At 56.1% G+C, this 53,753-nt stretch carries 50 protein-coding genes, 9 tRNA genes and 1 rRNA gene (1 of these 60 cut by a window edge); 39 read left to right on the top strand and 21 right to left on the bottom strand.

Going from position 1 to position 53,753, the window contains the following annotated elements; translation table 11 throughout:
* The 7 genes from ACFSO0_RS19350 to ACFSO0_RS19320 all read left to right on the top strand — a co-directional run.
* Positions 1-109 (top strand): 23S ribosomal RNA (locus tag ACFSO0_RS19350); the annotation flags it as partial.
* Positions 110-158: 49 nt separating this feature from the next.
* A tRNA-Ser gene (locus ACFSO0_RS19345) sits at positions 159-249 on the top strand.
* A 10-nt stretch (positions 250-259) separates the two neighbouring features.
* Positions 260-336: transfer RNA gene (locus tag ACFSO0_RS19340), tRNA-Met, on the top strand.
* Position 337: 1 nt separating this feature from the next.
* Positions 338-411 (top strand) — tRNA-Trp (locus tag ACFSO0_RS19335).
* A gap of 24 nt (positions 412-435) precedes the next feature.
* Positions 436-511 (top strand) — tRNA-His (locus ACFSO0_RS19330).
* A gap of 6 nt (positions 512-517) precedes the next feature.
* A tRNA-Cys gene (locus tag ACFSO0_RS19325) sits at positions 518-591 on the top strand.
* Between the two features lie 5 nt (positions 592-596).
* A tRNA-Arg gene (locus ACFSO0_RS19320) sits at positions 597-670 on the top strand.
* A gap of 551 nt (positions 671-1,221) precedes the next feature.
* Here the strand turns inward: ACFSO0_RS19320 and ACFSO0_RS19315 are convergent.
* The gene (locus ACFSO0_RS19315; protein ID WP_376883184.1) at positions 1,222-1,479 is read right to left on the bottom strand and encodes a hypothetical protein; all 258 of its coding nucleotides are present in this window, start codon (positions 1,477-1,479) and stop codon (positions 1,222-1,224) included.
* A gap of 356 nt (positions 1,480-1,835) precedes the next feature.
* Between ACFSO0_RS19315 and ACFSO0_RS19310 the strand changes: the two genes are divergently transcribed.
* From ACFSO0_RS19310 to mnmL, 4 genes are all read left to right on the top strand, one after another.
* A tRNA-Leu gene (locus tag ACFSO0_RS19310) sits at positions 1,836-1,920 on the top strand.
* A 13-nt stretch (positions 1,921-1,933) separates the two neighbouring features.
* Positions 1,934-2,010 (top strand) — tRNA-Glu (locus tag ACFSO0_RS19305).
* A gap of 263 nt (positions 2,011-2,273) precedes the next feature.
* Positions 2,274-3,512 (top strand): glycosyltransferase family 2 protein, encoded by a 1,239-nt coding sequence (locus tag ACFSO0_RS19300; protein WP_376883182.1) that lies wholly within the window; start codon positions 2,274-2,276, stop codon positions 3,510-3,512.
* Positions 3,513-3,824: 312 nt separating this feature from the next.
* On the top strand, positions 3,825-4,796 hold the full coding sequence (mnmL, locus tag ACFSO0_RS19295) for a tRNA modification radical SAM protein MnmL/YtqA (RefSeq protein WP_376883180.1): 972 nt from the start codon (positions 3,825-3,827) through the stop codon (positions 4,794-4,796).
* A gap of 73 nt (positions 4,797-4,869) precedes the next feature.
* Here mnmL and ACFSO0_RS19290 read toward each other — a convergent pair whose 3' ends face one another.
* The gene (locus ACFSO0_RS19290; protein ID WP_376883178.1) at positions 4,870-5,601 is read right to left on the bottom strand and encodes a glycerophosphodiester phosphodiesterase; all 732 of its coding nucleotides are present in this window, start codon (positions 5,599-5,601) and stop codon (positions 4,870-4,872) included.
* A gap of 94 nt (positions 5,602-5,695) precedes the next feature.
* Entirely contained in the window at positions 5,696-5,818 is a 123-nt protein-coding gene (locus ACFSO0_RS19285) for a YjcZ family sporulation protein (protein ID WP_376883176.1), read from the bottom strand.
* Between the two features lie 171 nt (positions 5,819-5,989).
* Here ACFSO0_RS19285 and ablB point away from each other — a divergent pair, with 171 nt between their 5' ends.
* Positions 5,990-6,835: a putative beta-lysine N-acetyltransferase gene (ablB, locus tag ACFSO0_RS19280; protein ID WP_376883174.1), complete on the top strand. Its 846-nt coding sequence runs from the start codon at positions 5,990-5,992 to the stop codon at positions 6,833-6,835.
* 3 nt (positions 6,836-6,838) lie between these two features.
* Here ablB and ACFSO0_RS19275 read toward each other — a convergent pair whose 3' ends face one another.
* Positions 6,839-8,380: a PucR family transcriptional regulator gene (locus tag ACFSO0_RS19275; RefSeq protein WP_376883172.1), complete on the bottom strand. Its 1,542-nt coding sequence runs from the start codon at positions 8,378-8,380 to the stop codon at positions 6,839-6,841.
* Positions 8,381-8,521: 141 nt separating this feature from the next.
* Between ACFSO0_RS19275 and ACFSO0_RS19270 the strand changes: the two genes are divergently transcribed.
* The 8 genes from ACFSO0_RS19270 (at position 8,522) to ACFSO0_RS19235 (ending at position 17,754) form a co-directional block, all read left to right on the top strand.
* Positions 8,522-9,871 carry an aspartate aminotransferase family protein gene (locus ACFSO0_RS19270; RefSeq protein ID WP_376883170.1) on the top strand — a complete coding sequence of 450 codons (1,350 nt, stop codon included), beginning with the start codon at positions 8,522-8,524 and terminating at the stop codon, positions 9,869-9,871.
* Between the two features lie 15 nt (positions 9,872-9,886).
* Complete coding sequence (locus ACFSO0_RS19265; RefSeq protein ID WP_376883168.1) at positions 9,887-10,579, top strand: 3-oxoacid CoA-transferase subunit A; 693 nt, start codon at positions 9,887-9,889, stop codon at positions 10,577-10,579.
* Complete coding sequence (locus tag ACFSO0_RS19260) at positions 10,561-11,238, top strand: 3-oxoacid CoA-transferase subunit B (protein ID WP_376883166.1); 678 nt, start codon at positions 10,561-10,563, stop codon at positions 11,236-11,238. The genes ACFSO0_RS19265 and ACFSO0_RS19260 overlap by 19 nt, the downstream gene beginning before the upstream one ends.
* A 42-nt stretch (positions 11,239-11,280) precedes the next feature.
* Positions 11,281-12,567 (top strand): peptidase, encoded by a 1,287-nt coding sequence (locus tag ACFSO0_RS19255; protein ID WP_376883164.1) that lies wholly within the window; start codon positions 11,281-11,283, stop codon positions 12,565-12,567.
* 13 nt (positions 12,568-12,580) lie between these two features.
* On the top strand, positions 12,581-13,942 hold the full coding sequence (gene gabT, locus ACFSO0_RS19250) for a 4-aminobutyrate--2-oxoglutarate transaminase (protein ID WP_376883162.1): 1,362 nt from the start codon (positions 12,581-12,583) through the stop codon (positions 13,940-13,942).
* A 15-nt stretch (positions 13,943-13,957) separates the two neighbouring features.
* The gene (locus ACFSO0_RS19245) at positions 13,958-15,376 is read left to right on the top strand and encodes an aldehyde dehydrogenase family protein (RefSeq protein WP_376883160.1); all 1,419 of its coding nucleotides are present in this window, start codon (positions 13,958-13,960) and stop codon (positions 15,374-15,376) included.
* A gap of 184 nt (positions 15,377-15,560) precedes the next feature.
* Positions 15,561-15,649 (top strand) — tRNA-Ser (locus tag ACFSO0_RS19240).
* 533 nt (positions 15,650-16,182) lie between these two features.
* On the top strand, positions 16,183-17,754 hold the full coding sequence (locus tag ACFSO0_RS19235) for an acyl-CoA synthetase (RefSeq protein ID WP_376883158.1): 1,572 nt from the start codon (positions 16,183-16,185) through the stop codon (positions 17,752-17,754).
* A 92-nt stretch (positions 17,755-17,846) separates the two neighbouring features.
* On the opposite strand, the gene ACFSO0_RS19230 is transcribed toward ACFSO0_RS19235, so the two are convergent.
* A complete protein-coding gene (locus ACFSO0_RS19230) occupies positions 17,847-19,961 on the bottom strand; it encodes an exo-beta-N-acetylmuramidase NamZ domain-containing protein (RefSeq protein WP_376883156.1) in 2,115 nt (704 codons plus the stop codon).
* Between the two features lie 277 nt (positions 19,962-20,238).
* On the opposite strand from ACFSO0_RS19230, the gene ACFSO0_RS19225 reads away from it, so the two are divergent.
* The 7 genes from ACFSO0_RS19225 (at position 20,239) to ACFSO0_RS19195 (ending at position 28,759) form a co-directional block, all read left to right on the top strand.
* Positions 20,239-21,018: a copper amine oxidase N-terminal domain-containing protein gene (locus tag ACFSO0_RS19225; RefSeq protein WP_376883154.1), complete on the top strand. Its 780-nt coding sequence runs from the start codon at positions 20,239-20,241 to the stop codon at positions 21,016-21,018.
* A gap of 64 nt (positions 21,019-21,082) precedes the next feature.
* Complete coding sequence (locus ACFSO0_RS19220; RefSeq protein WP_376883152.1) at positions 21,083-21,706, top strand: sporulation protein; 624 nt, start codon at positions 21,083-21,085, stop codon at positions 21,704-21,706.
* A 120-nt stretch (positions 21,707-21,826) separates the two neighbouring features.
* Complete coding sequence (locus tag ACFSO0_RS19215) at positions 21,827-25,027, top strand: AfsR/SARP family transcriptional regulator (RefSeq protein WP_376883150.1); 3,201 nt, start codon at positions 21,827-21,829, stop codon at positions 25,025-25,027.
* 131 nt (positions 25,028-25,158) lie between these two features.
* The gene (locus ACFSO0_RS19210; RefSeq protein ID WP_376883148.1) at positions 25,159-25,737 is read left to right on the top strand and encodes a TetR/AcrR family transcriptional regulator; all 579 of its coding nucleotides are present in this window, start codon (positions 25,159-25,161) and stop codon (positions 25,735-25,737) included.
* Positions 25,738-25,792: 55 nt separating this feature from the next.
* Entirely contained in the window at positions 25,793-26,983 is a 1,191-nt protein-coding gene (locus ACFSO0_RS19205) for an HlyD family secretion protein (protein ID WP_376883146.1), read from the top strand.
* A complete protein-coding gene (locus ACFSO0_RS19200; protein ID WP_376883144.1) occupies positions 26,976-28,151 on the top strand; it encodes an ABC transporter permease in 1,176 nt (391 codons plus the stop codon). The genes ACFSO0_RS19205 and ACFSO0_RS19200 overlap by 8 nt, the downstream gene beginning before the upstream one ends.
* Before the next feature lie 95 nt (positions 28,152-28,246).
* On the top strand, positions 28,247-28,759 hold the full coding sequence (locus tag ACFSO0_RS19195; RefSeq protein ID WP_376883142.1) for a DUF3907 family protein: 513 nt from the start codon (positions 28,247-28,249) through the stop codon (positions 28,757-28,759).
* A gap of 30 nt (positions 28,760-28,789) precedes the next feature.
* On the opposite strand, the gene ACFSO0_RS19190 is transcribed toward ACFSO0_RS19195, so the two are convergent.
* The 6 genes from ACFSO0_RS19190 to ACFSO0_RS19165 all read right to left on the bottom strand — a co-directional run bounded on the left by ACFSO0_RS19190 (position 28,790) and on the right by ACFSO0_RS19165 (position 34,998).
* Positions 28,790-30,187, bottom strand: a complete 1,398-nt coding sequence (locus ACFSO0_RS19190; protein ID WP_376883140.1) for a S8 family peptidase — start codon at positions 30,185-30,187, stop codon at positions 28,790-28,792.
* Positions 30,188-30,256: 69 nt separating this feature from the next.
* Positions 30,257-30,895, bottom strand: a complete 639-nt coding sequence (locus tag ACFSO0_RS19185; protein WP_376883138.1) for a trimeric intracellular cation channel family protein — start codon at positions 30,893-30,895, stop codon at positions 30,257-30,259.
* Between the two features lie 23 nt (positions 30,896-30,918).
* Positions 30,919-31,692 (bottom strand): Cof-type HAD-IIB family hydrolase, encoded by a 774-nt coding sequence (locus ACFSO0_RS19180; RefSeq protein ID WP_376883136.1) that lies wholly within the window; start codon positions 31,690-31,692, stop codon positions 30,919-30,921.
* Positions 31,693-31,805: 113 nt separating this feature from the next.
* The gene (locus tag ACFSO0_RS19175; protein ID WP_376883134.1) at positions 31,806-32,921 is read right to left on the bottom strand and encodes an ABC transporter ATP-binding protein; all 1,116 of its coding nucleotides are present in this window, start codon (positions 32,919-32,921) and stop codon (positions 31,806-31,808) included.
* A 111-nt stretch (positions 32,922-33,032) separates the two neighbouring features.
* Complete coding sequence (locus tag ACFSO0_RS19170) at positions 33,033-34,055, bottom strand: PucR family transcriptional regulator (protein ID WP_376883132.1); 1,023 nt, start codon at positions 34,053-34,055, stop codon at positions 33,033-33,035.
* A gap of 49 nt (positions 34,056-34,104) precedes the next feature.
* Positions 34,105-34,998, bottom strand: a complete 894-nt coding sequence (locus tag ACFSO0_RS19165; protein ID WP_376883130.1) for a metallophosphoesterase — start codon at positions 34,996-34,998, stop codon at positions 34,105-34,107.
* A 167-nt stretch (positions 34,999-35,165) separates the two neighbouring features.
* On the opposite strand from ACFSO0_RS19165, the gene acsA reads away from it, so the two are divergent.
* Complete coding sequence (gene acsA / locus ACFSO0_RS19160; protein WP_376883129.1) at positions 35,166-36,881, top strand: acetate--CoA ligase; 1,716 nt, start codon at positions 35,166-35,168, stop codon at positions 36,879-36,881.
* A 136-nt stretch (positions 36,882-37,017) separates the two neighbouring features.
* On the opposite strand, the gene ACFSO0_RS19155 is transcribed toward acsA, so the two are convergent.
* The 7 genes from ACFSO0_RS19155 to ACFSO0_RS19125 form a co-directional block, all read right to left on the bottom strand.
* A complete protein-coding gene (locus ACFSO0_RS19155; RefSeq protein ID WP_376883127.1) occupies positions 37,018-38,046 on the bottom strand; it encodes a cation diffusion facilitator family transporter in 1,029 nt (342 codons plus the stop codon).
* 26 nt (positions 38,047-38,072) lie between these two features.
* The gene (locus ACFSO0_RS19150) at positions 38,073-38,720 is read right to left on the bottom strand and encodes an NAD(P)/FAD-dependent oxidoreductase (RefSeq protein ID WP_376883125.1); all 648 of its coding nucleotides are present in this window, start codon (positions 38,718-38,720) and stop codon (positions 38,073-38,075) included.
* Positions 38,693-39,133: an FAD-dependent oxidoreductase gene (locus tag ACFSO0_RS19145; protein WP_376883123.1), complete on the bottom strand. Its 441-nt coding sequence runs from the start codon at positions 39,131-39,133 to the stop codon at positions 38,693-38,695. The genes ACFSO0_RS19150 and ACFSO0_RS19145 overlap by 28 nt, the downstream gene beginning before the upstream one ends.
* 261 nt (positions 39,134-39,394) lie before the next feature.
* Positions 39,395-40,756, bottom strand: a complete 1,362-nt coding sequence (locus ACFSO0_RS19140) for a hypothetical protein (protein WP_376883121.1) — start codon at positions 40,754-40,756, stop codon at positions 39,395-39,397.
* A 309-nt stretch (positions 40,757-41,065) separates the two neighbouring features.
* On the bottom strand, positions 41,066-41,839 hold the full coding sequence (locus ACFSO0_RS19135; RefSeq protein ID WP_376883119.1) for an NUDIX domain-containing protein: 774 nt from the start codon (positions 41,837-41,839) through the stop codon (positions 41,066-41,068).
* Positions 41,840-42,106: 267 nt separating this feature from the next.
* Positions 42,107-42,757: a response regulator gene (locus tag ACFSO0_RS19130; RefSeq protein WP_376883117.1), complete on the bottom strand. Its 651-nt coding sequence runs from the start codon at positions 42,755-42,757 to the stop codon at positions 42,107-42,109.
* Entirely contained in the window at positions 42,754-43,560 is an 807-nt protein-coding gene (locus tag ACFSO0_RS19125; protein ID WP_376883115.1) for a sensor histidine kinase, read from the bottom strand. Before ACFSO0_RS19125 ends, ACFSO0_RS19130 begins: the two co-directional genes overlap by 4 nt.
* Positions 43,561-43,664: 104 nt before the next feature.
* Between ACFSO0_RS19125 and thiD the strand changes: the two genes are divergently transcribed.
* The 5 genes from thiD (at position 43,665) to ACFSO0_RS19100 (ending at position 47,669) form a co-directional block, all read left to right on the top strand.
* Positions 43,665-44,459: a bifunctional hydroxymethylpyrimidine kinase/phosphomethylpyrimidine kinase gene (thiD, locus tag ACFSO0_RS19120; protein ID WP_376883113.1), complete on the top strand. Its 795-nt coding sequence runs from the start codon at positions 43,665-43,667 to the stop codon at positions 44,457-44,459.
* 276 nt (positions 44,460-44,735) lie between these two features.
* Positions 44,736-44,948 (top strand): hypothetical protein, encoded by a 213-nt coding sequence (locus ACFSO0_RS19115; protein WP_376883111.1) that lies wholly within the window; start codon positions 44,736-44,738, stop codon positions 44,946-44,948.
* Between the two features lie 81 nt (positions 44,949-45,029).
* Complete coding sequence (gene splB, locus ACFSO0_RS19110; RefSeq protein ID WP_376883109.1) at positions 45,030-46,103, top strand: spore photoproduct lyase; 1,074 nt, start codon at positions 45,030-45,032, stop codon at positions 46,101-46,103.
* Positions 46,104-46,290: 187 nt separating this feature from the next.
* Positions 46,291-46,935, top strand: coding sequence for a deoxynucleoside kinase (locus tag ACFSO0_RS19105; protein ID WP_376883107.1), 645 nt, complete (start codon positions 46,291-46,293; stop codon positions 46,933-46,935).
* Positions 46,936-46,982: 47 nt separating this feature from the next.
* Positions 46,983-47,669, top strand: a complete 687-nt coding sequence (locus tag ACFSO0_RS19100) for a deoxynucleoside kinase (RefSeq protein WP_376883105.1) — start codon at positions 46,983-46,985, stop codon at positions 47,667-47,669.
* Between the two features lie 41 nt (positions 47,670-47,710).
* Here the strand turns inward: ACFSO0_RS19100 and ACFSO0_RS19095 are convergent, their stop codons facing one another.
* Positions 47,711-48,577, bottom strand: a complete 867-nt coding sequence (locus ACFSO0_RS19095; RefSeq protein ID WP_376883103.1) for an alpha/beta fold hydrolase — start codon at positions 48,575-48,577, stop codon at positions 47,711-47,713.
* Positions 48,578-48,764: 187 nt separating this feature from the next.
* Between ACFSO0_RS19095 and ACFSO0_RS19090 the strand changes: the two genes are divergently transcribed.
* From ACFSO0_RS19090 to ACFSO0_RS19065, 6 genes are all read left to right on the top strand, one after another.
* A complete protein-coding gene (locus tag ACFSO0_RS19090) occupies positions 48,765-49,502 on the top strand; it encodes a class I SAM-dependent methyltransferase (protein ID WP_376883101.1) in 738 nt (245 codons plus the stop codon).
* Between the two features lie 87 nt (positions 49,503-49,589).
* Positions 49,590-49,874: a 4a-hydroxytetrahydrobiopterin dehydratase gene (locus ACFSO0_RS19085; RefSeq protein ID WP_376883099.1), complete on the top strand. Its 285-nt coding sequence runs from the start codon at positions 49,590-49,592 to the stop codon at positions 49,872-49,874.
* Between the two features lie 106 nt (positions 49,875-49,980).
* Positions 49,981-50,304, top strand: coding sequence for a hypothetical protein (locus tag ACFSO0_RS19080; protein ID WP_376883097.1), 324 nt, complete (start codon positions 49,981-49,983; stop codon positions 50,302-50,304).
* Positions 50,301-51,068, top strand: a complete 768-nt coding sequence (locus ACFSO0_RS19075; RefSeq protein WP_376883095.1) for a DUF3109 family protein — start codon at positions 50,301-50,303, stop codon at positions 51,066-51,068. The genes ACFSO0_RS19080 and ACFSO0_RS19075 overlap by 4 nt, the downstream gene beginning before the upstream one ends.
* A gap of 68 nt (positions 51,069-51,136) precedes the next feature.
* Positions 51,137-51,646, top strand: a complete 510-nt coding sequence (locus tag ACFSO0_RS19070; RefSeq protein ID WP_376883093.1) for an acyl-CoA thioesterase — start codon at positions 51,137-51,139, stop codon at positions 51,644-51,646.
* Positions 51,647-51,726: 80 nt separating this feature from the next.
* The gene (locus tag ACFSO0_RS19065; protein WP_376883091.1) at positions 51,727-52,647 is read left to right on the top strand and encodes an aldo/keto reductase; all 921 of its coding nucleotides are present in this window, start codon (positions 51,727-51,729) and stop codon (positions 52,645-52,647) included.
* Positions 52,648-52,738: 91 nt separating this feature from the next.
* Here ACFSO0_RS19065 and ACFSO0_RS19060 read toward each other — a convergent pair whose 3' ends face one another.
* Positions 52,739-53,161 (bottom strand): thiol-disulfide oxidoreductase DCC family protein, encoded by a 423-nt coding sequence (locus tag ACFSO0_RS19060; RefSeq protein ID WP_376883089.1) that lies wholly within the window; start codon positions 53,159-53,161, stop codon positions 52,739-52,741.
* 171 nt (positions 53,162-53,332) lie between these two features.
* Positions 53,333-53,753 carry the 3' end of a histidine ammonia-lyase gene (gene hutH, locus ACFSO0_RS19055; RefSeq protein WP_376883087.1) on the bottom strand. Its footprint extends 1,088 nt past the window's final position, so the window shows 421 of its 1,509 coding nt (coding positions 1,089-1,509); its start codon lies off the right edge, out of view — the gene reads right to left on this strand; it ends in the stop codon at positions 53,333-53,335.

Below are 53,753 nucleotides of genomic sequence, written 5' to 3'. Positions count from 1 at the left end.
AGCGTCAAGCTGGTAAGACCCCTCATAGACGATGAGGTTGATAGGTTCGGTGTGGAAGCGCGGCAACGCGTGGAGCTGACGAATACTAATCGGTCGAGGACTTATCCACACACCCTTGGTAAGCATGCAGATCCAGTTTTGAAGGTGCATATTATCGCGGAGAGTTACCCAAGAGGCCGAAGGGGACGGTTTGCTAAACCGTTAGTATGCGCAAGCGTAGCGAGGGTTCGAATCCCTCACTCTCCGCCATTTCTATTTTGGCGGCGTAGCTCAGCTGGTTAGAGCGTTCGGTTCATACCCGAAAGGTCGGGGGTTCGATTCCCTCCACCGCTACCAAAGGGGCATAGTTTAAAGGTAGAACGAAGGTCTCCAAAACCTTTGGTGTGGGTTCGATTCCTACTGCCCCTGCCAGAAAGCGATCCGATTCATACAATGGCGGTCGTGGCGAAGGGGTTAACGCACCGGATTGTGGCTCCGGCATTCGTGGGTTCGAGTCCCATCGATCGCCCCATAATATGGGAGTATAGCCAAGTGGTAAGGCACGGGTCTGCAAAACCCTCATCCCCGGTTCAAATCCGGGTACTCCCTCCATTTTTGTCCCAGTAGCTCAGCTGGATAGAGCAACGGCCTTCTAAGCCGTCGGTCGGGAGTTCGAATCTCTCCTGGGACGCTTTCTGTTAGACTAAAGAACCTCCTATGAACTCAAGTTTGCGTATTTGAGTTCATAAGAGGTTTTTTCGTTTCTCCTGGTTCTCTTGCAATCTTTGAAAAAATCAAGTGAAAAAGGATACATATAATAAGGAAGAGATATGTTAGTCCAGCCTATCCATGGGCAGCAAACGGTGAACGGCGTAGACGGCCCAGGCCAGAATATGAACAGGGGGGAAGGAATATCCGCCCTACAGGCAACTGGCAGAACAACGGAATAAACAACAAACATTGCTGCAAGACCATCAAGCATTGAAACCGGACAGGAGGCAGGAGGGAGGGCGCAGGATGCCCGCAGGCTGCGTGAGGGGACGAAAAGCTCTCGGACGAATCCTGAGACCGTCCCTCCGAAAAGCGAGCCTGAACAAGAGAAGCGCCCTGCTCTATAGAAATAGAAGGGATGGGATAAGGAAGGCGTGGGGGAAAAATTCTCATTTGGAATACCCGCAAAAGATTTGAAAAAGGTCAAAAAATGGTTCCTTTTTCCTGGTGAGCCAAGCGAAAGCTGTCCGGTCAAATAAACGGATTGGAATAGTAAAGACCATGGAGGTACCGCTTCTCGGCTTTTTCCAAAGCGATCTCCTTTTGCGCCGCCAGAGAAGCGTGCAGCTTGTCCCAAAACTCAGGTGTGGCATCGCTGTAGTCGACAGCCAGCTCGTCGCCCACCAAACTGCGAATCAGCTGCCAATCGTCTGGGTTTTCGTACTCCTGCATCCCGCCGCCAATCAGCCGGATGTCGTGAAGAAGAAGTTTAATGTTTTCGGGTATCATGGCATACTCCTGTCCTCTCGTATTTTCACGATTTTTCTGCTTGCATTCAGTTCCCCTGTCTGCTTCTAATGTTCCTCAATCCGCATAAAATATGTGAACGGCAGCTGAAAGACGTTTCAACAAAAACTGCACGTTGTGACGAAACCACAATTTTTTTCGACGACTTGCTTCCAGCAATGACGGAAATGATGGGGACAAGGCTAGACTGGATTCGGCGCGCATATAAAAAAGGAAGAAATAGGGGACGTGGCTCGTTTAGAGGGAGAAAACAGGCAGAGAACGGTCGGAAAATCGTATTGACTTAGGAAAATGGATTGTGTATACTCGAGAGCGTGGTTGAGGAGTAAAGGCTTTTTGCGGTCGTGGTGGAATTGGCAGACACACCATCTTGAGGGGGTGGCGGGGCGACCCGTGCGAGTTCGAGTCTCGCCGACCGCACCAAGAATGTCAGGATGGCCCGTTGGTGAAGCGGTTTAACACAGCAGCCTTTCACGCTGTCATACAGGGGTTCGAATCCCCTACGGGTCACCATTGATTTTTTAGCAGGATTGAAAAAACAAAGCCTTTTGTAGCGAAGGCTTTTTTTTCTGCCTACTGTCGTGAGATGTCGAATAGAAAGAGAAAAAGGTGGGAAAGGTGATAGCAGCGTCTTCTTTTTCCCACTTTTGGGTCATTGCGCACAAAAGGCATTTGATGTACACTCCCAAGTGAGAGAAAAACAATAGAGAAATTTTGGAAAAACACTACCTGAGTCAAACCTGACCCAAGTTGATTCAGGTCGAGGAGAAGAACCCATGAGTGTATTGAGAGAGATCATTGAGGGATTATTCATCGGATTCAGTTCAACGGTAGGTGTAGTCAGCACGTACCAAACTATGGTCTCCTGTGCAGGGTTGTTCCGTAAAAACGAACAAGTCACACATGAGCCAGAAAAAACATTTGCGGTTCTCATTGCCGCTCACAATGAGAGTGCAGTCATTGCACCCTTGATTGAAAACTTGAAGCAGCTGGACTATCCTCGTGAGAAGTACGACATCTTTGTCATTTGCGACAACTGTACGGACAACACGGCGGAGATCAGTCGTGCGCACGGCGCTTACGCCTGCGAACGCTTTGATTCGTCCAAGCGAGGAAAAGGCTTCGGGATCGAATGGATGCTGGAAAACTTGTGGGCAAGACCACAGCAGTATGACGCCGTCGTCATGTTCGACGCGGACAATCTGGTAGAAAAGAACTTCTTGCGTGTCATGAATGACCGACTCTGCAAAGGAGCGCGTGTGATCCAGGGCTACCTCGATTCCAAAAACCCGTTTGACTCCTGGATCACCTTGTCGTACGCCGTGACCTACTGGTTTACCAACCGGATGTGGCAGCTGGCGCGGCACAATCTGGGCCTGCCGAACACATTGGGCGGAACGGGGCTGTGCATTGAGAGCAACCTGCTCAAAGAAATGGGCTGGGGCGCAACCAGCTTGACGGAGGATCTGGAGTTCGCCACCCGCTGTATCGAACGAGGAATTTACCCGACTTGGGCGCATGATACCAAGGTGTGGGATGAAAAGCCGATCGATCTGAAAGCTTCGATGCGCCAACGTCTGCGTTGGATGCAAGGTCACTACGACGTCGCCGGCCGCTACATCGGTTCCGTTCTGAAAAACGGAATTACGAAAGGCCGCCTGGGAATGCTGGATGCTGCGTTTTATTTGTTCCAGCCGATGTACGTTTTGATCGTCACGTTTATGTCTTTGTTGTTCCTGGGGCGCTTTTTTGAAATTGACGCATTGATGCCTGCTGCAACCATTTTGCCAAGCTGGTTAGTATATACCTCGACTGCCATTTTCTACATGTTGCCGTTTTTGGCGCTGTATCTGGAAAAAGTGCCTCTCAAAGGGTATTTGGGAATATTGCTGCTCCCGATCTTTTTCCTGACCTGGCTCCCGATCATGTTCTACGCCTTCTTCACCAAGAAGAACCAGGTGTGGAGTCACACGGCGCACAGCCGTGCGATCCGCATCGAGGAGATCCAGCAATAAGCCAGTCGATGAAGCAAATGAAAACCACAGGGGGTCTCCTGTGGTTTTTTGTGCCGTCGCGCAGACAAAAAGAGAAAATGGAGTGGCTGGTGCAGATTTCCCCAAGTGGCACACATAGAAACATGCCAAATGTGGACTGCGTACAGTCAGCCGGTTTTTCTAATGATTCGCAGGTGGCAAACCGAGTAGTGCATTTGGTATAATAACTGGATGGATACGCAATCGCCAGGGCAGCCTGGCACACCGCGATGCGGACTGTTCGCATGAGAGTGGCGGATCATACCCATTTTCGCCACGAGGAGGGATACAGCAATGACGCTTTCACCAAACGCTTGCCAGAACGAAGCTCCGCTGATGTGGGGAGACAAGCGTTACCATACATGGAATTACCATTTGCGCAACACATTTCACGAAAAAATCTTTAAAGTGCCACTCGATGGTGGCTTCAGCTGCCCGAACCGGGATGGCAAGGTCGCGACAGGAGGGTGCACCTTTTGCAGCGCGAGGGGGTCGGGGGACTTTGCCGGCGACCGGCGAATGGATCTGGAGCGCCAGTTTCACGACGTCAAGAACCGGATGCACGAGAAATGGCCAAGCGCCAAGTACCTTGGCTTCTTTCAGGCCTACACCAACACGTATGCACCCGTAGAGGAGCTGCGCGAGATGTACGAGGTCATCCTCAAGCAGGAAGGCGTCGTGGGACTGTCCATTGCGACTCGTCCGGATTGCCTGCCGGATGATGTCGTCGAGTATTTGGCGGAGCTGAATGAGCGCACCTATCTGTGGGTGGAGCTGGGGCTGCAAACGATTCACGAGCATACGGCCCAGCTGATCAACCGCGCCCACGACTACGAGTGCTACCTGCAAGCGGTAGAAAAGCTGCGCAAGCACAACATCCGCATTTGTTCCCACATCATTTACGGACTGCCAGGGGAGTCGCATGAAGAAATGATGCAGACAGCGAACGCCGTGGCCCATCTGGACGTGCAAGGAATCAAGATTCACCTGCTCCATTTGCTGCGCAAGACGCCGATGGTCAAGCAGTACGAAGCAGGGCTCCTGGATTTCCTGTCGCAGGAGGAGTATACCAAGCTGGTCGTCGACACGCTGGAAATTTTGCCGCCGGAGATGATCGTGCATCGCGTTACGGGTGACGGTCCACCGGATTTGCTGATCGGTCCAATGTGGAGCCGCAAAAAATGGGAAGTGCTCAACGGCATCGATGCCGAGCTGAAGCGCCGCAATACGTGGCAAGGCAAGTTTTACGTGCCGCAGACGAAATAAGTCAACTGACAGGAGAACGGTCAAAAGGGAGCCTCTTGCAATGGAGAGGCTCCCTTTCATTTTGGCCGCATGGTCAGGCACGGGCACGCAAAATCTTTCGCGCCCGCCCGGGATAATTGGTGATCAATCCGTCGACGCCCATGTCGAGGGCGTTCTCGATGTCTTTGGGGCTGTTTACGGTCCATCCCAGTACGGTCAGATCGTGCGCGTGGGATTCAGCCACCAGTTTGGCGCTCAACTGATCCATGGGCACGTGCAGCTGATCGGCCCGATAGCGATGGGCGACCTCCCAGGGGCGAGGAATGGGTCCCACGTACAGGAGGCCGGTCGTTTGTGCAGGGTCCAGCTTTTTGATGCGCAGCAAGCTATCGAAGTTAAACGACGAGATGATCGTCCGCTCTGTCAAATGGTAGCGCCGGATTTGCTCGATGACGAGCTCCTCCAGATGGGGCTGGTCGGACAAAAAGTTTTTCAGCTCAATTATAAAATGCAGGGGCGTGACAGAAAAAGCGTGGAACACTTCACGCAGGGTAGGGATTCTCGCCCGGGGATTGCGGATAGACGAGCCACGGTCTGCACGCAGCTGGCGAAGCTCCTGCAAGGTGTAGCGGCGAACCGGACCGGAGCCGGTGGTCGTCCGGTCGACAGTATGGTCGTGAATGACGACGAGCTTGTTGTCACGGCTTAGCTGGACGTCCAGCTCGATGCCGTCCGCCCGCCGCCGGAGAGCTGCGTAGAAGGCTTCCATCGTATTTTCCGGAAAAAGGCCGGAAGCACCGCGATGAGCGTAGATGAGGGGAGCCACGTGAGCTTCCTCCTTTCACAGACAGACGTAATCCTTATTACATGCATATGTAAAAAGCCCCTCGATACTACTTCGATGAGGGGCGTACGTATGCTTAGTTGACCGCAACGAGCACGATCACGAGCAGGATAAATAAAACCAATATCAACGCGAAATTGTTTTTGCCACAACTCACGTCTACCCCCTCCTTCCCCCATGGAGCATGATCTTCTGTCATCCTATGAGGGTACCGTACAAATGGCTCTCATCGAACACCTAACGCCAGCGGCTTTCACACACCTATTTTGCTGGGACAAAAACAGGAGCGGATCTTATACAGATTGGCAGATGACGGGAAAGTCTGTTTTGCTACAATGAAAGCAAGGAGTAGAAAAGGAGGATGTGCCGCATGGTGAATGTGGATGAATTGCTTGCAGCAGGCGATGTAGTCGTAGACAGGCAAAACCGCAGGGTGAAGCTGCACGTATACGACCCGCGCCGGATCGAAGAAATGGATCGCCTGCTCAGAAGACTTGCCGATGAATCCGCTGCGACCAAGCTGATCGTATACGGGAAAAAAGCCGATGTAGGGCGCTGGACGGAGTTGGGCTATGCGTTGGAAGGGGTGATCGAAGGATTTTTCCGCGGCGAGAATGCGCAGATGCTCTCCTGCTTTTTGACGAAGGAACGGGCCACGTCCGTCGCGCCTGAACTGGCGGAGGAGATCCTGGCGCTCGCTTTGAGCAAGCGGGGAAATGGGGAGACAAAAACTCTGCCGGAAGGTTATGTCATGAGGGAGGCGGATGAGCGGGATGCGGAAGAGCTTGCCCGTCTGTACGGAAAAGTGTTTGCCACCTATCCGACCCCGATGGACGACCCGGATTACGTGCGCAAAACGATGAGAGAAGGCACACGCTATATGGTGGTCGAATACGCCGGGAAGATCGCCTGCGCCGCATCGGCGGAAGTGAGCGAGCGTATGGGGTCGGCCGAGATGACGGACTGCGCCACCGACCCGGATCACGCCGGGAAAGGACTCCTGCAGCCTCTGTTTGCCGCCCTGGAGCAAAAGATGGAGGAGTCCGGCATCTACTACCTGTATTCGTTGACGCGCGCCCAGTCGCCAGGGATGAACGTGACGGCGGCGAAGATGGGCTACGCCTATCGAGGACGGCTGATCAACAACTGCACGATCTTTTCAGGGTACGAGGACATGAATATTTGGGTGAAACCGTTGCGCCCCGTGTGGGAGTAAGGGCTACGCCTGGGAAGGGTATAACTGCTGCTGGAGGCTGCGGGCCATCAAGGCCAGTTGCAACTGCCAGCGCTGATTCGCATCTTCCAGGCGGAAGCCCGTTTTTTCTTCAATTTGCCGCAGACGGTATTTCAGGGTGTGCCGATGAATATATAACGCTTGGGACGTCTGCAGGCCGTTTCCGTTATGCTGCAGGTACACGTGTAGCGTCTCCAGCAGCTGCTGGTTGTGCTTTTGATCGTAATGGATCAGCGGTGCAAGCAACGGCTGCCACAGCGCCTGCAGCGACTCCTCATGGCGATGATAGGGAAAAAGGAACTGGTAGCCTTTCATATCCTGATACCGCAAAATCCGGGGCGGCGTCGCGAGCAAAGGATACGCCTGCAGCGCGAAGATCGCCTCCTCTGCGGCGATGGCGACATCCGGCAGCTGCTGGCGGGGATTGCTCAAGGAAATGTGCAGGGAATAATCCGCATGCAGCCGGCCCCAGCGCTGGATGAACAGCTCCAGCAGTTGCAGGCTCGCCCGGTTGTCTGGAAAGACGAACAGCAGGTAGTGCGGACGCTCGCGCAGCAAATAGGAGTGCTGCTGGAGATCACAGAGCCTGCGCATGAGCATGATCGCGCTTTGGTGCAGCTCGTTCTGGACAGAGTCGTTGGCGGCATCGACCTTCAGGGCAGCGACCAGATGCCCCCCGGCGAGCGGGTAGCCAAACATCCGGCAGCGGCTTTCCAGCTCGGAGACACTCATCGGCTTGCCGTTCAAAAGCTCCTCCACGAAATCCCCTTTCAGCCGCCATTCCGTAGCGGATACCGCCCGTTCTTTTACATATTCCAGCGCGCAGAGCGTCGAAGCGTGCTGCAGCGCGATGTCATCCAGCTCCTTCCACGCAGGGAGAGGCTTGGTCAGCGTCAAAGTGCCGAAATGCTCCCGGTTGGCACGGATGGGGATGGCGTGCGCGCTTGTCTCCGTACTCGCGTGCTCTGAATCAGATGCCCCGTGCTGGATCACTTCAAAGCCGAGCGCGTCGACGAGTGTGACGGCACCGCCGGTCAGGGTAGCCAGTTCTGCCGCAATGGCAGCAAGCCCCCCTTTGGAGAGGGCGGCGTCAATCATCCGATTGTGGATGGCCTGCGAGTAAGCAAGGGTCTCAAACTGCCTGTTGACGATCGGCTGCAAAATCGCTTTGGTGATCGTTGAGAAATTGATCTCCGCCGGTATTTCAATGAGCGGCAGCTGCAGGCGGTCTGCCATCTCGATGAAAGACGCGGGAATCTCGCGCAAGTAAAAGCCGGTATGAAGGGCGACACCGCTCAGCTTTTGGCTTGCCAGGGACGGAATAAACGACGAGAGCCGCTCCGCGTTATCCGCCAGACCAAATCCAGTCGTGATGAGAAATTCGCCTTCCTGCAGCCGTGTAGCGTCCTCCAGCACCTCCACAATCGTGACCCAGCGGATGGGATTGTCCAGGCCGCCGGCTCCCGCGATCAAACGGGTCTGGACCATGTCCGGCAGCTGCAGCGCCTCCCGAATCGTGATGGTCATCAGCATTCCCTCCCCAAAAAGCTCATTATACAAAATGTACAAAAGATTTCGTCCCTTTTCCATGTTTTTTTGCCAGCTCGTCGGATGGCTCCCGTGCGTCGGTCGGATAGGATGAAGGTAGAAAAAAGCGAGGTGGCGACCATGCAAAGAAGCTATGTAATCAGGCCTGAACTGGGCAAGAAATATCCGGTCATTTCCCACGGAAAAGGAATTTACCTCTATGACAAAGAGGGCAAGCGTTACATCGACGGATGCGGCGGCGCTGTGACCGCCTTGATTGGCCACGGTGTAGAAGATGTGGTGGAAGCGATGCACGAGCAGGCCAAAAAGGTCTCTTTTGCCTACCGCTCCCATTTCAGCAGCGAAGCGGTGGAGGAGCTGGCTGCCAAGCTGGCCGAGTGGGCGCCTGGTTCGCTGAACTGGACCTTTTTCGTCAGCAGCGGCTCGGAAGCGACCGAAACCGCGCAAAAGATCGCGATTCAATATTGGCAGGAAAAGGGCAGGCCCACGAAAAACCGGATCATCTCCCGCTGGATGAGCTATCACGGCATCACGATGGGGGCGCTGTCGATGTCCGGCCACGTCCTGCGGCGCAAGCGCTTCGTCCCGCTGCTGGAGGACTATCCGGCGATTACGGGCCCTTATCCGTACCGCAAGCCGGAAAATCTAAGCATGGAAGAGTACGGCCTGCAATGCGCGAACGAACTGGAGACAGCCATTCTCCGCGTAGGGCCGGAGCAGGTGGCGGCCTTTATTGCCGAGCCGGTCATCGGGGCGACAGCGGGCGCAGTCGTTCCTCCTGACGGCTACTTCCAGCGTATCCGTGAGATTTGCGACAAGTACGAGGTGCTGTTCATCGCCGACGAAGTCATGACGGGGATGGGGCGCACCGGCAAAGCCTTCGGGGTCGATCACTGGGGCGTAGAGCCGGACATGATCACGATCGGCAAAGGAATGAGCGCCGGGTATACCCCGATGGCAGCCACGATCGTCTCGGAGGCCATCATCGACACCATCGCCAAGGGCAGCGGCTCGATCATGGCGGGACACACCTACAGCGCCAATCCGCAGTCGGCAGCCGTGTCGCTCGCTGTCGTGAAGTACATCGAGAAACACAATCTGATCGAGAAGTCTGCGGAAAACGGGGCGTATTTGCTGCAAGGCTTGCAGCAATTGGCAGGCGAACTGCCGTTGATCGGTGACGCGCGCGGTCTGGGCATGCTGTGCGGGCTTGAATTTGTCAAAAACAAGCAGACCAAAGAGCCGTTCGCTCTGTCCGAGAACGTGAGCGGCAAGGTGATTGCCAAAGCGTTTGAAAAAGGCCTGTTGATCTACCCGGCAACAGGCGGCATTGACGGTGTGGCAGGCGACAGCGTCATCATCGCACCGCCGCTGACCATCACCAAAGAAGAGATCGACGAAGTGCTCCGCATCTTGAAGGAAGCAGTAGAAAGCGTCCAGCAGGAGCTGCAGGAAGCACTGATCGGATAGAAGGGAGAGAGGCCGGTGACCAGCCGTTTTGAAAAAGTGATTTCCTTGGAAGAAGCGTTGACGCATTTCTACGACGGGATGACCCTCATGGCAGGCGGATTCGGCGGGGTAGGCAATCCTCCCTCGCTGATCCAGGGCATTTTGAACAAAGGCGTGCGCGATATTACGCTCATCAGCAACGACACGGCATTCCCCAACATCGGGATCGGCAAGCTGGTGACGGAGAAACGGGTGAAAAAAGTGATTGCGTCCCACATCGGCTCGAATCCGAACGCAGGGGCGCAGATGACGGCGGGAGAGCTGGAGGTCGAGTTCTGCCCGCAGGGGATTTTGGCAGAGCGCGTACGCGCAGGCGGTGCCGGGCTCGGCGGCATTTTGTCGGACATCGGCATCGGCACGATTGCGGAAAAGGGCAAGCAAAAGGTCGTGGTGGACGGCAAAGAGTATTTGCTGGAGACGCCGCTCACCGCGGACGTGTCCATCATCCACGCCAAGAAGGCGGACCGCTTCGGCAATCTCGTATACGATACGAGCGCGCGCAATTTTAACCCGCTGGTCGCCATGGCAGGGGATATCACCATCGTGGAAGCGGATGAAATCGTCGAGATCGGAGAGTTGTCACCAGAAGAGATTGTCACACCAGGCGTCTTCGTCCACTTTATCGTGAGAAGTGAAGGGGTGAACTGGAAATGGGCGTGGGAGAAGTAAAAGAGACGGAAAGCTATCGGGAACGGATTGCCCGGCGCGCGGCACTGGAGATCGAGGACGGAATGATCATCAACCTTGGCATCGGCATTCCGACGCTGGTCGCTGATTTTATCCCGTCAAACGTGCGCGTCATGTTCCACGCGGAGAACGGAATTCTGGGGACAGGACCAAGCCCGAAAAAAGGAGAAGAAAACCCGATGCTGTGCAATGCGGGCGGTTTTCCCGTAACGCTCGCGGCAGGCGCTTCTTTTTTTGACAGCGCAACGGCCTTTGCCATCATCCGCCGCGGCCTGCTCGATATGACAATCCTTGGCGTGCTGGAGGTCAGCCAGAGCGGCGACATCGCCAACTGGATCGTGCCGGGCAAACGTGTGCCGGGAATGGGCGGCGCGATGGAACTGGCGCAGAAGGCGAAAAAGGTCATGGTGCTCACGACTCATCTGGACAAGAACGGCCGCTCCAAAATCGTCCGGGAGTGCTCGCTGCCGCTGACGGCGCGGCAGGCTGCGGACTGGATTATCACCGACATGGCCGTCATGCAGGTCCTGCCAGATGGGCTGTATTTGCGCGAGGTCATGTACCCGTACAGCGTCGCGGATGTGATCGGCGCGACGGAAGCGGAGCTGAAGATCGAGGGCGAGGTCGGCGTCTTTCGGTAAGCGTGGAATCTATCCAAATTTCCGCATGTCAGGAGGAGCGAAATGGCAAACTGGCAGTCTCTCATAAAGGAACAGCTGGAAAAGGACAGGGATGAAGCGATCGCGCTGCTGCAGGAATGGGTCCAACATTCGAGCGTACAGGGCGAGGAAGCGTCCATCCAGGAGAGCATCGCGAAGACATTGGCCGACATGGGCCTGGATGTCGACCTGTGGGTCATGGAAGGCGACGAGCTGCTGCAGCATCCGTACTTTGTCTCACCGCGTACAGTATTCGACGGCAGCCCGAATGTAGTGGGTGTCTGGAAAGGTGCCGGGGGAGGACGCTCGATTATTTTGAACGGCCACGTGGATGTCGTGCCTGCCGGCGACCGCGCGCAGTGGAGCGACGATCCGTTCAGCGGCAAAGTGGAGGACGGCAAGCTGTACGGACGCGGCGCGACGGACATGAAGGGCGGCAATCTGTCTTCCCTGCTGGCGATTTCGGTCCTGAAAAAACTGGGTGTGAAGCTGAAGGGCGACGTCATTTTCCAGAGCGTCGTGGAGGAAGAGAGCGGCGGCGCCGGGACGCTGGCGACGATTTTGCGCGGCTACAAGGCGGATGCGGCGCTCGTCCCGGAACCGACGAACATGAAGATTTTCCCGAAGCAACAAGGCTCCATGTGGTTCCGCCTGTCCGTCAAGGGGAGATCTGCCCACGGAGGAACGCGGTACGAGGGCGTAAGTGCCATCGACAAGAGCATAGCTGTCGTGCAAGCGATCGGGCAGCTGGAAAAGGAACGCAACGACCGGCTGGACGATCCGCTGTATGAGAAGCTGCCGATCCCGATTCCGATCAATATCGGCGTCATCGGGGGCGGTAAGTGGCCGTCCTCTGTGGCTGACCTCGTTACGCTGGAGGGGCGCATGGGCGTAGCGCCGGGAGAGCAGATGGAAGACGCCAAGGCGGAAATGGCGGCGGCCCTGAAAAAATTGGCGCAGGTCGATCCATGGTTCGCCGAGCATCCGGTGGAGCTGGAATGGTACGGCGCGAGATGGGTGCCGGGAGCGGTAGCAGAGGATCATCCGCTGATGGACATTTTGCAGCGCCAGTTCGCAGCGGTGACGGGCGAGCGCGCCATTGTGGAAGCGTCTCCATGGGGGACGGACGGCGGCCTGCTGACTGCCTTGGCAGACACGCCAGCCATCGTCGTAGGTCCTGGTGTCACGCAGGTCGCACATTATCCGAACGAGTACATCGTGCTGGACGACGTATTCCGCTGTGCCGAAATTTTTGCGCTCGCCCTGATCGAATGGTGCGGCATCGCCGATACGAACAGTCAGAACGAATAGGAGGGGGTTATCCATGAGTCCGATTACGACGAAATTCATCCAGCTGAAAACGGCTGTGCCGGGTCCCAGATCGCAGGAATTGCTCGCGAAAAAGGAAGCGAACGTGCCGCGCGGTCCAGCCAATACGACTCCAGTCTTTGCCGCCAAAGCGGAAGGCGCGCTGCTGACGGATGTCGACGGCAATACGTTTATCGACTTCGCAGGGGCCATCGGTTCGCTCAATGCAGGTCACTGTCCGCCGGCTGTCGTGGAGGCGCTCAAGGCGCAACTGGACCAGTACATACACACGTGCTTCCATGTGATGATGTATGAGCCGTATGTACAGCTCGCGGAAAAACTGAACCAGATCACGCCGGGCGACCATGCGAAAAAGACATTTTTCCTGAACAGCGGCGCCGAAGCCGTGGAAAACGCGGTGAAAATCGCCCGCAAATACACCGGGCGCAAGGCGATCATTTCCTTTGAGCGCGGCTTCCACGGCCGGACGCTGCTGGCGATGTCGCTGACGAGCAAAGTGCGTCCGTACAAATACGAGTTCGGGCCGTTTGCTCCCGACACGTACAAGATGACCTATCCGTACTATTACCGCGCGCCGTTCGGGGCTGCCCCGGAGGAGACGGATGCAGAAGTGCTGCGCCGCTTTGAAGACTTTTTCCTCTCCGAAGTGGCAGCGGACAACGTCGCAGCGATTATCATGGAGCCGGTTCAGGGCGAAGGCGGATTCGTCGTCCCATCCAAGGCGTTCGTCCAGGGTGTCAAAGCCATTTGCGAAAAATACGGCATTCTCCTGATCGCAGATGAAGTGCAAACCGGCTTTGGCCGTACCGGCAAGATGTTTGCCATGGAGCATTACGGCGTCGTTCCCGATCTTGTTACGATGTCCAAATCGCTCGGAGCAGGTGTGCCGATCAGTGCGGTAACCGGTCGCGCGGAAATCATGGAGTCGCCGAACCCGGGAGAAATCGGGGGCACCTATGGCGGAAGCCCGCTCGGCTGTGTGGCGGCGCTCAAGGTCATCGAAATGATGGAGCAGGAAGGCTTCCTCGACAGGGCCAAGACAATCGGCGACACGATTCTCAAACGTTTTGAACAGTTCAAACAGCAGTTCGTCGAGGTGGGCGATGCCCGGGGTCTTGGCGCGATGTGCGCGATCGAGCTGGTGAAGGACAAAGCGAGCAAGGAGCCGAATAAAGAGCTGACGGCAAAAATCGTGCAGGCTTGCTATCAAAACGGCCTGGTCGTCATGTCTGCCGGTTTGTACAGCAATGTGATCCGCATTCTTTCTCCGCTGGTCATCACGGATGAGCAGCTGGAGGAAGGCTTGAGCGTGCTGGAAAATGTCCTGTCCGGGCTGTGCACGCCGAATCGCCAATAGAAGGGGGAGTTGGCCATGAAGAAACAATGCTTTATCGGCGGTAGGTGGGTGCCGACAGCCGAGTACGCCGCGTTGTATGCTCCTTATAGCGGCGAGGAAATCGCCCAAATCCCGCTGGCGGACGCCGAGACGGTGAAAAAGGCGATAGACGCTGCCGAAGAAGCTGCGGCAGTCATGCGCCGGATGCCTGCCTATCAGCGGGCGGCGATTCTGGAAAAAATCTCTCGCCTGATGGATGAAAGACTGGAGGAGGCCGCCAGAATCATCGCGCTGGAAGCCGGCAAGCCGATCAAGACGGCGAGGGGCGAGGTGATCCGCACCATACAGACCTACAAGTTCGCAGCCGAGGAAGCGAAGCGCATTCACGGGGAGACGCTGTCGCTGGATGCAGCGATCGGAGGGGAAGGCAGACTGGCTTACACCGTGCGCGAGCCGCTCGGGGTGGTCGGCGCGATTACGCCGTTTAACTTCCCGATGAACCTCGTGGCGCACAAGGTAGGGCCAGCATTGGCTGCAGGCAATGCCGTCGTCCTGAAACCGGCTTCCCAAACGCCGCTGTCTGCCTTTTTCCTGGCCGAGATCGCTGAGCAGGCAGGAGTGCCCGCTGGCGCATTGAACGTGGTGACAGGAAGCGGCGCGTCCGTCGGCGACCTCTTGGTGACCGACCCGCGCGTAAAAGCGCTGACCTTCACCGGAAGTCCTGCCGTCGGGATCGACATCCGCAACCGCGCAGGACTGAAACGGGTGACGCTGGAGCTCGGCTCGAACTCGGCGGTCATCATCGACCGCGACGTCAATCTCGACGAGGTCATTCCCCGCTGTATCTTCGGCGCTTTTGCCTACTCCGGACAAGTGTGCATTTCCGTCCAGCGCATTTACGTTGTCAAAGAACGCTTTGCGGAGTTCGTCAGCAAGTTCGTGGCAGAGACGAAAAAGCTGCGCGGGGGAGATTCCTTGTCCGAGGACGCAGACTATTCCGCCATGATCAGCCCGCGTGAGACGGAGCGAGCTGTTGCCTGGATCGAAGAAGCGAAGCAGCAGGGGGCTCGCGTGGAGTGCGGCGGAGAAGTGGTTGGACGCATGCTGCAGCCGACGGTCTTGACCGGGGTGCCCGCAGAGGCAAAGGTGTCTTGCCAGGAAGTGTTTGGACCTGTAGTGCTGGTCAACGCGGTCGAATCCGTCCAGGAGGCAATCGCGCTCGTCAACGACTCCCGCTACGGCCTGCAGGCAGGGATCTACACGAACAACCTTGGCCTCGCCCTGCAAGCCGCCGACGAGCTGCATGTCGGCGGAGTGATGATCAACGATATTCCTACTTTCCGCGTGGACCATATGCCGTACGGAGGCGTCAAGGAAAGCGGGATGGGACGCGAAGGGGTCAAGTATGCAATCGAGGAGCTGACCGAGCTGAAGCTTGTCGTGCTGAAAAAGTAGACCGATTCGCCTGAGAAGCGCCTGGCTGCCGCTCCCCCGGAGAGGAGCCAGGCCATACTTGTTCAGACCAAGAATGGAACAGAATACCCGATCCCGTACAAGTGCAGTGTCGCATTTTCCAATCTGTGGAGCGAACTTGTCAGCTACCGGATCGCTGTGCTATACTAAGACTTGTTCAAAATGTGGAGGGATACCGAAGTGGTCATAACGGGGCGGTCTTGAAAACCGTTAGAGTGCAAGCTCACGCGGGTTCGAATCCTGCTCCCTCCGCCATACTTTTCGCAGATATACGTTCCGTTCGGGGAGGCCACTGTGCTTTCCCAGCGGGACGTTTTTGATTTTGTCCGCCTTACCGGAAAATGCGTAAAACTCCCTCTGATTCCATCATTTACTTGTGGAACCAGCAGTTCTCTGGATGCATAATGGGTTTGTAAGGAAATCATCATCTAGTACAAACATTTGGGGAACTTGCGGCGGACGAATCTGTGCAGAGAGTCGCCGCTATTTTTTTGCCTGTACCTTGGGCTTGTGTGTCCAGTCGTGCAAGGATTTGCGGGCGGCTTTTTCGGCAGTGCTGCGGCAGGGCACCGTATTTTTCCTGAAAATCCAGCAACATCAATGTCGATGAATCTTTCATAATGGTATATCCTGTACGTAAGGACTCGATTGTTTCTTGGGGCCCCGCGGCAGCTTCAATAATGCAGACGAAGCTGCCGTCTTTTTTGCTCTAAAATATCAGAAAATAAATACAATACAGATAATTGTTGCTATACTAGAAGAAAAAACTGGTAGGGGGCATGCGACCGATGATCGAAGCCAAAAGGGTCAGGAGAAATACGCTGGGGGACATTTTGCGGCGAAGTCATGCAAGGTATCCCGACAAAACCGCGTTGCGATTTGAGGAGGAAGTGCTTACATACCGCGAACTGGATCGCATCGTCAACCGGACTGCGAATGCCCTGATCGCAATGGGACTGCAAAAAGGTGAGCGGGCGGCTGTCCTGTCCCGCAACTCCATGGACTTTGTCATCCTCAATTTTGCCTTGGCCAAGGCAGGCATTATCATGGTACCGATCAACTTCATGCTGAACAAGGACGACGTGGCGTTTATCCTGGGGCATGCGGAAGCGGCTGCCGTCTTTGCCGCGCCCGAATTTCGCGAAATTGCCGAACAGGCTGTCGTATTGTCGGGGGTAGCGCCTCGGCTCAAGTCGCTCATTTCCAGGCCAGCTGCCCGGACAGGGGAATGGCTGCCGCTTCGCGAGCTGATCGCGGGCGCGAGCGACGACGAGCCAGATGTCGACCTCGACGACGAGGATGTCGCCCATATATTGTACACCAGCGGCACGGAATCCAGGCCAAAAGGGGTCATGCTCACCCACAAGAGCATCATCTCCGAATATGTCAGCACGATTATCGACGGCGACATGAAGGCGGATGACGTAGCCGTTCACGCGCTGCCGCTGTTCCACAGCGCCCAGCTGCACTGCTTTTTGGGGCCATACATTTATTTGGGGGGAAGCGGTATCATTCTGGAGCAGGCGACTCCGGCACTGCTGCTGGAGGCGGTGGAGGCCCTCCAGGCGACCCAGCTGTTTTGCCCGCCGACGGTCTGGATTGCGCTGCTGCGTTCGCCTGATTTTGCCTCGCGCAATCTTGGTTCCTTGAAGAAATGCTATTACGGTGCGGCGATCATGCCTGTCGAAGTGCTGAAGGAGCTGAATCAGCGACTGCCCAATGCACGGTTCTACAACTTCTACGGCCAGACGGAGGTAGCTCCGCTCGCCACGGTGCTTGGGCCGGATGAGCAGATCCGCAAGGCGGGTTCGGCCGGGAAGCCTGCCCTCAATGTGGAGACGAAAATCGTGGACGACGAAGGAAACGAAGTGCCGCGCGGCAGCATCGGCGAAATCGTACACCGGACCAGCCACGCCATGATCGGCTACTACCGCGATCCGGAAAAGACGCAGGCCGCCTTTTTCGGCGGATGGTTCCACAGCGGAGATTTGGGGATCATGGACGAGGAAGGATACATTACCGTAGTCGACCGGAAAAAAGATATGATCAAGTCAGGGGGAGAAAACATAGCGAGCCGGGAAGTGGAGGAAGTGATCTACCTGCATCCGAAGGTGTCCGAGGCAGCGGTCATCGGCATTCCACATCCGTACTGGATCGAAGCGGTTACGGCAGTCGTCGTGCCGAAAGCAGGCGAGGTCTTGACCGAGGAGGAGATACTCGTTTTTTGCAAGGAGCGGCTCTCCACCTTCAAGGCGCCGAAATACGTCGTGATCGCCGACAATTTGCCGCGCAATCCGAGCGGAAAAATTTTGAAACGGGAGCTGCGCCAACGCTATGAGGTTCTCGCCACGCAGCAATAAAAAAGCAAACCAATAAAAAATCGAAACAGAAAAATCCCGCTCGACGGTCTGGATGGCCGGGAGCGGACTTTTTACGTGCAGCAGGTGAGCCATTATTTGACGGTGGATACCGTCGGATGGTCGGGCCGGATGACGTCGAACCGGTAGCCTTTGGACTTCAGGAAGGTAATGATCTCCGGCAGCGCCTGGGCAGTAGGAGACTTGGTGCTTGAGTCGTGCATCAGGATGACGATTTCTTTCTGGTTCTTCACTTGCTGCTTGATGTTGGCGATTGCGCTGGCAGCAGTGTATTTGTTGCTTCTCGCGTCTCCGTTGGTCACATTCCAGTCGATGAAGATGTAGTGGCGATTGGCCGCTTCCGCCTTGATGGCATTCATCACGGGATTGGCGAGGCTGTACTGCTTGGCGTCCTGATACTTGTGGCTGACCGTATTCGTACTGCCGCCGGGATAGCGGAACAGGGTCGGTTTGATCCCCGACGCTTTTTCGATCAGCTGGTTTCCCTTTTCCAGATCGGCGAAAAATGCCTCCTTGGTTTTGTACACGATGCTGTAATCGTGAGAGTAGGTATGTCCGCCGATCGCGTGCCCTTCGGCAACAGTGCGCTTGAGAATGGCTTCATGTCCCGGAACATTGCGTCCGACGATAAAGAACGTTGCCTTGATTCCGAATTTTTTCAATGTATCGAGCACGTGCGGCGTCACGGCAGATGGTCCGTCGTCAAAGGTCAGATACGCCACCTTGTCTGTTGCAGGTTTGGCAACAGGCGGCTTGACGGCTGGCTTGCCTGCGGGCGGCTTGGCAGCTGGCTGTGCCGGTTTGACCGCAGTCGGCGCCGGTGTTGCACCAGACTGAGCGGGTTTGGCTCCCGGAGTTGCTGGAGCGGTGCCAGGTTGAGCAGGTTTTGTTCCGGTCTGCACTGGTTTGTCACTTGGCTGCACGGGATTGGCCTCTCCCTTCGCGCCCGCCTGCGGCACAGCAGCAGCCTTGCTCTTGATCGGCAGCAGCGGCAGATATGGCTCGTCACCGTAGATCAGGTACGGTTTGCGCAGCTCTTTGAATGCAGCAAGCTGATCGGCGTAGAGGGCTTCCAGGTCTTGCGGACTCTTTTCCTGCGCCAGCGCTTCGCTGATTTTTGCGGCTCCCATCGTCCGGTCCAAGAGCGAAATTTCCGTGTCCGTGCTCTGGGGAACGGGGAAGTGGCCAAGCTGCCGCGCATAAGCCAGGATGTACATGCCCGTTTTGACCGGGTTGTACAGATGGACATTCATGATTTGCAGCTTCACTCCCCCAGCGCCATTGCGGGTGTCGGGCAAGAATACCACCCCTGGCAAGAGGCTGGCATTGAGAGCATCCGCAAAGCGGTTGGCATCGATCCCTTCGCCGCCGATCCAGGAAAAGTCGTCAGCGACCAAAAGAGAGGTCCCGTCGGCGATGCCTGTTGCCAGGGAATCAAACACGGCCGGCAATGTCCCGAGCTGCGGCGCATTCGGCGTCCATGCAAGACCCGTCTCCTGATACAGCATCGCGCGGGTATAGCCCTGCATGGGGACGACAGTCAGGTCTGCACCGATGTTGCGGTTGAAGAACAGAGCCAGCTCCCCGATGGTCATGCCGTGGGCAAGAGGCAGTGTGTCAGGTCCGATGGAGGAGCGAAGCGGCGCTTCCAGTACAGGGCCGTCGACCAGCTGCCCTCCCAGCGGATTGGGACGATCCAGAACGATGACCGGTTTGCCCTGTTTTGCTGCGGCTGACAGGCAATCGTACAGGTTCGTAATGTAAGGGTTCGTGCGTGCCCCGGTATCTTGCAGGTCGACGAGCAGCACATCCACATGTTCAAACACATCCGAGGGCTCCTTCTTCGCTGCGTTCCAATCGTAAACGGGGATGCCGTATACAGGGTGGATGGAAGGAGTCACCTCCTGGCTGGCAGGGGTCTTGCCGTCAAGGCCGTATTCAGGGGCGATGAGGGCTGCGAGCGTGACGCTGCGATCGCGTCGAAGTTGGTCGATCGTACTCGTTCCCTGGCTGTTAACGCCGGTCTGGTTTGTCAGCAGGCCGACTTTCTTGCCTTCGATCAAGGAGTGGAATTGCTCGAACAGCACATCGCTGCCTAGTTGGATGGCAGCTGTGTTCGCGGAACTTCCGCCCGGAGGAATCATGCAAAAAATAAGTGCGAGGATGAGGAAAGGAATTATTTTTTTCATCGTCTTTGCCTCTTTCAAATGAAAAATGACAGCGGTGTATGTTCATTGTAACGGTTTTTGTCTGCATGTTGGTTTCATTTTTGTAACAATTTGAAAATAGTTCAAAGGGCATAGTTCGACAGGAGTCGGAAATCCAGTTTTTTCCATTTGTCTGCTGCCGGGACAGCTCTTACAATGGGCGTTGCGTCTGTTTCTTGCAGTCGGATCGCTTGCATCGGCCAACTACCTATAGTAGATTTAGAAACGTGCGAATCTTTTTTGAAAAGGAGTGGACCAAATGCTAAAAAAATTAGCCTCGCTCGTCCTGACCATCGCGCTCGTGCCAGCAGCCGCTTTCTCTGCTTCCGCCGCTGCGGCGCCAGCTGCGATTAAGGTGGAATACAACCAAAAGGCGATTGCATTCCCAGACCAAAAGCCGGTGATCCGCGAGAGCCGTACTTTGGTGCCGATCCGTCCGATCGCAGAAACCCTTGGCTTTGATGTCGAATGGAACGAACAAACACGGACAGTGACGATCAACAAAGGCACGAACAACGTCCGCCTGGTCGTGACACAAAAAATCGCCAGGAAAAACGGACAAACCATCAATCTGGACGTCCCGGCGCAAATCATCAACCAGCGCACCATGGTGCCCGTCCGTTTTATCGCAGAAGCGCTCGATTACAAAGTAGACTGGAATCAGGCTTCCCAGACTGTACTGATTTCGGACATGCCATCCGCAGAGAACACAGCGACAACCGAAACGCCAAAAGACAACACCACGGTGCAAAAGCCGGATACATCGGCAAATGAAGCCAAGCTGATCGACCGTTCCACAGTGAAAGGAAAAACGTTTGCCATCGCTACGATCGGTCTGTACCGGGTCAGCGGACAAGTGGAGCCGGGCAGCGATCTCGTCATCACGCTGGAGGACAAGTCCTTTGAAGTAGAGGTCAATTCCGACGGTACGTTTGAATTCAATCACGACACGTACGACGGCATCCGCACCTTTACGCTGAAAGCCGAAAAAGACGGTAAGCAAGACGTGTACGAAGGCGAATTTGTCAGCAATAATTAGGAAAGCGTTTCGTGAGTAAGAACACCTCCTGCACAACACACTATGTGCAAGGAGGTGTTTTTTGTTGAGGCGAATTCAGGCGGGGATATGTGCTGCATTGCTGCTCGCAGGCTCACTGGCAGGTTGTTCTCCAAACAAAGAACAAGGCGCGGAGGACAAAAACGGGAACCAGGCGAAGTTCGAATCGTTCGGAATCAACTATCGCAACGACAATGCCGGCATGGATAAGGGGCCGGCCGCGATGATCAGCCAAAAGTACATGCATCAGCGCGAGCCCCATCTGGTCTCTTTGCTGGAAAGACATGCGGAAAAAATTCCCGGCGTGGTCGACATCAAAGTGCTGGCGTTCAAGGACACGCTGCTGGTCGGGGTCCTGCCGCTCGACACGCCAAAGCCGGATGAAGTGAATCCAAAACCGTCGATCCCGCACACGCCGGGCGCTATCATCCGCAACGACAACGGCCATACGGATGCGCTGCAAAAACGCGTGGTCGACCGGATGAGGGTGCGGCTGCAGACCGAAACCCGCTACAACATCATGTACGTCTCGACAAATCGCGCGCTTTACGACAGGATTGCGGATTTGCACGAGCGGATCATGCGCGGCGAGCCGGTCAGCAACGAGGAATTTCAAGTGCTGATCAACGACATGGGCTACACGCACAAAGGGTACAACCTGGTTGACTGACGAAGCTCCACCTGGACGTCCGGGTGGGCTTTTTGTCGTTTGCGCCTGTCGAGGCAGGAAATTCGGGCGAAAAGAGGGAAATAAAGAAGGAGAGAAGGAGAACGGCGAGGAGTGCAATTCATGAAAACACCGCAGATTTCGATCACCAAAATCACCCCGCCCAGACCGAAGCCGTACGTGCTGCGGCGTCCCACCCTGGCCAAAAAGCTGCGTCTGTTGGCGCACGTCCCGTTTTGCGTGGTACACGCAGCGACCGGCTACGGAAAAACGACGTCCGTTGCGGCGTACCTGGGTGATGCCCGGCTCGAATCCAGCTGGTATTTCGTGGACGAAGCAGATGGGGAACTGGCTGTTTTTTTGCACGGCCTTGTGGAAAGTATGCGGCGAGTTCATCCGGGGTTCGGCCAGTCGCTCCTAAGCAGCCTAAGCGAAGCTGCTTTTGGGGAGCTGGACCCTCATCGTATGGCAGAGCTGTTCGTCAGAGATTGGCTGCAGCTAAATGCAGACCGCGATCATTTGCTCGTATTGGATGATTTTCATGGGATACCAAAGGAAGGTCCTGTCGAAGCATTTGTCAGGAGACTGACAGGGCAGCTTCCCCATCATCTGAAGCTGATGATCCTGACGCGGCACCGATTGGTCTGGCCGGAGCTGGAGTTGTGGAAAGCGCGTGGGGAGTGCCTGTCTGTGGACACAGCGGATTTGACCTTTTCCCGCGAAGACAGCGAAGCGCTTTTTCAGGATGAGTACGACGTCTGGCTGACCGCGGAGGAGTGGGACCGCGTGGATCAAGTGACGCGGGGCTGGGCCCAGTCGCTGCGTTTTCTGGGCGAGAAGATAGCGAGCGGAACCTCTGTCGCAGACAGCCTGCGTGATTTGACCCGCCTGGTGCATTTGCTCGAGGCAGAAGTGTGGAATCGGCTGGAGGAGGGGGCGCAGCAGTTTTTGATGAAATGCGCCGTACTTGAACAGTTTGAAGAAGCAGATTGCCTGCAGATTATCGGGGAGAACGGCGTGGAGCAACTGGCGCAGGCCAACCAGCAAAATCTGTTCCTGCTGCCAGGCGCAAGCGGCACCTACTCCTTTCACCCGCTGTTCCAGCGTCTGCTGGCGAGCAAGCTGGCTTCGCACAGCGAGCTGTATGGACAGGTGAACGAAACTGCCGCGCTCTGGTATCGGAGCAAAGGAGAGGAAGGCAAGGCGTTCGAGCATTTGCAGCACGCGGAAAAATGGGGTGTTCTGGGAGAGTGGCTCTGCCAGTCATCCGAGCGTTTGCTGACGGACGGGAAACTGGATGTCCTGTACCATTGGATCACGCTGCTGCCGGACGCGGTCAAGGAGGAGAAGCACTGGCTCTGGTTTTATCAGGCAGAGGTGGAGCGCTATCGCTGTCATTACGTCAAGTCGTTTCGCTCGTACCAGCGTTTTCTCGATCTGTGCGCTGGCAAGCACGATCTGGTCGGACAATGCCGCGGACTGGAAGGGATGGCCCGCGTCCATCTCGACAGCGTCCAGGGCGACCGGGCGGAGACGTTGCTCAAGCAGGCGATCGCGCTCCTGCCACCTGCCGAGCAGGGACAGGAAATGGCCCCGCGCCTCTACCGGGTGCTGGCAGAAATCTACACCAACCGGGGAGACGCGAAGCAGGCGGCGGAATGGTACAAAAAAAGCCAGGAGCTGGAGCAAATGACAGAGGTGGAGCTGGAGTCGCGCCTGCTGTTTCGGACGGGCAGGCTGCAGTCTTCCATACAGCTCTTGGAAAAGAAATCGCTCGCGGAGCGCACTCTCCATCCCAAGCTGACTCGCTCCTATCGGGAAACGTCGCTGCTGCTCGCCTTTGTCTACGCGCTGAACGGAGATTGGGAGCGGGGCTGGCAAGCGGCGGAGACGGCGATCGAGCTGGGACGGGCGGCTCATTCGCCGTTCGTGGAGGCAAACGGCTACGTGCGCAAAGCCCATGCCGCGCTGATCGGTCAGCGGCTGCCCGCAGAAGAGATTCGCCAGCTCTACGAAAAAGGGCTGACGATGATGGAAGAGCTTCAGTCGACGCGCGGAAAGTCCGAGACGCTGCTCGGGCTGACGCTGCTCCACGGACGGGAAAAGGCGCTCGATCTCGCGCTGCAGTACGGGGAGAGAGGCAAGCAAGAGACGGAAGCGATGCAGGACGACTGGCTGAACAGCCTGGTGCGCATGGCGATCGGGATCGCCTACGCCGTATACGGCAGGGATAATGAGGCACAGGAAGTGTTCCGCGACTGTGCAGAGCGGCTTAGCCGATGCGGAGACAGCTTCGGCGTCGTGACCTGCCAGCTGTGGCTCAGTTTTTTGGCGTACCGCAGCAAGCAGTGGGATCTTTTCGTGCCGGCTGTCACCCAGGCGCTGTCGCTCATGCAATCCGGAGAGTACGACTTTCTCCTGCAGCGCCCGACCATGCTCACGCCGCAGGACGTCCAGCAACTCATGCCCGTCCTGCTTGAAGCGCAGCGGCGCCAGGTTTTCCCGGATTACGTCTCGCAGCTGCTGAACGATCTGGGCTTGCAAAACGTGACCTTCCATCCCGGGTATACGCTGCGAATCCAGACATTGGGACAGTTCCGTGTCTGGCTGGGCGAACACGAGCTTAGCGAAAAAGCGTGGCAGCGCGGCACGGCCAAGCTGTTGTTCCAGCTCTTGTTGACCAGAAGGCAGCATCTGCTGGCGCGGGAAGAGATCATAAACAGGCTGTGGGCAGACAGTGACGAGGAATCTGCCATCCGCGACTTCAAGGTGGCGCTGAACGCCCTGAACAAGGCGCTGGAGCCCAATCGCACGGCGCGGGCCGAGACGTTTTTCATCCAGCGGCACGGCAGCTCCTACGGATTTAACCTCGCATCGGGCTATCATATCGATGTCGAGGAGTTCGAGAAGCTGGTAACGGACGGCTTCGCCCAGGAAGACCCGGCGCAGGCGGCTGTCCTGCTGGAAAAAGGACTGACGTACTACCAGGGCGACTACCTGCCGGAGTGCCGCTACGACGACTGGTGCGTGGAGGAGCGGGAGCGTCTGCAGGCGCTGTTCCTGCGCGGAGCGGAAAAGCTGGCGAAAATCCGGCTGGAGGATGGACGGCTGGAGGACGTGATTCGCTGGTGCGAGGCGATCCTTAGGGTTGACGACTGTTGGGAGGAAGCGTACCGGCTGCTGATGACCGCCTATTACCGGCAGAACAATCGCAAGCAGGCGATTCGCTGGTACGAGAAATGCGTGGCCAAATTGCAGGAGCAGCTCGGTGTAAAGCCGCTGCCGGCTACGCAGGAGACGTACCGGGCCATCATGACGAGATAAGACCGCGACGCTGCGGTCTTTTTTTCTGCCCGCAAAGGATAACAGTGGCCGTCTTGACAAGACCAGGCAGTGGATTTACACTGTTTTTGTACTGACTAGTCAGTTCAAATAACCGGAGGAGGACGGATGTGATGTCCATTTCCAAAAAAGACCAGATTGCACAGGGGGCATTGACTGCCTTCTCCCAATTCGGATTCAGCGAAACCTCGATGGATCAGATCGCGGAAGTGTCGCAGGTCGCCAAGGGGACGCTCTACTACCATTTTTCCACCAAGGAAGAGCTGTTTTTGTACGTCATTGAAAAAGGCGTGAAGATGCTGATTTACCATGTCGACAGTGTCATGCAAAAGGAAGAGCTGTCATTGGAAGACCGCATGATGAGTGTGTTGGATGAGCATCTTCGCTTCTTTTCCGAGAACCAGGAGCTTTGCTTTCTGCTGCTTAGCTTCTTTACCGGCGACGAACAGCGGGATCAGATGGTCGGCAGACTGTTGACCGGATATTTTGAGACGATGGAAAACTACATGACCGATTTGCAGCAAAAAGGCTACATTCGGGCCGATGCGGAAATTCGCACGCTCGCCTCTGCCTTGTTCGGCATGATCGGCTTTACCGTCCTGCGCAAGCAATTTCGCAAGGAACCGCTGCAAAGCGAGGCGGGCAGGCTGACGCTGCGCAATATGCTGGCAGGCATCTTGCGAAAACAATGACTTTGTTGGGGCAAGTGCACGGATTGACAATCACAGAAAAAAGAGGGGTTACCAGATGAAAAAACGGGCATGGATCGGGGTAGCTGGCTTCGTAGCCGGCATCGCAGTATTGGGAACGGCCTTGTTCGGGCCGGGAGCAGGGAATGTCTCCGGACAGCGGGCAGACAAAATCTCAGGTGTGATCGAGGGGACGGAGATCGACCTGTCCTTCAAGATGGGGGGTTCCATCGAGCAACTGACGGTAGCAGAGGGCGATGAGGTGAAAGCCGGGCAGCTCCTCGCCACGCTGAACAGCGAAGAGCTGCTGGCGAAAAAGGAGCAGGCAGAAGCGGCCTACCGTCTGGCCCAGGTCAAACTGGAGCAGGCGAAAAAAGGCGTGTCCCTGACTGACAATACGAACGAGGCGCAGATCGAACAGGCGCAGGCGGTCGTCAGCTCGGCCCAGGCGCAGCTCGAAGCGAACAAGAACGGAGCGCGCGCGGAGGAGATCACCCAACTCAAAGCGAAAGTGCAGGCGACCGAAACGGCGAAGCAGATCGCCGCATCCAATCTGCAGCGGATGGAGAAGCTGCTCGCGGAAGGGGCGGTGCCGCAGGTAAATGTCGATGAAGCCCGGATGCAGTACGAGCAGGCGGCGGCGGAATACAAAGCTGCCACCGAATCGCTGAAAATGGCGCAGTCCGGCGCGCGCCGCGAGCAGGTAGACGCTGCGCAGGCACAGCTCGATCAGGCGAAGGCCGCTTACAATCAGGCGGTAGCGGCGAAAGGGCAGGTCGGTTTGAAGGAGCTGGACGTAAAGCAGGCTGAGGCAGGCGTGCAGCAGGCAAAAGGCGCGCTGGCCGAGATCGAGGCGTATTTGCACAATGCGAAGCTGACCGCGCCCGCTGACGGGATCGTCAAGTCGGTAGCCGTGCAAAAAGGCGAGCTGGTGGCGCAAGGCTTTACAGTCCTGACCATCCAGACGAAAGCAGACAACTTCGTGAAATTTTACGTCAATGAATACGCGCTGTCTTCCGTCAAGGCAGGCGATACGGTCAAACTGTACGTGCCGGCTCTGAAGCGCGATGTGGAAGCGAAAGTGGCCACCGTGGCGCCTGCGGCTGACTTTGCCGTGAAAAAAGCGACGCAGGAGCTGGGCGACCGCGACATCCGCTCCTTCCAGGTGAAAATGCTCGTCGCAGATGCAGATTTGCGACCCGGCCTTACGGTAGAGTGGAACATCGAAGGGGCTGATAGCGGTGAATAATTTCTCCCGCCTCTTTTGGGGCGAATGGCAAAACCTATTTACCAACAAAACCATTCGCAACATCATTTTCATCGTTCCGCTGCTGTACTTGACATTGTTCGGCTTCCTTTACGGGGAGAAAAAAGTGATGCACATCCCCACGGTAATGGTCGACGCAGACCAGACAGAGCTGAGTCGGGAGCTGTACCGCGCCTTTGAGGCTGACCAGACGTTTGCGATCAGCGCCATCGTCGGGACAGAGGAAGAAGCGATGAAGCAGATCGATCAAGGCGAGGCGAACGTCGCCCTGATCATCCCGGCTGATCTGGAGAAGAACGTCAAGGCAGGAAGGGAAGCCGAGGTGCTGACGGTCATCGACGGCAGCAACATGATGATCTCCAACACGGCAGTACGGGCCGCGAATACAGTCGTCAAGTCGGTCTCTGCAGGGGCGACGCTCAAGAAGCTGGAGGCGCACGGCGGCTGGGGGGAGGAAGGGAAGAACCTGTACACTGGCATCGACTACCGCTACCGTGTGCTGTACAATCCGACGTTCAGCTACATGTCCTTTATGGTGTTCGGCCTGGCCGGAACCGTATTGCAGCAAGTCCTGTTTCTGGGCATTGCGATCTCCGTCACCCAGCAAAAAGAGGCGGGCACCTGGCGTAACACGATGGAAAACTACAGCTTCTGGGCGATTACCGCAAGCAAGCTGCTGCCGTATTTCCTGGCAGGAACGCTCAACATGTTCCTTGGCTTTACGCTGCTGCTGAAGGTGTTCGGCATCCCGTACTACGGCAGCACCGTGCATCTCATGCTCGTCGCCAGCGCGTTCAATCTGGCGGTCCTGTCCATCGGGTATGCGATCTCGTTTTTCTCCAAGGACCAGCTGCAGGCGACGCAAATCGCCATGCTCATCGCCGTTCCTTCCTTTATGCTGTCCGGCTTTACCTGGCCGTTCATATCGATGCCGGCTGGGGTGGAGGCGATTGGAAAATCTTTACCGCTGACCTATTTTCTGCATGGCGTGAGGGAAATTTTAACCAAGGGACACGGACTTGCGCAAGTCTCCTCCGATATGCTCGTCCTCTGCCTGATGGCCGTTCTGGGTCTGTTCGCAGCCTATCTCACCTACCTTGGGCAAACGAGAAAGAAAACGTCCCCTGCGCGTGAATCGGCGGCGGTTTAGAGGGAAATTTGTAGAAAAGAAAAGCTTGTGCGATAAAGAAATTTCCCTTTATACTTACTAAAAAAGGCAGATTCTTCTAACGCAAGGGGGACATTATGTCAACGACTCATCTGAAACAATTGTGCGAAGTGACATACACCAAGTTGAAAAAGGTAAGCATGGAATTGGAACGCTACTTGAACCAGGTGACCTTGTCGAGTCTCGTTTCTCAGTCCGGTGATCCGGAAGAGTATGAAACTTACTACCGCAGTTATTTATCCGACCTGCGCCATCTGCTTGTATACTGCGAAAATGCGTACGACAGGCTGGGGGTATCCCTTCGCCGGGCGCGATTCAATGAGGAGTTTGCCGAAGAAGTGTTATATCAGGTGTACCATACTTGTATTCATAACTTTTACTACCCTAAAGGCGAGGTCTACGACGAGGACGGGCGCTATTCCTATACCGGAAAAGATGCGATCATTTTCCGCAAGAAGGTCACACCGGAGCTGCAGCAATTGACGTTGTCGCTGGCGAAGGTATTTGAACAAATGCGGGATGATTTGCAATATTACGAGACGGACTACATTGCCAAAAAACAGATGCAAACCGAACAAGCACAGGCGTAGCTGCCCGTGCTTGTTTTTTTCTGCCCGCCGTCACTCGAAACCAAAGCGCAGGCGCAGCAAAAACTTGTTTAGCAAGCCGCCGATCGTAGCGGGCGGCTGCTCGGTATTGGCCGGCTCCGTGTGCAGCTGCTTGAGCGTGTTGTTCACGTCGATCATGCCGTAGCCGTACAGTTGGTCGTGGCCTGGCGGGCCAAGGTCTTCCGCAGATTTGCGGATCAGCTCCATCACATCGCTGTTTTTCATGTCGGGGTGGACAGAGCGCACCAGTGCAGCCAGAGCCGCGACGTGCGGACACGCCATGGACGTGCCGGACAAGGAGGCGTAGTCGTTGTCAATGTACGTGCTGGGGATGTCCACGCCCGGTGCGGCGACGTCGACATAATCGCCGAAGTTGGAGAAGTCTGCCCGTTCCTTGAGGTGATCCACTGCCGCCACGGACAAGACTTCCTCGTAGGCAGCGGGGTAGCTCGGCTGGTCGGACGCGTCATTTCCCGAAGCGGCGACCATGACCACATTATGGTCGTAGGCATAACGGCAGGCTTCTTTCAGAACGGCGGAAGATGTATAGTTGCCGACGCTCAGGTTGATGACCTCGGCTCCGTGATCTGTCGCCCAATAGATGCCTCGGGCAATGTCGACGGCAGAGCCTGACCCGTCCGCACCGATGGCTTTGATCGGCATCAGCTTGCTTTTCCAGGTCATGCCGGCAATCCCGTCCCTGTTGTTCGTTCGGGCAGCGATAATGCCGGATACATGTGTGCCGTGGCCGTTGTCATCCTGGGGCTTGTCGTTGTCTTCGAGCACGTTGTAGCCTTTCACGAGCTTGCCTTTGAACTCCGGGTGATTCATGTCCACGCCGGTATCGACTACCGCGACGATGACATCGTTGCTGCCTTCGCTTACATCCCAGCTCTGCTCCATGCCGATCAACGGCAAGTTCCACTGGTATTCGGTGTAGTATGGATCGTTCGGCTTTCGGTTCGGTAGCAGTAGGTAGTTGGGCTCAGCGAAGACGGAATCGGGGTGCTCCGCCAGCTTTTTCATCAACTGCTTCGTGGTCAGGCTGCGGGATTTAATGATCATGAACTTGCCGAAATCACGCTTGATTTTTGCGTCGAGGGAGGCGACCATCCGGTCAATGCTTTTTTGATCGGGACGAGGCGAAAAGCGAACGACGACTTCGTGCTCGATATAGTGGCTCCGGTCACGCGGATTGTGGTGAAGCGTCTGCACGTGGCTGCTTTTTTCCAGACCGCGCCGGATGTCCTTCACTTGTTCAATGTAGTTGATCCGGGGAATGCTCGCCTCCACGGAGGTGACCCGGGGATGAGGCTCGCGCATTTCTTCCTGTGCGTGTTGATACATGCGATACGGTATCGCGACCAATCCGACCAGTGCGACCGCAACGACAATCGGGGCCAGACGCAAAAAAATCACTCCCTCTTGTGCTTATGGATATATCCTGCACATCAAGGGAGCGATTATGAAGGGAAAACCTTACATCCGGTTGTTGAGCGCCCGGACCGTGGATGGCGTGCTGCGCAGGGAGCGGCGCGGCAGCTTCCAGCCTTGGTAGACGGAAACCATGCGGCACACGATGATGGCGATGAACAGTGCGTAAAGTTCCGGCACGGACTTCGCCCAGTTCAGGCCGACAGCCAGTCCCGCTGCCATCGCCCAGACCGCGTAAATTTCTTCCTTGAACACCAGCGGCTTGCGGCCGGCGAGCACATCGCGGATAATCCCGCCGCCGATCCCTGTCAGGACCGCAGCGACGATCGTCGCACTCAGCGGGTAATTCATTTGGGTCGCATACATCGCGCCCTGGATGGCGAAAGCGGAGAGGCCGACTGCATCGAAAAACATGCCCCAGCGGTTCCAGTAACCGATGTACTTGTGGGGGAGGATAAAGACAATGAACATCGTAATGAGTGCGATGGTAAACAGGGTCCCCTGATTCCAGAACGAAGCGAGGGGAATCCCCAGTAAAATGTTGCGCAAAATCCCGCCCCCGAAAGCGGTAGCCATCCCGAGCACGATGACGCCAAGCAGGTCGTATTCCTCCTCCATCGCGATGACCGCGCCGCTGATGACGAATGCTACAGTGCCAATAATGTTAAACAATTCCCAAGACATGTGAAAAACCTACATCCTTCCTGCTAAATCAGACCTAGTTGTGTTAATCCATGATGGATGCCGTCCTCGTCGACGTGACGGGTAATGCGGGCGGCGAACGGCTTCAGCTCTTCGTGCGCGTTGCCCATGGCAATTCCCATCCCGACGTAGGAAAGCATTTCTCTGTCGTTTAGCCCGTCGCCGAATGCGACCGCTTCGTCAGGGCTGAATCCGAAGTGGCGCAAAGCGGCTTCGATACCCTTGGCTTTGGAGCCGCTCTTGGGCAAGACGTCGAGGACGCGTTTGTGCCAGCGGACGTAGGAGACTTCGTGAAAACGGCCCACGTAAGGCTCTTCTTCTTCCTTGCTGCAGTAGAGGAACGCCTGATAAATCGGAGCTTCTTCCCAGTAGCGGTGACGGTGAGAAGGGGCCGGCAAGCGCAAGGAGTCGAACGATTCGATAACGTACGGATGGCCGCTGACGTTTGCGTAGCAGTTGTCCGCACTAAGGAACACCATCGGATGGCCGTTGCGGTCTGCCATCGCTTCCAGCGTAGCCAGCGTCGCTGCAGAGAAGGGGGTGTGATGAATCACTTTTCCCTCACTCACGACGTAGGAGCCATTAAAGCTGACGAACGTATCGATCCCGAGCTGCTCGGCAACAGGCGTCAAATGATAAGGAGAACGGCCGGTTGCGATCGCGACTTGCACGCCGTTTTGCTTCAGGCGCCGGACGGCTTCCTGTGTAGCAGCCGGAATGACATGCTTCGTATTGAGCAGCGTGCCGTCGATGTCAAAGAAGACAATTTTGAACGTCATTTCTCTTTCCTCTCCACTCTTTTCTCTCTGAACGGTACTCGTCTGCCTGGACAGGGATGCCACAGAAAACACAAAAAGGAATGTCGGGAAAAGACATTCCTTTTCACTTTCTCTTAGAATACAGCCAGTTCCGTCTCGCTGTCAAATACGTGGCATTTCGCCAGATCCATCCCCAGTTTTACCGTCATGCGAGGTTTCAAGCTTTCTCTCGCATCCACGCGGGCGACCATTTGCGTCTGTGCAACATTGTGGAAGTAGACGTACAGCTCCGAGCCCATGTTTTCCACCACGTCGATCTCGGCGTTCAGGAAGCTGTCGAACGGATTGGCTTCCACGAATTGCGTATCGCTGTACAGGTCCTCGGGGCGAATGCCGAAGATGACTTGCTTGTTCACATAGCCTTTGTCGCGCAACTGCTTCGCCTTGTCGTTGGGGAAGGTGACGTGAATCTGCTCGGCTTCAAACACGAGCGCTCCTTCCTTCTCGACGACGTTGCCCTTCAGGAAGTTCATGGCAGGCGAGCCGATGAAGCTGGCGACGAACAGATTGCGCGGATGGTTGTAAATCTCGGTCGGCGTCGCCACCTGCTGGATCAGCCCGTCCTTCATGACGACGATGCGGTCGCCCATCGTCATCGCTTCCGTCTGGTCGTGCGTGACGTAGATGATCGTCGTGTTCAGCCGCTGATGCAACTTCAAAATTTCCGTGCGCATCTGCACCCGCAGTTTGGCATCCAGATTGGACAGCGGCTCATCCATGAGAAACACTTGCGGCTCCCGCACAATGGCACGTCCGAGGGCGACGCGCTGCCGCTGACCGCCTGACAGCGCCTTCGGTTTGCGCTCCAGCAGGTGGGAGATGTCGAGAATCCGCGCCGCCTCCTGAATCCGCTTGTCGATATCAGCTTTTGAAAATTTGCGCAATTTCAGGCCGAAAGCCATGTTTTCATACACGTTCATGTGCGGGTAGAGGGCGTAGCTCTGAAAGACCATGGCGATGTCGCGGTCTTTGGGAGGAACATCGTTGACGCGGCGGTCGCCTATGTACATGTCGCCTTCGGAAATTTCCTCGAGACCTGCGATCATGCGCAGCGTGGTCGATTTGCCGCAGCCGGACGGACCGACCAGCACGAGAAATTCCCGATCCTGGATCTCCAGATGAAAGTCGTTGACGGCAGTGACGTTGTTTGCGTACTTTTTGTAAATATGATTGAGCGTAACTTTGGCCATTTTGCCGGGCACCTCCTGGGTATGGTGAAGGGAGCGATCGCCATGTTGCTATCTTTGATCGTACCAAGCCTTGGAAGTGGGGACTAGGGACAAATTGTACGAATTGTATGGTCAATTTTGCCGAAAGAGCAGCAGCAGCTGCAGCAGGACAGCATCGGGAAATTGCCTGGGGTCCAGTCCGGTCTGCTCGGTCAGCTTGTCCAGCCGGTACAGAAGCGTATTGCGGTGCACATAAAGCCGGCGGGCCGTGTCGCTGACGTTGAGCTGACAGGCGAACAAGGTCTCCAGCGTCTCCAGCTGTTCCGCACCAAGCTGCAGCGCTGTGTTGCCGGAACGAAGCGAGCGGGCGAGCTGATCGGCGAGCGGGGCAGGGAGCGAGGAGGCCCATTGCTCCAGCGGATAATTCCAGGTGCCCGCGACCATGACGCGCGGCCGATACTTCGTCAGGGCACGGGAGAGCGACAGCAGCTGATCGAGCGTTTTGCCCAGCGCGAGCGCAGTCTCGATCGGAGGGCTGACCGTCAGCCGGACGTGCTCCATCCGCTCTGTCGAGATGAGGTCGTGCAGCCCCGACGCCCATTCGAGCAAGTCTTCGGGCGCACATTGATTTCCCAGCATGGAAAGCGGGACGAGAAGCAAATAATAAGCACGACCCAATGGGAATCCGTGCAAGGAACCGGGTGGAGCCTTGAAAAAATCAGGCAGCAGCGATTCGAGAGACTGCCATTCAAACGAGCTTTCGGACCGGCAGCGCTCCATGAGAAAGACGGCCCGTTTTTCCCGCCACGACCACTGCGGCTCCAATCGTTGCGGGGGAGCAATCGGCGCTCCTTGGACCACGCTCTGCAACCAGGCGGCAATCTGATCCGTCAAGGAAGCCTCGGGGCTGGCTTGGGGCGGAGCGAACAACAGCTTCAGCATCGCGCGGGCTGGCGGCGGCCAGGAGCTGCTCTCGATCAGAAGCAGCCAAAGATTGCCGTCTTTGTCATCTTCGGAAACGGCAGCAGCCTCCCAGCCGCGGCTCTCCTGTTCGCGCAACAACAGGTTGGCTTCGCTGCGGGAGGTCTGCAGGCATGCAACAGGCAGGCCCGTTTCCAGGCGTATTTGCTCTGCCAGCTTCAACCATTGGTCCATATCAGCACCTCCGTCTTACAGGAGTGAAAACCTTTTCACTCATTATACCTCACTCGAGGGCGAGCGTGGCAGCTGCTTCCTGCAAAACAGGAGAGGCGGGCGCACTGACTGACGGGGCACCGGCAAGGGTGTGCACGGTAATTTCCGGACGCGAGCGCAGGCGGACATTTAGACCAGTCTGGCCGAGCCCTTCACTGATGTAAAAGGGACGCCCGTCTACGCGATGCAGTCCTTTGACCATATTGAGCTTCGGCAGCTTGCCCATTTTCGCCAGGTGAAACGGGCGCGGCCAATGAATCTGCCCGCCGTGAAAGTGGCCGGACAGCAAATAGTCGTACGGGAAGTCCCGCATGTGCAGGACGACGTTCGGATCGTGGGTAAGCACCAGCCGCACGCCGGCATCCGGCACGTTCTGAAACGACCTGGCGAGTTTGGTGTGACCCGTGGAAAAGTTGTCGACACCGATGATATGCAGCGGCAGCCCATGATGATAGACGGTTTCGTGTTCATTGACGAGGACGCGGCAGCCGATTCGCTCCAGCTCGGACTTGAGCATGGCGAGCTTCGGCAAAGACAGGACGTAATCGTGATTGCCGAACACGACGCAGGTCCCGAGCGTCGGGCGAAGCGACGTGACGGTCTCCACGTAACGGACTGCCTTTGGAATATTTTTATGGCGATCGAGCAGATCGCCGGTGATTGCGATCAGATCTAGCGGCCGTCCTGCAAAATCAGCCGCGATTCTCGACGCCGGGACAGACAGGTTTTCCATATGCAAGTCGGACAGGTGCAGGATGGACAGCGGCTCCCAAACCGAAGGATCAGGGAGTCTGCGGGAAGGCTGAAGCGGAATGGATACATAATTCGTATGCACATCGAACGTATTGCGGTATGCGCGGATGAACAGCAGGACGACAGCTGCTGCAAGGATCAGCCAGATCATTTTCCGTATGCCATCTCCTTTTTGGTTGTGAATAACGCCCATTATACTAGAATTTATCGATTCTCAAAGAAGTAGGTTATTGGCAGGAGGAATTTCGAGGAAAGTGCAGAAATATTATGAAAGTTGAGTGAAAAAAAGAATCCATTGGAGTCTGGGAGAGTGAAAGTATGAACGTGGAAAAAATTCCGGCAACGGAAGGTCGGTTCAATCTGACCAATTACGACGAAACGTACGCAAACTTTGATTGGACAGAAGTGGAAAAGGAGTTCACCTGGTATGAGACAGGCAAGGTGAACATGGCTTATGAGACGATTGATCGCCATCTGCTGACGGAGCGCAAAAACAAAACAGCTTTGATATACAGTGACTCGAACCGGGAAGAGACTTACACCTTTGCACAACTTAGCGAGCTTTCCAACAAGTTCGGGAATGTGCTGCGCGGACTGGGAATTGGCAAGGGAGACCGCGTATTCGTGTTCATGCCCCGCACGCCGGAGCTTTATGTAAGCGTTTTAGGGACATTGAAAGTCGGTGCGATTGTAGGGCCGCTGTTTGAAGCGTTCATGGAAGCAGCCGTCCGCGACCGCCTGGAAAACAGCGAAGCCGTCGCGATCGTGACGACGCCGGCCCTGCTGCCGCGCGTTCCGGTCAAGGATCTGCCTGCGCTCAAGCATGTGATCGTCGTTGGGGCCAAGGACGAGCTGCCTGCAGAGCAAATCAGCTTTGAGAATGAAATGGAGAAAGCCTCCTCGGAGTTGGAAATCGAGTGGGTGGATCGCGAAGACGGCATGATCCTTCATTATACGTCCGGATCTACCGGCAAGCCGAAGGGTGTCCTGCACGTCCACAACGCCATGATCCAGCATTATCAGACCGGAAAATGGGTATTGGATCTGCAAGAAGACGACATCTACTGGTGCACGGCTGACCCGGGCTGGGTGACAGGGACCGCATACGGCATTTTCGCTCCCTGGCTGAACGGCGCGACGAGCGTAGTGCGCGGCGGACGCTTCACACCGGAATCGTGGTACGAAACTGTGGAAAAATACAAAGTCAGCGTCTGGTACAGCGCGCCGACATCGTTCCGCATGCTCATGGGCGCGGGAGACGAGCTGGTGAAAAAATACGATTTTTCCCGCGTGCGCCACATCTTGAGCGTGGGTGAGCCGCTCAATCCGGAAGTCGTCTATTGGGGCATGCGCGTGTTCAACCAACGCATCCACGATACGTGGTGGATGACGGAAACAGGCGGACAGCTCATTTGTAACTACAAATCCATGGCAATCAAGCCTGGCTCAATGGGCAAGCCGATCCCGGGCGTGTACGCGTCGATTATCGACGATCATGGGAATGAATTGCCGCCGAACCGCATGGGGAACCTGGCTGTCAAAGTCGGCTGGCCGGCGATGATGAGACAAATCTGGAACAACCCGGCGAAATATCAGGAATATTTCCACATCCCGGGCTGGTACGTGTCCGGCGACTCGGCGTACAAGGACGAAGAAGGCTACTTCTGGTTCCAGGGCCGCATCGACGACGTCATCAACACGTCCGGCGAGCGGGTCGGTCCATTTGAAGTAGAGAGCAAGCTGGTCGAACACCCGGCGGTAGCGGAAGCGGGCGTCATCGGCAAACCGGACCCGGTACGGGGCGAGATCATCAAGGCGTTCATCTCGCTGCGCGCCGGTTACGAGCCGAGCGAGGAGCTGATGGAAGAAATCCGCAAGTTCGTCAAGGAAGGTCTGGCCGCACACGCCGCGCCGCGTGAGATCGAATTCCGCGACAAGCTGCCGAAAACGCGTTCCGGCAAAATCATGCGCCGTGTCCTGAAAGCCTGGGAACTGGGCTTGCCGACAGGGGACTTGTCCACTATGGAAGATTGATCCGGAATAAAAAACGATGATTGTTCAACATTTTTGAACAGCAATAGGGGCGTCTCCAAGTCAATGAATCGACTTTTGAGACAGCCCCTTGTTGCGTTCATTTGCGGTTGCGGACGTGTTCATGGTCGTGGCTGTGTTAATGTTTGTGCTGGTGTTCATGCTGGTGTTCATGCTCATGCTCGCCTTCGTGTACGTGCTCGTGTCCGTATTGAGGAAGGTCATGTCCTTGCGGGGAGCTGTCCTGACAGTGCAGGCTGCCGTGCTGCACGGATGAATTTTCGATCTGGATGGTCGCGTGGGTGATGCCGAATTCCGCCTGCAGCACATGCAGGGCCTTGGACAAGATCGGGTAGCTGGGCAGGTCGTCTTCCACAAGCAGATGGCAGGTGAGCGACTCAAAGCCTGACGTTACTGTCCAGACGTGCAAGTCGTGGACGGCTGTCACCCCAGGGAGCTGGCGCAGTTTTTCGGCGATGGCAGCCGTATCCAGGCGGCCGGGTGCTCCTTCCAGCAAAATATGGACTGACTCCTTCGTCACGCGCCAGGCGCTGACCATGATGAGCACAGCGACGATCAAGCTGATCAGCGGGTCTGCGATATACCAGCCAAACGCCCACATGAGAATCCCGCCGATGATGGCCCCGACCGAGCCGAGCAAATCGCCAAGGACGTGGAGATAGGCGCTGCGGACGTTCATGTTTTCCTGATAGTCTCCGCGCATGAGCACGAATGCCGCCGCGATGTTGGCTGCCAGCCCGATGACGGCGATGACGACCATCGTCCCGCTTTGGACCTCGGGCGGTTGGATCAGGCGCTGGTACGCTTCCCACACGATCACCAGGGAAATGACGACGAGCGTTACGCCATTGATGAGCGCCGCCAAAATCTCGAACCGGTGCATACCGAACGTTTTCTTCGCAGAAGGCGGCCTGGAAGCGAAATGCAGAGCGAGCAAGCTAAGCAAGAGGGCGGAAGCGTCGCTCAGCATGTGGCCGGCGTCCGACAGCAGCGCGAGGCTGTTCGTGATGAAACCGCCGATCACTTCGACGATAAAAAACAGCGTGATGATGAAAAGCGACGTAAACAGTGCCTTTTTGCTGGCTCCCCTGCCGTGATGATGGTGGTGATCTCCATGTGCGTGACCATGATGATGGTGGTGTCCCATATCTATCTACCTCCCAGGCAATAAGATCAAGAATTGAGAAAGCGGATCATGTCGTCTGCCAGCAAGCGAGCATCAACACTGACGCCGCCCATCAGAGCAGATTGGCGATTGCGCTGCCAGGGCAGCCCAAGATAATAAAGACCGGGTACAGGGGAGACGCCGCGGGTATGCAAGGGACGACCGTATTCGTCCAAGGCGCCGGGAACAGCAAGCCAGCCGTAGTCCGAGCGATACCCGGTCGCCCAGATGATGTTCGATACGCGAGCAGTGCTCCCGTCTGCAAAGAAAGCGGTTTGGCCAGCCAGGGAGAGGGTGCGCGGCATCATCCGCAGCTGTCCTGAACGCATGAGCCGCCGTATCGCTCCATGATACCCGATAATCGGGTCTGGCACAGACGAAAGACGTTTTCCCAGCCAGGATTCGGCAGGCGCTGTAAGCAAGCCGAGGGCACGCATGTAGCTAAAAACAGGTTTGCCCAAAATGCGTTCAGGCAGATGGAGACGGGATTGCCCGACAGAGAGATAAACGGGCCTGTTTTCAGCCAGCTCTGCGGCAATCTGGATACCCGAATTGCCTCCACCGACGACGAGCACCGATCCTGGGGCCAGTTGCTGTTCGTTGCGGAATGTCCCTGTGTGTAGCTGGGTTACGTCACTTCCTGCATCGCGGTGCATGGGGGGCCAATCGGGCAATTGAAAGGGACCGTCGCAACGACGACGGCTCGTGTTCGCAGAACTGGCCGTGTCCGGGTGTACACCAGAAATGCGTCTTCTGCTCTTTCCAGGCGGATGACCTCGACACCCAATTTGAGCGGCAAAGCGAAAAATTGCGCATACTGCTCCAAGTAATCCGCAGTCTCATTTTTATCCGGCAATCCACCTCGCTCACCGGGAAAGGGGAGTGCTGGCAAGTCATTGAGGTAACGAGGGGTATAAAGCACCAGCGAATCGTAGCGATTGCGCCAGCTTGTGCCAATGCACCCGTGCTTCTCCAGGATGGTGAACCGAAGCCCGAGCTGTTTCAGCATGTAACCGATGGATAGGCCTGCCTGACCCCCGCCGATGACGACGACATCGTAGCCAAACATGCACGTTTCCTTCTTTCTGTATGGTATTTACCTAAATCATACCATAAACATTATAACATTCAAGTAGTTATTTGAATGATCGAGAAAAAAGAGTGGTTGCCTAAAAATGGCAATATTGAGAAAGTCACCAAATTGAAAACCATTGATTTTTCTGCGTTTTTGAACGGCAAAAGGGGCGTCTCCAAGTCAAAAAATCGACTTTTGAGACAGCCCCTTTCGTAACTCTGTGTTCGGACGGATCGAAGCAGTTTCTTGCTCCCTTTAGCTGGCCGTACGTGTGTAAATCCGGTGCGGCGCCAGATCGCCGCGATGGCGAACGTAGAGTGGACCCCACGCCGGATTGGCGTCGTGCATGCTTTTCAGCAGTGTCGTCATGCCGCTGAAAGCGGTGGAGACTGCCACTTCGCCCGCAATGGATGATGTGACGGCGGCCGCAACGACATGAGCCGCGTACATGCCGGAAACGATGCATTCTGAAACGGGCGCTGAGCTGGACAGATGGGAGCGAATTTCCTGGACGACTTTCTCGTCATGATTATGCCAATTCTGGATTTGCGCCAGAGAATGAGATTCCAGGCTGGACAGGCGCGTCTGTGCAATCGTGTGTGCGACGATGGCCGCTGACTTTTTGGCCTTCTCTGCGTCCAGTACGTCCCTGCCTATCGTGATTTTCTCGAGGTCTTTGTCCGTTTCTTCGAGAAGCGCGTCTGCCCAGAGGATGGCGTTGTCGAAGTGCAGCAGCCGAACAGTCTCCGCGGCGAGGTAGCCGCGCAAGATGTCTGCGGGGTGCGGATCGTTTGCAGGTCCGGCATTGCGCAATTTTGCCTTGCCCGTATACGCCTTGTTGAGTCCCCGGAAGTAGCCGATCAGGCCGATGCCGGCAGCAGGACCGGTGTTCAGGATGCCCAGCACATCAGAGGCAGTCTCGTCGATGCGCAAGGACCAGTAATCCGCCAAAGCCCGATCCTGCAGGTCGTCCGCCAATGCGTTGTGCACGCACTGCTGAAGCTCCGCCAGCAATCCCGTATCGGCGTGCAGGATGTCGTGCCCGGCCGTCTCGTGCCCCAGCGCAGCCCAGGCCAACAACCCGTGCCGGGCATTGGCGGGAGGAAGATTGACAATGCCCGTCTTGATGCCAAAGTGGGCGGCCGCTTCTGCCGTCCACGTATAAGGCCCAAACTGGGGGCGTCCCCATTTTACGAGCGGAGCGATCAGGCTTTGGTCCGGCGGTTTGATGCCCTTCCTGTCCTCCTCGCTCAAAAAGCCGTCGTATAAATCGCTGACGACTTCCTGGAAAGCATCTGTCGCTTCCGCTTCGTACGCTTCGCTGTTTTGCAAAATCGCCTGGGCAATGTCGCAGAACAGTCCGGCTTCCCGTTCCTTTTGCGGGTCCCGGCGGAGCATGCTGTTGAATCCGGCTTCAGAGAGCTTGTCCATTGACTGCATAAAGGGATAGTAGACCTGCTCGCGGTAAAGCGGGGGAAGGGAATCGGCAGCATCCTGCAAGCGGCCGTACAGCGTGCGGAATTCAGCCGGATCTGGCGGACCGCTGTTCTCGTCCAGGGCAGCGACTGTCACGTCCTCTGTGCAGGCTTGCAATTGGCGAAAGTCAGGATGGTTCATGCGTAACGCCTCCATTCGTCGAGAGAGTAGTGGCTCTGACACGGGTTACGTACATTCAGGCGGGCGGCCTTTTGGGGAACATACCTCCTTTCCGGTTGGACAAGGGGTGTTCCTTTCATTATAGGATGTAAAAAATGGAAAATAAACCATAGAAAAGTGGGTGATTGGTAGCAATTTTCTGAAAAAAAGGTAGGAAGGTCGCCCTGTCCGCTCTGCTGCATGTACCACGAAAGAACCGTATGTGTACAACAACTACAGTACAGCTGCTGGGTGATAACGTTGCCGAGTCTTTGGCTCCCTTTCGGCTTGTCAGTCCATTTCGGCTTTCGGCTCATAGCGGCTCAACAGCTCGTACGGCTTTACCCGGTACGCTTCGTACGGAAAGACGTGCGAGGCCAGGGCGTCGAGCGTTCTGCTTCGGAAATGCGGCCTTGTGATCCATTGCTCGATGTTCTCTGGTGTGAGCTTTTGAAAAATGACCTCAGATGTCTCGCCTGGCGCCGGTCGCGGCTCGCCGGACTCGTATTCTCCCCGGAAGACGACGCAGATGACACCGTTGGAAGCGTTCTGGTATACCCCGGTGACACCGCTCAGGCTGACGGATATGCCTGTCTCCTCGATGATTTCCCGGTGCAGCGCTTCATCCAAAGTCTCTCCCGGTTCGACCCGGCCGCCGGGCATTTCAAACGTATCTGCGCGATGCACATTCCGGATGAGCAAAACTTCCCCTGCCTGGTTTGTAATCAAACCGCTGACGGCCAGTACAGGTCGGGGAACCACTGGTATCGTGGAGGTCAAAAAGTCTTGTCGGCTTTCCAGGTACAGCTCTCCTGCTTCTTGGCGTTTTTGCTGTGCCAGCTGATGGAGTCGGGTCTGTTTTATCCTCTGTTCGATCTGTTCGTAATGCTCTCTGCTGGTGTATTCCCAGATTGCCGTAACTTCGTCTGCGGCTTCGTTCACCCAGCGACCCACCAGCTTCGCGCCATGCTCAACCTGGTTCGGGTACAGATAGGTCTGAAAAAAATGAGTAAACTCTTCCAGCCGCTCGGGCCGGATTCGATACGTTTTTCTTCGGTAGAGCATCTGGCATCCCTCACAATCGATGAAGTGGGAAAAAATTCCTATTGATCCCCATGATAAAAGGCCAGTTCGGTAACCGTCAATCGATTTTGCAAGGGGAGCCATAGGGACAGCGGGTGGAGGCGCGTGGTTACTTCTCGCTCACGCTTCCTCCAAGCGGACTTTTCGGCGGGCGAGCATCTTGGCGATCAGGCCATGGCGAGGGGAGAGCATGAACGCCAGGAATATGCAAAAAAGCAGGTGAACGGGTCACCTGCCTTGCCGATTTTGCTATTCTTTTACGATCAGATGGTGCTTGACTGCATAGGCGGCCAGCTGGACCCGGTTGGCGAGCTGCAGCTTGTCCAAAATGTTTTTGACATGGTTTTTCACGGTATTTTCCGCGATGACGAGCGCCTCGCTGATTTCCCGATTCGTTTTGCCTGCTCCGACGTACATCACGATTTCCCGTTCGCGGGGGGTGAGCACATCGGGAGCCATGCCGTCTGGCTGTTCATCATGGCGGAAGCGGTGCAGCAGGCGGTTGGCCATCTCGCGGGACAGCTCGCTGTCCTCGCCGAGCAAGGCGTGCAGGTAGTTGATCCAGTCGTCCGGTTCGAGGTTTTTCAGCAAATAGCCTTGTGCGCCAAACTGAATGGCCGTGATGAGATCCCCGACATCGTCGGAGACGCTCAGGATCACGACTTTGATCTGGGGGTACGCTTTCTTGACTTCGCGCGTAGCTTCCAGCCCGCTCCATTTGGGCATGTTGATGTCCATGAGCACGAGATCGGGCAAAAGCTCGCCGCACAGCCGAAACGCTTCTTCGCCGTTTTCCGCCTCGCCGACCACTTCAAAGGAGGGGTCCGGTTCGAGCAGGCTGCGAATCGCGGCGCGCGCCATGGGATGATCGTCGGCGATCAAGACGCGGTAGCCGTTCATTGAGCAAAACCTCCTGCTTGAGATGTCAGGCTGATCGCGGTGCCGCCTGCCGCACGCGGCCCGATGTCGAAACTTGCCTGCAATTGTTTGGCGCGTTCGCGCATCATGGCCAGCCCGTATTTTTTCATTTCTTCTGCAGGGCCGTTGATGCCGACCCCGTCGTCCTCGATGGCGAGTGTCCATCCGCGCGGATCGTTCGCGACGAGACGCAGCCAGGCGTGGCGCGCTTGCGAGTGCTTGCGGATGTTGGCAAACGCTTCCTGGATAATGCCGAACAGCTGAACCTCCTCGGCGGGCGAATAAAAGCCTTCCGGAATTTGCAGTTCGGTCGATACGTCAATGCCGGAGAGCGCGCTCCATTGGACCAGCCATTTTTCCAGCCGCTGCATCAGGCTGCCTTCTTCGGGGAGCGAACGCAGATTGAAAATGGCCTGGCGCACGTGATTGTCGATGGCGGAGACGGCGACACGCGCCTCGTCGAGATGTCCTTGCTTCAATTTGACGTTCAGGAAAAACAACGACTGGGCGATGCCGTCGTGCAGCTCGCGGGCAAGCCGCTCCCTCTCCTCGTAGACGGCGCGCCGGGCTTGTTCTTCCACAATTCTCGCGTTCATCCGTCCGATCGTGCGAAACATCCACGTAGCAAACAGAAAGGAGAGCAGCAAGGTCAGCAGCGTGATGTAAATATTGCCGGTTTCCATGGACATGTACGACAACAGAAAATCGTGCCGTACAAATTCAAAGCCCCCGATAATGACAGTGGGGATCAGCACGGTCAACCAGTAAAAAATGCGGTAGGTCATGGCGAAAATCCCTTCCTTGGGCGTATCAGTCAATCCTAGTATACCGAAGCTGGCGGGTGGATGATATACTCGGTATCAGATCAAGCGTCTGCAGGAGGGAGAACATGAGCAAGATTGCAACAGCGTTAACGATAGCAGGTTCCGACAGCGGCGGGGGAGCCGGGATTCAGGCGGATCTGAAGACGTTCCACCAGTTTGGCGTGTACGGGATGAGCGCGATTACGGCCGTGACCGCGCAAAATACGCTGGGAGTGGCCGGTGTGTACCCAATGCCGGCAGAAGCCGTTTCTTTGCAGATTCGCGAAGTGCTGCGGGATATCGGCGCAGATGCGGTCAAGACCGGCATGCTCTTTGATGCCGCGATTATTCAGGCCGTTGCAGAGGAAATTCGCGCGTTCGGCATCTCCAGGCTGGTCGTCGATCCGGTGATGGTCGCCAAAGGAGGGGCGAAGCTTTTGCTCGATGAAGCCATCGCGGCACTGAAGCAGCATCTGCTTCCTCTGGCGGAGGTGGTCACGCCGAACCTGCCGGAAGCGGAGTGCCTGACCGGGATGCAAATCCGGACACCCGAGGAGATGCGGGAGGGCGCCCGTGCCATTCATGCCTTGGGCGTGCGCAACGTCCTCATGAAAGGCGGCCATCTGGAAGGCGATGTGATCGTCGACATTCTCTTCGATGGACAAGCTTTTTATGAAATCACGCACGAACGCGTAGCGACTCGGCACACGCACGGAACGGGCTGCACGTTTTCCGCGGCGCTTGCGGCAGAGCTGGCAAAAGGAACGCCGCTCGTGCCGGCCGTGGAACGCGCCAACCGGTTTATTTTTGCAGCAATCAAGACGGCGCCGCAGCTGGGGCAAGGTCACGGGCCGACCAACCACTGGGCTGTCGCCGATTAAACAGGAAGCCTTCGAGCCGACCGCTCGGGGGCTTTCGTCTTGTTCAGCGGCAAAGGAAAAAGGAAAGCCTTGGGACCGTTTGCACGGGGGAATGGATGAACGGATGGCTGCACTCGTTCGGCGTACCGACTGTATTTATGGTCACACACATGTTACGGCTGCGCCAGCTTGATGCTTACGCGAACCAAACGCCCAGCAGCTGATTACTCTGGAAAGAGAGCATCGCAGCGGCCGTGGAGCCGGGTGCGAGAGCGAGTGAAAAGGTGGGCGAAAGAAATGTGGATCAAATGGGTAACGATCCATGAATCGTACGGGCTTCCGCGCATCGCGCAGGAATGCCGCACCTATCTGGAGAGCAAAGGCATTCTCGTGCGGCTGATCTCCCGAGAGACGAAGCGGGCGGGATATATTTACACCCTGCAAGTCCCGGCTCATCAGGAAGAACTGGCGAGACAAACGTTGCGTGCGTTCAAAAGCTCCTTTCAGTAAGATGGGGAGGTTTCAACTGTAAGTGGTTTCCGTCTGTTGCGCCGCAGTTGCCGGGTCATACTAGTCGCAGGAGGAATGCCCATGTCCACAACATTGACGGAAATGCCCAGGCAGACCGAGCCAAAACAATCCCAGCTGTTTGTCCCGGACTTTGTCTTCGTGGAGCCGCATGCGCTCGATTACCCGTTGGGGAGAGAGCTTTACGAACGGTTTCAACGGGAAGGCATCCCGATCCACATGACGACGAGCCACAATCAGGTGCGCGGAATTCCAGGTGAAACGGATGTGGAGAAGTACCGCAACGCCAAGCGGACATTGGTCATCGGGGTACGCAAAACACTCAAATTTGAAACTTCCAGGCCATCGGCAGAATATGCCATTCCTCTGGCGACAGGCTGTGCTGCCCATTGCCACTACTGCTATCTGAACACCAACGTCGGCACGAAGCCGTATATTCGCGTCTACGTCAATATCGACGAGATTTTCGCGCAGGCGCGAAAGTATATCCAGGAGCGGCAGGGGGAAATTACCCGCTTCGAGGCAGCGTGCACTTCGGACCCGGTCAGCATCGAGCACATCACGGGCAATCTGAAGCGCGCGATCGAATTTATGGGTGAGCAGCCAAACGGCAGGCTGCGCTTTGTCACGAAATTTCATCATGTAGACTCCTTGCTCGATGCCAGGCACAACAAGCATACCCGCTTCCGGTTCAGCATGAACGCCGACTACGTGATCAAAAACTTCGAGCCAGGCACGTCCAGCTTTGAGCAGCGGCTGGAGGCGGCGGGAAAAGTAGCGAAGGCAGGCTATCCGCTCGGGTTTATCCTGGCGCCGCTGTACTGGTTTGACGGTTGGGAGGCGGGTTACACGGACCTTTTGGAGCGGCTGCACAGCCAGCTCGTTCCGGATGCTTTTCACGATCTCACCTTTGAGCTGATCCAGCATCGCTTTACGAAAATTGCCAAAAACCTGATCCTGCAACGCTATCCCAAAACGAAGCTGGAGATGCAGGAGGAAGAGAGGAAGTACAAGTGGGGGAAGTACGGAAAAGGAAAATACGTGTATCCGGATACAAAGGCAAAAGCGCTGCAGGCCCATCTGGAAAAGGAGATTGCCCGCCTGTTTCCGCAGGCAAAAATCGAATACTTTACGTAGCGGAAAACGGAACTGCTCGACGGGCGCGGGCAGTTTTTTTATGAGGACGGATGCTTTGTCCGCGGCTCAGGAGGTAAGGTTGCACGCATGACACGAAACGAATTTTTTCGACAAAAATATATTGGCATGCTACAATATGGAATGCTCTCATTTTCGTCTCATTTTCGTGAAAGGAACGTAACGCTACATGAAGGAGTCCATTTTGATTACCGTTGAAGGGCCCATTGGAATCGGCAAGACATCACTGTCACGGGAATTGAGTCGAGCCTTTCAGTTGGAGCTGCTCGAAGAGATCGTTTACGAAAATCCGTTTTTGGGTAAGTTTTATGAAAATATTGCCGAGTGGAGCTTCCAGCTGGAGATGTTTTTCTTGTGCAATCGGTACAAGCAGCTGCAGGATATTCATTCCCGGTATTTGCAACAAGGGATTTCCGTCGTTGCGGACTACAATATTTTCAAAAATACGATTTTTGCCAAACGAACGCTGTCGAGTGACAACTTGCCGAAGTACCTGAAAATCTACGATATTTTGACGGAGGATTTGCCGCAGGCTCATCTGGTCATTTACTTGACGGCCTCCCTCGATACCGTCATGAAGCGAATCGCCCTGCGCGACCGCGACATCGAGCGCAGCATGGACGTGGGCTACATGAAGAACCTCATCGCCGACTACAACGAGTTCATGGACGCATTTGAAAAGCATCATCCCGATACGCCGGTCATCAAATTCGACTGTGACCATCTGGATTTCGTGCATCGTCCGGAAGATTTGCGCCATGTGCTGGATGTGATCGGGCCGCAGGTTCGGGAGCTGATGGAGAAGCGGAATTGAGTGGCGAGTCATTTTTCGCTAGCAAGCGAGAGTAAGGAGTTGCGTACATGTCTAGGTTTCAAAACAGCGACATTCGTGAAAAATACGGAATACCAAACAACGCAGTCATCACGATCGGCGGGACAGTCGGGGTAGGCAAATCGACGTTTACGCATGCGCTGGCCGAACAGCTGGGCTTTCGCGTGTCTGTCGAAAAGGTGGACAATAACCCGTACTTGAGCCGCTATTACAATGACTTGTCCCGTTGGGGCTTTCATTTGCAAATCTTTTTTCTGGCTGAGCGCTTTAAGGAGCAGAAGCGGATGTTTGACTACGGAGGCGGCTTCGTGCAGGACCGCTCCATTTACGAAGACACAGGGATATTTGCCCGCATGCTGTACGAGCAGGGGAACATGACGGAAGAAGACTACCGGACCTATACGGAGCTGTTCGAGGCGATGGTCATGACACCGTACTTCCCGCATCCGGATATTTTGATCTATCTGGAGGGCAGCTTCGACGACATCATCGGCCGTGTGAAGGAACGTGGCCGCCCGATGGAGCAGCAGACCCCTGTGGAATACTGGAAGGACCTGTTCGAGCGCTATGAGAAATGGATCGGTTCGTTTACCGCCTGCCCGATTTTGCGCGTCAACATCAACGAATACGACGTCGTCGAGGACCCGGCGTCTGTCGAGAACATCATCGCGCGCGTAGGCGAAAAAATTCGCCTGGGCAGAGAGGTGAGAAGATAGACAGCCTTCTTGGCGTACAAGATATACTCCTCGGCTGCATGTTACTGCGGCAGGGGTATTTTTTTATGGAGAAAGCGGATGATAGTCTCTCGCCAGGCAGCCGTATGTTCCTGGTAGGGTACATGTTTACCGGGGAGGAGTGCGATCTCTTGATCGGGAAAGCGAAAAGCCGCGTGATGATCTGGCCCCACAGCGTGGTCTTCCTCTCCCGCGAGAATCAAGGTCGGCGTCAAAATGTTTGCGGTTGCCGGGCGAAAGTCTTGCTGATATTCTTCTGACGCGAACACGTACTTGGCAAAACGTTGGTCTGCCGTCAACTGCGCGTCGATGCTTTTTCCGTCCAGAAATGCTTCTTTGCTGGCGTATTGCAACTGGTAAAACAGATCATGCTGGACCAGCAGCCCAGCGACGGTATTCCACTGGTCAAAAGGGGAGAGATGTTCAGGGGAGAGATGTTCAACTGCGGGACAATCGAGCTGTCGCTCCCGGAGCATTTGCCAGCCGATCCGGGTTTGGTGCTGCAGCGAATCGAAGATGCTAAGGGTACTGTTCATCAGGATCAACGCTTTTACACGCTCGGGATAGCGCTGGGCATAGCGGACTGCCAAGATCCCGCCAAAAGAGTGCGCCAAGAGTATCCAATCGGTGATGCCATACGCTTCTCGAACGGCTTCAAAATCATCGACGACCGTATCTAGCCGGAAATCATCGGTTTGCGGACTCGGCGAGCGCCCGCAGCCGCGCTGATCCAGGTAGATCATGTTCAGGTCGGTCTCCAAGGAGCTTCCCCCCAACGCTTCAAAATGGTAGCTCCAGGCTCCTGGTCCACCGTGAATAAAGAGGCAAGGAGGACCTTCTCCCGCGGCCTTGGTGTATAGCTCGGTGCCGTCGCCTGTACGTACTTTCATCGGTAATCTCTCCTTCGTTGCACAAGTCTCTTTCCTTATCATGGAACAGGGAAAGGAGCCTGACAAGCCGCAATTGGCAGATGCGCGATGATCATGGAAGACTGGTTGCTTCTGGAAAGCCGGAATCGGTCATCGGCAATCGCTATGGTATAATACACCTACTCACCTAGATAAAAGGAGTTTATGCATGGAAGAAGAGTGGTTTGAACGCAGCTTTCGCGAAGATTACGTCCTCGTGTACCGGCATCGCGACGATGCAGCGGCCGATTCCGAGGTGGCCAATCTGTTGGCGCGTCTGCCCATCAAGCCAACGGGGCGCGTCCTCGATCTTTGCTGCGGAAACGGTCGTCATTCACGTGCGTTGGCTCGCCGGGGGTATGAGGTGGTCGGCGTCGATCTGTCACCTGTGCTCCTGAAGCTGGCGGAAGAACAAAACAGCTATCCGAACCTGCGCTTTGTCCGCTGCGATATGCGCGAAATCACGTTTCGCGAGGAGTTTGACATCGTCGTCAACCTGTTTACCAGCTTCGGTTACTTTTCGACGGATGAGGAGAACGAGACGGTCGTTCGGAATATGGCGCGCGCATTGAAAAAGGGAGGAGAGGTCGTCATCGACTACCTGAGCCCATCGTACGTGCAGGCCAACCTCGTGCCGGAATCGCACAAGGAAGCAGAAGGGATGCAGATTCACGAGCAGCGCTGGATCGAAAACGGGTTTGTGCAAAAGCGGATCACGATTCGGAGCGAGGGGACGTGCGAGCCGCGCGAATACAGGGAGCAGGTGCGCCTGTTCAGCGCCGGAGAAATGCGCGGCATGCTGGAGCGGGCAGGCTTTGGGCGCATTCAGGTGTTCGGCGATTACCAGTTCGAGCCGTTTGAAGCGGATCGTTCTCCCCGCATGATTTTCTATGCAGTCAAACAGTAAAAGGCGGCTCTCGTCAGGGACTATCTCGCTTGTCCAGTGAATATGATGATGTTACAACCGTTCATTGGACAAAAGGGGGCGTTGCCTTTGAGCAAGCTGTCGTTGGAGCAGGTCAAACTGTATTTGAGCAAGGTGCCAGGCTGGAAGCTCGTCGAGGATCGGATGGCGTTGTCCCGCACGTATCACTGTCGCGATTTTGCCGCAGCGATCAGCTTAGTCAACCGGGTGGCGGAGCTTCTGGAATACGACGGCCAGCACGTAGAGATCCGGGTGAACGGCAGTACGGTGACGTTTACACTGGCGACCCAAGAAGCAAAAGGATTGACCGGCAAGGATTTTGCCCTTGCCCAGACGATCAGCAAGGTGAGCTGACGCAGTCGGGAGAGCCGCTTCCATCGGTGAAGCGGCTTTTCTTTTGGCGATTGGCAGCCGGGAATGGTATGATGATGGGCAGGAACAGCATTTCGGAGGGATGAACATGGACATTCAACAACACGCCAAGCTGCTTTCGCTTTTGCAGGACGAATTTGAAAACAAATGGGCGACGATTACGTTTACCCAGTGGGATACCGATCAGGAAGACGAGGAAGAAGAAACGCAGTTTACGGGCAAGCTGGTCGGCTTTCAGCTGACAGATAACGAATTTGCGGAAAAGGACCTGCTATTGAAGTTCACCGACAAAGATGACGAAGCGCTGGAAATTTTGATGGAAATCCCGGGCGAAGAGGTGGACCTGGCGACGTTCGCGGAAGGGCGTCTGGCTATTTTTGGCACAGAAGCGGAAGTCGTTCTGGAAAAATGAGGACGCTGCAACGATTCCGCTACGTAGGTACGCCAGATCCGATGACGCAAAAAGAGGCGTACCACTGCGAGAAATACATCAAAAAGCATCGGCAAAAGCTGTACAGGGCAGGAGCGTTTTGGATCGATGTGGATGCGCTGCTCGCGCCCTTTCACCTCGACTGCTGGAACTGCCGGGATGTGCACGGCGAGACTTGCTGCGAAGGCGGACAGCCCTACGCCGTGGACAAGCGGCAGATTCCCGTCCTGGAAGAGCATTTGCCTATGATTACGGAGCGTCTGCAGGACGAAAAGGAGCGGGCGAACTGGCAGGCGTACGGCATTTGGGAGCTGGGGAAGCCGCCGGGGACGATTCGCATGAAGCACGGCAATTGCCTGTTTTACCGGGAGCTGGACGGCAAGTACGGGTGTGCGATCCACGCGTACGCCGAGCAGACGGAAAGCGAGCTGCAACCGCTCAAGCCGTTCAGCTGCCAGCTGTACCCGCTTGATCTGATCGAGACAGGGGAAGGAATCCTCCTGACGGCTGTAACGTCTGAAACGTCATCGTTTTCGCGCTGGGGCACCGACTACCTCGACCATTTTTACTGCGCGAGTCAGGAGCGGCGGAAACAGGCAGGTCATCTGGATGATGCGCTGTTCGCGCTGGAAGGCTATCGGCCGGCCTACGAATGGAACCTCCCGTTGCTTCGCTATTTGCTGCAGGATGATGCGGAGCGGGTAGAGTCGCTGCTTGCCGAAGGTGCTGCCGGCTTACGGAACTGATTGGAACCGCGAAGCCCTTGTGTTATGATGGGTACTGCATGTAGTAGATTCGCAAAGGAGTTACAGCTATGAAAGTCAAGACAATGCAAGCATCTCGTACCATCCAGGCTTCTCTGGTACAACCTTCGGATACCAACTATCACGGAACGATTTTTGGCGGATCGATGATGGCATTCATCGACGAGGTCGCTGCCATCTCTGCGATGCGGCACTCACGCCGTCCGGTCGTGACGGCTTCTATAGACTCGATTGATTTCCTGTCTCCTGTCAAGATGGGACACTCCATTTGCCTTGAGGCGTTCGTCTCCTCGACAGGGAGAACGTCGATGGAAGTCTTCGTAAAAGTCATCTCCGAAAATTTGCAGACGGGAGAGCGAGCTTTGACAGCTACCTCGTTTCTCACGTTTGTCGCCCTCGATGAGCAGGGGAACCCGACCGAAGTGCCGGCAGTCGTTCCCGAGACCGAAGAAGAGAAAAGACTGATGGCCTCGGCGGAGGAACGCAAAAAAATGCGCAAGGAGCGCAAGGAGAACAGCAAGGCGTTCATCAGCAATCTGACGATCGAGAAGATGATCTGATCGGCTGGGCAGTTCCCAAGCGACTGTTCGTTCACTTGGGTTGTTCATGCAGAAATAAAAGAGAGCAGGGAGGGACCCGCATGAAGTACCGCAGATTGGGGAAAACAGAGCTGACCGTTTCCGTTATCGGGATCGGCACATGGCAGTTTGGCGGAGAATGGGGGATGGACTTCACGCAAGCGGATGTCGACCAGATTCTCGGCAAGGCAAAAGAGCTGGGAATCAATCTGATCGATACAGCGGAGTGCTACGGCGATCATCTGTCCGAGAGCCTGATCGGGAATTACCTGGCGAAAGACCGCCGCGAGGATTGGATTGTGGCGACCAAATTCGGCCATCAGTTTCATGACAGGTTCACCCGCACGGACCGATACGGCGCGGCAGAAGTTTTGACGCAGCTGGATGGATCGCTGCGGGCATTGAAGACCGATTACATCGACCTGTACCAGTTCCATTCCGGCCCGGACGAGGCGTTCGACAACGACGAGCTGTGGACGATGCTCGACAAGCAGGTGCAGGCGGGAAAAATCCGGCACCTTGGTCTTTCGATCGGCAAAAATGGCAACTTGTATCAGACCGAGTCTGCCACGAAGGTGAATGCGAAGACCATTCAGGCGGTCTACAACCGTCTGGACCGCAAGCCGGAGGAAGACGTATTTCCTTCCTGCATGGAGCAGGATCTCGGCGTACTGGCCCGCGTGCCGCTGGCGAGCGGCTATCTGAGCGGAAAGTACAAACCAGGCGCCGTTTTTGCGGGTAACGATGTGCGGCATCGGCATGATCCCGAATATGTTGCGGGTTTGCTCAAGCAGGTGGAAGAAATCCGGAAGAACGAGGTGCCAGAGGGAGTCGACATGGCGCAGTGGGCGTTGGCCTGGTGCCTGGCGCATCCGGCGGTCACGACGGTCATTCCAGGGAGCAAAAGCCCGGCTCAAGTGGAAGCAAACGCCAGGGCGGCGGAGCTGGTCAGTGCGGATCACCCGCAGGCGGTTACCAAATAATCGAAGTGAAATGACGAAGAGGGCGTTGTCGCAGGACACGCCCTTTTTGTGTGCAAATAAGAAGGCTCAAGGCATAAAACTACGCCCGCCATCACTCCAGAAACCGGGACCTGATCTCGGGAGCAGGGAGCATACATTGCTCGGAGCGCCCCAGCCAGCGATACCGGTTGCGGGCGATCCAGTCGTAAACCATATCCCGCAGACGGCGAGGGAGCAGCATTCCCGCCCAGGCCAGGGCAGGCCAGACGCCGCGCAGCTTGCGTCCTACCCGCAGGACCGCGTCGGACTTCGTATAGAGCACGCCGTCTTCAATCAGCACGACAGATTGGAGACAGTCAGTGTAAGAAAAGCCGGACAGCAGCTCTTGCCCTTTTGCCGACTGCAGGGAAGCGAAGTGGACTTGGCCGCGGGGATCGCGCCGCACAATAAATTGAACGGCCCCGTGGCACAGGTGGCACACTCCGTCAAACAGCAGGATGGAGGCAGGCTGGACTGGCTGATGAGAGGATTTCATGACAGCAGCCCTCCGAATTCATGGCGAGGATGGCAACGCTCTCTATTATACTAACAGAGTTTGGAAAAATTCCAAGGAGGTTCGCGTCCAGCGGCTGCTTTGTCAACGTCAACGGCCAGGCAAAGTCTCGCGGTGACCATCGATCCAAAGCTGCAGACCATGCCTGGAAGATTATTCCCAGAAAAGTGCTCCATCGCGCACAAGCTGCTCGGCCATCTGCAAATCAGGATGCATCTCCCGGTCATCGGTGAGCCGCGGGACGACCTTGCGCAACTGCTCGTACGCCCGGGCAGTGCCCGCGCCCAGTGCGCCGTGGCCGAATTCAATCGCTTGGGCGGCCGCCAAATATTCGATGGCGAGCACCTTCGCCGTATTGCTGACGACGGTGCGCAGCTTGCGTGCAGAGGTCGTTCCCATGCTCACATGATCCTCCTGGTTGGCGGAGGAGGGGATGGAATCGACGGATGCGGGATGGCACAGCACCTTGTTTTCCGATACGATCGAGGCCGCCACGTACTGGGTAATCATGAAGCCGGAGTGCAGGCCGCCGTTTTCCGTCAAAAAGCCGGGTAGTCCGCTGAGTTGCGGATTG

The sequence above is a fragment of the Brevibacillus sp. GCM10020057 genome (assembly GCF_042683565.1).
Lineage (GTDB): Bacteria > Bacillota > Bacilli > Brevibacillales > Brevibacillaceae > Brevibacillus.
The sequence above is the reverse complement of the archived record's forward strand: the minus strand, read 5'-3'. Positions and strand labels throughout refer to the sequence as shown.

Excerpts from the sequence above, each read along its gene's own strand:
- ACFSO0_RS19315 (WP_376883184.1), bottom strand. The coding sequence starts at position 1,479 with ATGATACCCGAAAACATTAAACTTCTTCTTCACGACATCCGGCTGATT.
- ACFSO0_RS19300 (WP_376883182.1), top strand. The coding sequence starts at position 2,274 with ATGAGTGTATTGAGAGAGATCATTGAGGGATTATTCATCGGATTCAGT.
- mnmL (WP_376883180.1), top strand. The coding sequence starts at position 3,825 with ATGACGCTTTCACCAAACGCTTGCCAGAACGAAGCTCCGCTGATGTGG.
- ACFSO0_RS19285 (WP_376883176.1), bottom strand. The coding sequence starts at position 5,818 with ATGACAGAAGATCATGCTCCATGGGGGAAGGAGGGGGTAGACGTGAGT.
- ablB (WP_376883174.1), top strand. The coding sequence starts at position 5,990 with ATGGTGAATGTGGATGAATTGCTTGCAGCAGGCGATGTAGTCGTAGAC.
- ACFSO0_RS19275 (WP_376883172.1), bottom strand. The coding sequence starts at position 8,380 with ATGACCATCACGATTCGGGAGGCGCTGCAGCTGCCGGACATGGTCCAG.
- ACFSO0_RS19270 (WP_376883170.1), top strand. The coding sequence starts at position 8,522 with ATGCAAAGAAGCTATGTAATCAGGCCTGAACTGGGCAAGAAATATCCG.
- ACFSO0_RS19260 (WP_376883166.1), top strand. The coding sequence starts at position 10,561 with ATGGGCGTGGGAGAAGTAAAAGAGACGGAAAGCTATCGGGAACGGATT.
- ACFSO0_RS19255 (WP_376883164.1), top strand. The coding sequence starts at position 11,281 with ATGGCAAACTGGCAGTCTCTCATAAAGGAACAGCTGGAAAAGGACAGG.
- gabT (WP_376883162.1), top strand. The coding sequence starts at position 12,581 with ATGAGTCCGATTACGACGAAATTCATCCAGCTGAAAACGGCTGTGCCG.
- ACFSO0_RS19245 (WP_376883160.1), top strand. The coding sequence starts at position 13,958 with ATGAAGAAACAATGCTTTATCGGCGGTAGGTGGGTGCCGACAGCCGAG.
- ACFSO0_RS19235 (WP_376883158.1), top strand. The coding sequence starts at position 16,183 with ATGATCGAAGCCAAAAGGGTCAGGAGAAATACGCTGGGGGACATTTTG.
- ACFSO0_RS19230 (WP_376883156.1), bottom strand. The coding sequence starts at position 19,961 with ATGAAAAAAATAATTCCTTTCCTCATCCTCGCACTTATTTTTTGCATG.
- ACFSO0_RS19225 (WP_376883154.1), top strand. The coding sequence starts at position 20,239 with ATGCTAAAAAAATTAGCCTCGCTCGTCCTGACCATCGCGCTCGTGCCA.
- ACFSO0_RS19215 (WP_376883150.1), top strand. The coding sequence starts at position 21,827 with ATGAAAACACCGCAGATTTCGATCACCAAAATCACCCCGCCCAGACCG.
- ACFSO0_RS19210 (WP_376883148.1), top strand. The coding sequence starts at position 25,159 with ATGTCCATTTCCAAAAAAGACCAGATTGCACAGGGGGCATTGACTGCC.
- ACFSO0_RS19205 (WP_376883146.1), top strand. The coding sequence starts at position 25,793 with ATGAAAAAACGGGCATGGATCGGGGTAGCTGGCTTCGTAGCCGGCATC.
- ACFSO0_RS19195 (WP_376883142.1), top strand. The coding sequence starts at position 28,247 with ATGTCAACGACTCATCTGAAACAATTGTGCGAAGTGACATACACCAAG.
- ACFSO0_RS19185 (WP_376883138.1), bottom strand. The coding sequence starts at position 30,895 with ATGTCTTGGGAATTGTTTAACATTATTGGCACTGTAGCATTCGTCATC.
- ACFSO0_RS19180 (WP_376883136.1), bottom strand. The coding sequence starts at position 31,692 with ATGACGTTCAAAATTGTCTTCTTTGACATCGACGGCACGCTGCTCAAT.
- ACFSO0_RS19175 (WP_376883134.1), bottom strand. The coding sequence starts at position 32,921 with ATGGCCAAAGTTACGCTCAATCATATTTACAAAAAGTACGCAAACAAC.
- ACFSO0_RS19170 (WP_376883132.1), bottom strand. The coding sequence starts at position 34,055 with ATGGACCAATGGTTGAAGCTGGCAGAGCAAATACGCCTGGAAACGGGC.
- ACFSO0_RS19165 (WP_376883130.1), bottom strand. The coding sequence starts at position 34,998 with ATGATCTGGCTGATCCTTGCAGCAGCTGTCGTCCTGCTGTTCATCCGC.
- acsA (WP_376883129.1), top strand. The coding sequence starts at position 35,166 with ATGAACGTGGAAAAAATTCCGGCAACGGAAGGTCGGTTCAATCTGACC.
- ACFSO0_RS19155 (WP_376883127.1), bottom strand. The coding sequence starts at position 38,046 with ATGGGACACCACCATCATCATGGTCACGCACATGGAGATCACCACCAT.
- ACFSO0_RS19150 (WP_376883125.1), bottom strand. The coding sequence starts at position 38,720 with ATGCACCGCGATGCAGGAAGTGACGTAACCCAGCTACACACAGGGACA.
- ACFSO0_RS19145 (WP_376883123.1), bottom strand. The coding sequence starts at position 39,133 with ATGTTTGGCTACGATGTCGTCGTCATCGGCGGGGGTCAGGCAGGCCTA.
- ACFSO0_RS19140 (WP_376883121.1), bottom strand. The coding sequence starts at position 40,756 with ATGAACCATCCTGACTTTCGCCAATTGCAAGCCTGCACAGAGGACGTG.
- ACFSO0_RS19135 (WP_376883119.1), bottom strand. The coding sequence starts at position 41,839 with ATGCTCTACCGAAGAAAAACGTATCGAATCCGGCCCGAGCGGCTGGAA.
- ACFSO0_RS19130 (WP_376883117.1), bottom strand. The coding sequence starts at position 42,757 with ATGAACGGCTACCGCGTCTTGATCGCCGACGATCATCCCATGGCGCGC.
- ACFSO0_RS19125 (WP_376883115.1), bottom strand. The coding sequence starts at position 43,560 with ATGACCTACCGCATTTTTTACTGGTTGACCGTGCTGATCCCCACTGTC.
- thiD (WP_376883113.1), top strand. The coding sequence starts at position 43,665 with ATGAGCAAGATTGCAACAGCGTTAACGATAGCAGGTTCCGACAGCGGC.
- ACFSO0_RS19115 (WP_376883111.1), top strand. The coding sequence starts at position 44,736 with ATGTGGATCAAATGGGTAACGATCCATGAATCGTACGGGCTTCCGCGC.
- splB (WP_376883109.1), top strand. The coding sequence starts at position 45,030 with ATGTCCACAACATTGACGGAAATGCCCAGGCAGACCGAGCCAAAACAA.
- ACFSO0_RS19105 (WP_376883107.1), top strand. The coding sequence starts at position 46,291 with ATGAAGGAGTCCATTTTGATTACCGTTGAAGGGCCCATTGGAATCGGC.
- ACFSO0_RS19100 (WP_376883105.1), top strand. The coding sequence starts at position 46,983 with ATGTCTAGGTTTCAAAACAGCGACATTCGTGAAAAATACGGAATACCA.
- ACFSO0_RS19095 (WP_376883103.1), bottom strand. The coding sequence starts at position 48,577 with ATGAAAGTACGTACAGGCGACGGCACCGAGCTATACACCAAGGCCGCG.
- ACFSO0_RS19090 (WP_376883101.1), top strand. The coding sequence starts at position 48,765 with ATGGAAGAAGAGTGGTTTGAACGCAGCTTTCGCGAAGATTACGTCCTC.
- ACFSO0_RS19080 (WP_376883097.1), top strand. The coding sequence starts at position 49,981 with ATGGACATTCAACAACACGCCAAGCTGCTTTCGCTTTTGCAGGACGAA.
- ACFSO0_RS19075 (WP_376883095.1), top strand. The coding sequence starts at position 50,301 with ATGAGGACGCTGCAACGATTCCGCTACGTAGGTACGCCAGATCCGATG.
- ACFSO0_RS19070 (WP_376883093.1), top strand. The coding sequence starts at position 51,137 with ATGAAAGTCAAGACAATGCAAGCATCTCGTACCATCCAGGCTTCTCTG.
- ACFSO0_RS19065 (WP_376883091.1), top strand. The coding sequence starts at position 51,727 with ATGAAGTACCGCAGATTGGGGAAAACAGAGCTGACCGTTTCCGTTATC.
- ACFSO0_RS19060 (WP_376883089.1), bottom strand. The coding sequence starts at position 53,161 with ATGAAATCCTCTCATCAGCCAGTCCAGCCTGCCTCCATCCTGCTGTTT.